44 protein-coding genes, 1 tRNA gene and 1 pseudogene (1 of these 46 running past the window's edge) are annotated in these 57671 nt (G+C 43.4%); 21 read left to right on the plus strand and 25 right to left on the minus strand.

Annotation, left to right across the window (positions count from 1 at the left end):
* Positions 1-221: 221 nt before the first annotated feature.
* Entirely contained in the window at positions 222-695 is a 474-nt protein-coding gene (locus QUA34_RS18830) for an ABA4-like family protein (RefSeq protein WP_333249384.1), read from the minus strand.
* 178 nt (positions 696-873) lie between these two features.
* On the opposite strand from QUA34_RS18830, the gene QUA34_RS18835 reads away from it, so the two are divergent.
* Positions 874-1884 (plus strand): leucine-rich repeat domain-containing protein, encoded by a 1011-nt coding sequence (locus QUA34_RS18835; RefSeq protein ID WP_333388890.1) that lies wholly within the window; start codon positions 874-876, stop codon positions 1882-1884.
* A gap of 139 nt (positions 1885-2023) precedes the next feature.
* On the opposite strand, the gene QUA34_RS18840 is transcribed toward QUA34_RS18835, so the two are convergent.
* Positions 2024-2311: a hypothetical protein gene (locus QUA34_RS18840; RefSeq protein WP_333388891.1), complete on the minus strand. Its 288-nt coding sequence runs from the start codon at positions 2309-2311 to the stop codon at positions 2024-2026.
* Complete coding sequence (locus tag QUA34_RS18845) at positions 2289-3788, minus strand: NAD(P)/FAD-dependent oxidoreductase (RefSeq protein WP_333329409.1); 1500 nt, start codon at positions 3786-3788, stop codon at positions 2289-2291. Before QUA34_RS18845 ends, QUA34_RS18840 begins: the two co-directional genes overlap by 23 nt.
* A 70-nt stretch (positions 3789-3858) precedes the next feature.
* Here QUA34_RS18845 and QUA34_RS18850 point away from each other — a divergent pair, with 70 nt between their 5' ends.
* From QUA34_RS18850 to QUA34_RS18860, 3 genes are all read left to right on the plus strand, one after another.
* Positions 3859-5550, plus strand: coding sequence for a hypothetical protein (locus QUA34_RS18850; RefSeq protein WP_333388892.1), 1692 nt, complete (start codon positions 3859-3861; stop codon positions 5548-5550).
* A 182-nt stretch (positions 5551-5732) separates the two neighbouring features.
* Positions 5733-6728 (plus strand): pentapeptide repeat-containing protein, encoded by a 996-nt coding sequence (locus QUA34_RS18855; RefSeq protein WP_333388893.1) that lies wholly within the window; start codon positions 5733-5735, stop codon positions 6726-6728.
* A 91-nt stretch (positions 6729-6819) separates the two neighbouring features.
* Positions 6820-8166 (plus strand): serine/threonine-protein kinase, encoded by a 1347-nt coding sequence (locus QUA34_RS18860; protein WP_333388894.1) that lies wholly within the window; start codon positions 6820-6822, stop codon positions 8164-8166.
* Positions 8167-8444: 278 nt separating this feature from the next.
* On the opposite strand, the gene QUA34_RS18865 is transcribed toward QUA34_RS18860, so the two are convergent.
* From QUA34_RS18865 to ndhL, 5 genes are all read right to left on the minus strand, one after another.
* Positions 8445-10856 (minus strand): ATP-binding protein, encoded by a 2412-nt coding sequence (locus QUA34_RS18865; protein WP_333388911.1) that lies wholly within the window; start codon positions 10854-10856, stop codon positions 8445-8447.
* 1336 nt (positions 10857-12192) lie between these two features.
* Complete coding sequence (locus tag QUA34_RS18870; protein ID WP_333388895.1) at positions 12193-12828, minus strand: DUF6658 family protein; 636 nt, start codon at positions 12826-12828, stop codon at positions 12193-12195.
* 498 nt (positions 12829-13326) lie between these two features.
* Entirely contained in the window at positions 13327-14124 is a 798-nt protein-coding gene (gene trpA, locus QUA34_RS18875) for a tryptophan synthase subunit alpha (RefSeq protein WP_333056348.1), read from the minus strand.
* 318 nt (positions 14125-14442) lie between these two features.
* Entirely contained in the window at positions 14443-14748 is a 306-nt protein-coding gene (locus tag QUA34_RS18880; RefSeq protein WP_333104690.1) for a DUF3007 family protein, read from the minus strand.
* Positions 14749-14964 carry an NAD(P)H-quinone oxidoreductase subunit L gene (gene ndhL / locus QUA34_RS18885; RefSeq protein ID WP_193972727.1) on the minus strand — a complete coding sequence of 72 codons (216 nt, stop codon included), beginning with the start codon at positions 14962-14964 and terminating at the stop codon, positions 14749-14751.
* Between the two features lie 198 nt (positions 14965-15162).
* On the opposite strand from ndhL, the gene QUA34_RS18890 reads away from it, so the two are divergent.
* A tRNA-Leu gene (locus tag QUA34_RS18890) sits at positions 15163-15247 on the plus strand.
* A 284-nt stretch (positions 15248-15531) separates the two neighbouring features.
* Here the strand turns inward: QUA34_RS18890 and QUA34_RS18895 are convergent.
* From QUA34_RS18895 to QUA34_RS18915, 5 genes and pseudogenes are all read right to left on the minus strand, one after another.
* Positions 15532-17439: an ATP-binding protein gene (locus tag QUA34_RS18895; protein WP_333388896.1), complete on the minus strand. Its 1908-nt coding sequence runs from the start codon at positions 17437-17439 to the stop codon at positions 15532-15534.
* Between the two features lie 146 nt (positions 17440-17585).
* A complete protein-coding gene (gene phnD / locus QUA34_RS18900) occupies positions 17586-18476 on the minus strand; it encodes a phosphate/phosphite/phosphonate ABC transporter substrate-binding protein (protein ID WP_333388897.1) in 891 nt (296 codons plus the stop codon).
* Positions 18477-18610: 134 nt separating this feature from the next.
* A pseudogene (locus QUA34_RS18905) lies at positions 18611-19045 on the minus strand (7-cyano-7-deazaguanine synthase).
* A gap of 420 nt (positions 19046-19465) precedes the next feature.
* Entirely contained in the window at positions 19466-21241 is a 1776-nt protein-coding gene (locus tag QUA34_RS18910; protein WP_333388898.1) for an ATP-binding protein, read from the minus strand.
* Between the two features lie 236 nt (positions 21242-21477).
* Positions 21478-21660, minus strand: coding sequence for a hypothetical protein (locus QUA34_RS18915; RefSeq protein WP_333332566.1), 183 nt, complete (start codon positions 21658-21660; stop codon positions 21478-21480).
* A gap of 142 nt (positions 21661-21802) precedes the next feature.
* On the opposite strand from QUA34_RS18915, the gene QUA34_RS18920 reads away from it, so the two are divergent.
* From QUA34_RS18920 to ureC, 7 genes are all read left to right on the plus strand, one after another.
* Complete coding sequence (locus QUA34_RS18920) at positions 21803-22726, plus strand: radical SAM protein (protein WP_333332563.1); 924 nt, start codon at positions 21803-21805, stop codon at positions 22724-22726.
* Positions 22719-24032, plus strand: coding sequence for a photosystem II assembly protein (locus QUA34_RS18925; RefSeq protein WP_333388899.1), 1314 nt, complete (start codon positions 22719-22721; stop codon positions 24030-24032). The genes QUA34_RS18920 and QUA34_RS18925 overlap by 8 nt, the downstream gene beginning before the upstream one ends.
* A gap of 62 nt (positions 24033-24094) precedes the next feature.
* Positions 24095-24970, plus strand: a complete 876-nt coding sequence (locus tag QUA34_RS18930; RefSeq protein WP_333230294.1) for an urease accessory protein UreD — start codon at positions 24095-24097, stop codon at positions 24968-24970.
* 162 nt (positions 24971-25132) lie between these two features.
* Positions 25133-25435: an urease subunit gamma gene (gene ureA, locus QUA34_RS18935; protein WP_006635319.1), complete on the plus strand. Its 303-nt coding sequence runs from the start codon at positions 25133-25135 to the stop codon at positions 25433-25435.
* Between the two features lie 33 nt (positions 25436-25468).
* On the plus strand, positions 25469-25786 hold the full coding sequence (locus QUA34_RS18940; RefSeq protein ID WP_333158442.1) for an urease subunit beta: 318 nt from the start codon (positions 25469-25471) through the stop codon (positions 25784-25786).
* Between the two features lie 336 nt (positions 25787-26122).
* A complete protein-coding gene (locus QUA34_RS18945; RefSeq protein WP_333230292.1) occupies positions 26123-27250 on the plus strand; it encodes a glycosyltransferase family 61 protein in 1128 nt (375 codons plus the stop codon).
* A gap of 177 nt (positions 27251-27427) precedes the next feature.
* Positions 27428-29164, plus strand: coding sequence for an urease subunit alpha (gene ureC / locus QUA34_RS18950; protein WP_333230290.1), 1737 nt, complete (start codon positions 27428-27430; stop codon positions 29162-29164).
* A gap of 227 nt (positions 29165-29391) precedes the next feature.
* On the opposite strand, the gene QUA34_RS18955 is transcribed toward ureC, so the two are convergent.
* The 4 genes from QUA34_RS18955 to QUA34_RS18970 form a co-directional block, all read right to left on the minus strand.
* A complete protein-coding gene (locus tag QUA34_RS18955; protein WP_333388900.1) occupies positions 29392-29862 on the minus strand; it encodes a hypothetical protein in 471 nt (156 codons plus the stop codon).
* Positions 29863-30280: 418 nt separating this feature from the next.
* Positions 30281-31798 carry a calcium-binding protein gene (locus tag QUA34_RS18960; RefSeq protein WP_333388901.1) on the minus strand — a complete coding sequence of 506 codons (1518 nt, stop codon included), beginning with the start codon at positions 31796-31798 and terminating at the stop codon, positions 30281-30283.
* 131 nt (positions 31799-31929) lie between these two features.
* On the minus strand, positions 31930-33600 hold the full coding sequence (locus tag QUA34_RS18965) for a S8 family peptidase (protein WP_333329195.1): 1671 nt from the start codon (positions 33598-33600) through the stop codon (positions 31930-31932).
* A gap of 171 nt (positions 33601-33771) precedes the next feature.
* The gene (locus tag QUA34_RS18970) at positions 33772-34668 is read right to left on the minus strand and encodes an aspartoacylase (protein WP_333329192.1); all 897 of its coding nucleotides are present in this window, start codon (positions 34666-34668) and stop codon (positions 33772-33774) included.
* Positions 34669-34912: 244 nt separating this feature from the next.
* Between QUA34_RS18970 and QUA34_RS18975 the strand changes: the two genes are divergently transcribed.
* A complete protein-coding gene (locus tag QUA34_RS18975; protein WP_333329189.1) occupies positions 34913-35818 on the plus strand; it encodes a LysR substrate-binding domain-containing protein in 906 nt (301 codons plus the stop codon).
* A 705-nt stretch (positions 35819-36523) separates the two neighbouring features.
* On the opposite strand, the gene crn3 is transcribed toward QUA34_RS18975, so the two are convergent.
* The 7 genes from crn3 to QUA34_RS19010 all read right to left on the minus strand — a co-directional run bounded on the left by crn3 (position 36524) and on the right by QUA34_RS19010 (position 42864).
* Positions 36524-36856, minus strand: coding sequence for a CRISPR-associated ring nuclease Crn3/Csx3 (gene crn3, locus QUA34_RS18980; RefSeq protein ID WP_333083735.1), 333 nt, complete (start codon positions 36854-36856; stop codon positions 36524-36526).
* Between the two features lie 52 nt (positions 36857-36908).
* Positions 36909-37838 carry a DUF192 domain-containing protein gene (locus tag QUA34_RS18985; RefSeq protein ID WP_333329186.1) on the minus strand — a complete coding sequence of 310 codons (930 nt, stop codon included), beginning with the start codon at positions 37836-37838 and terminating at the stop codon, positions 36909-36911.
* 19 nt (positions 37839-37857) lie between these two features.
* Positions 37858-39588, minus strand: a complete 1731-nt coding sequence (locus QUA34_RS18990; protein ID WP_333388902.1) for an NAD+ synthase — start codon at positions 39586-39588, stop codon at positions 37858-37860.
* An 87-nt stretch (positions 39589-39675) separates the two neighbouring features.
* A complete protein-coding gene (locus tag QUA34_RS18995; RefSeq protein WP_333083730.1) occupies positions 39676-39969 on the minus strand; it encodes an isochorismate lyase in 294 nt (97 codons plus the stop codon).
* Positions 39970-40039: 70 nt separating this feature from the next.
* A complete protein-coding gene (locus tag QUA34_RS19000; protein WP_333083729.1) occupies positions 40040-40789 on the minus strand; it encodes an NrtR DNA-binding winged helix domain-containing protein in 750 nt (249 codons plus the stop codon).
* Complete coding sequence (locus QUA34_RS19005) at positions 40750-41349, minus strand: nicotinate-nucleotide adenylyltransferase (protein ID WP_333388903.1); 600 nt, start codon at positions 41347-41349, stop codon at positions 40750-40752. Before QUA34_RS19005 ends, QUA34_RS19000 begins: the two co-directional genes overlap by 40 nt.
* A gap of 111 nt (positions 41350-41460) precedes the next feature.
* A complete protein-coding gene (locus QUA34_RS19010) occupies positions 41461-42864 on the minus strand; it encodes a nicotinate phosphoribosyltransferase (protein WP_333388904.1) in 1404 nt (467 codons plus the stop codon).
* 501 nt (positions 42865-43365) lie between these two features.
* Between QUA34_RS19010 and QUA34_RS19015 the strand changes: the two genes are divergently transcribed.
* Positions 43366-43515, plus strand: coding sequence for an isochorismate synthase (locus QUA34_RS19015; RefSeq protein ID WP_333083725.1), 150 nt, complete (start codon positions 43366-43368; stop codon positions 43513-43515).
* Positions 43516-44262: 747 nt separating this feature from the next.
* Here the strand turns inward: QUA34_RS19015 and QUA34_RS19020 are convergent.
* On the minus strand, positions 44263-44460 hold the full coding sequence (locus QUA34_RS19020) for a hypothetical protein (protein ID WP_333329175.1): 198 nt from the start codon (positions 44458-44460) through the stop codon (positions 44263-44265).
* Between the two features lie 468 nt (positions 44461-44928).
* On the opposite strand from QUA34_RS19020, the gene QUA34_RS19025 reads away from it, so the two are divergent.
* The 7 genes from QUA34_RS19025 to QUA34_RS19055 all read left to right on the plus strand — a co-directional run.
* Positions 44929-45273 carry a CVNH domain-containing protein gene (locus QUA34_RS19025; RefSeq protein ID WP_333388905.1) on the plus strand — a complete coding sequence of 115 codons (345 nt, stop codon included), beginning with the start codon at positions 44929-44931 and terminating at the stop codon, positions 45271-45273.
* 145 nt (positions 45274-45418) lie between these two features.
* The gene (locus QUA34_RS19030) at positions 45419-45811 is read left to right on the plus strand and encodes a hypothetical protein (RefSeq protein WP_333329169.1); all 393 of its coding nucleotides are present in this window, start codon (positions 45419-45421) and stop codon (positions 45809-45811) included.
* 180 nt (positions 45812-45991) lie between these two features.
* A complete protein-coding gene (locus QUA34_RS19035; RefSeq protein WP_333388906.1) occupies positions 45992-52474 on the plus strand; it encodes an AAA family ATPase in 6483 nt (2160 codons plus the stop codon).
* The gene (locus tag QUA34_RS19040) at positions 52471-53502 is read left to right on the plus strand and encodes a response regulator (protein ID WP_333329163.1); all 1032 of its coding nucleotides are present in this window, start codon (positions 52471-52473) and stop codon (positions 53500-53502) included. Before QUA34_RS19035 ends, QUA34_RS19040 begins: the two co-directional genes overlap by 4 nt.
* Before the next feature lie 186 nt (positions 53503-53688).
* Positions 53689-54318 (plus strand): response regulator transcription factor, encoded by a 630-nt coding sequence (locus tag QUA34_RS19045; protein ID WP_333329211.1) that lies wholly within the window; start codon positions 53689-53691, stop codon positions 54316-54318.
* Between the two features lie 244 nt (positions 54319-54562).
* Positions 54563-56725 (plus strand): flotillin family protein, encoded by a 2163-nt coding sequence (locus QUA34_RS19050; RefSeq protein WP_333388907.1) that lies wholly within the window; start codon positions 54563-54565, stop codon positions 56723-56725.
* Positions 56726-57197: 472 nt separating this feature from the next.
* On the plus strand, positions 57198-57671 hold the 5' portion of the coding sequence (locus QUA34_RS19055; RefSeq protein WP_333329157.1) for a ferric reductase-like transmembrane domain-containing protein. The gene runs 120 nt beyond the window's last position; 474 of the gene's 594 nt are visible here — the first part of the coding sequence; the start codon lies at positions 57198-57200; its stop codon lies beyond the right edge, outside the window.

Consider the following 57671-nt stretch of genomic DNA (forward strand, 5'->3'; position numbering starts at 1 on the left):
TTTTCGATCGCTCATCTTTTAGTGCATTCAATCTACAGTAATGCGCCTCTTTATTCTGTCTTAGTCTAAACTCCAGTCATAAACCCGCCCCACCCAACATTAAACAGCCATCTACCTCTTTCAAAATACAAGGAGCGGGTTTAGCTACGCTCTATATTGTTATTGATAACTTGCGCCCTTCTTAGGGACGAACGGGCACGAGCGGCCCGTTCCACAATACATCAATTTTCTTGTGTGGTGGGCATCTTGTCCGCCCCTGAAAGACTTTCAGAATTCGGGAAAAACCTTTGAGTAATCCAAGCAGTTACAATATGAGAAAGCAATCCCATCGGCCCAGCAAAAAAACACAAAGCCAAAGAATGAACCGTCCAAACTCCTGTCCGCTGTCCTTCCAAATAAATCCAGCGCCCGACAAACAAGTCCATCACTAAAAAATGTATCCATCCCGTAGCAGCCGCCGTTTCTTCCCCCAGAAACTTAGCAATATCTGCTAACTTAGGATTGGATAAAGCAGCCGCATTTTCCGCAGTCAGACTGCTACCAAACAAATATATGTACAAAACGGCGAGCACTGCAAACGGAATAAAGGAATTCATCACTTTTCGGGTAATTCCCCAGTTGGGTAATAAAATCATAATTGCCCAGAAAGGCACAACGAACAGATTACCGACATTAAAAATTAGTTCTGGTGTCATAGTTGGCTCTTGGCTCCTGCGAATGCAATGCAATTAAGGATGTTAAGATTACTTTACACAATTTTTGCGGAAATTTCTCAAAATCAGAAAAAAATCTCATTCACAAATGAAATAGAATTGCTATACTTATCTAAAATTTCAAATCTCGCATCTAAAATCGATTAAGGCAGCACAGCCCATGACAAATTATAATAACTTTCCCGATTGGTGCAAGCAAAAAGAGAATCTCTCGCCCGACGCCACACATACGGTAGAGATACTGTTGCAAATATCAGATTCTTCCGAGTGCGATCGAGCTAACGAACTGCTTTCTAATACAAAAGAAATTAACCTCAAAAATCTTCAAATTACCGATATTAGCCCCCTCTCATCTTTCACTCAAGTTACTAATCTCATCCTCGGCAGTAATCAAATATCTGACATCGCTCCCCTGCAATCTTTAACCAATCTGAAAACTTTGATTATGGATGTCAATCAAATATCAGATATCAGCCCGCTTTCATATCTAATAAATCTGACTCAACTCGTTCTCGATACCAATCAAATCGCAGATATCAGTCCCCTAGCAGGTCTAACTAATCTTACCGCACTTGTCTTGTTTGACAACAAAATTTTCGACATCACTCCGGTGAAAAATTTAACTAACTTAAATGCGCTGATTCTTTACAACAATCAAATTTCAGATATCGCTCCTCTGGAAAATTTAACTGAACTCCAGACACTCTACCTTTACAATAATAAAATATCGGATATCACCCCGCTTAGTTCTTTAAAAAATCTCACTACGCTGTTTCTATTCGGAAATGAAATATCTGACCTGACTCCGCTGGAATCTCTAACTAACTTAAATAAATTAGTTTTATTCCAAAATAAAATATCAGATATTAGTCCTTTGACATCGCTCACTAATTTAATTGAACTTAACCTCGGTAACAATCAAATATCAGACATCAGTCCACTGAAATCGTTAACTAATTTGACTGAACTTTATCTGTTCAACAATCCGATTTCGGATAGCAGCGCGCTACAAGCTTTAAATAATTTATTTTTACTAGACTTGTACAACAATCAAATCTCTGATATCAGTTCCCTGCAATCTTTGCAAAAGTTAACTACCCTGGACTTGCGCGGGAATCCCATTGTTAATAAAATTTGCCCTGTCAATCCTGAATCTATATGTCGGTTTTAATTAATTATTAAGGTCGAGGCAAGATGGCAGTTTATAGAGTATAATGTCAAAGGTCAATATCAGGAGAAAGTGATGAGCGGACACGATGCTTTGATGTTAGGATTGCTGCTGTTGCCAGGTTTGGCTTTGTCGATCGCAATTATGGGCGCTTTTGCCGCTGGTGGATAATCAGTTTTGGGAGCAGGCAGATTTTGTAAAAAGTAGTTTTTTCCTCGTTTTCCTCGTTCCCTGGCTCTGGCTGGGAACGCATTTCACTCTTGCTCTGCCTCCTGTTTTTTTGCAAGCGAGGCAGAGCCTCTGGAACTCGGTTCCCAGCCAGAGCCAGGGAACCAGTTAATTTCCCTTCTTCCTTCTTACTTCTTCCTTCTTCCTTCTTCCTTCTTCCTTCTTCCTTCTTCCTTCGCTTATAAAAATTGTGCTGTAACATCCGAATTTACCAAAGTATTCGCGCACAAAATACCCGATGCTGCGACGGCGGGGACGCCAATTCCGGGCATAGTGCTGTCTCCCACCCGATACAAGCCTTTGACTGGTGTTTGCGGGCCGGGAAATGTGCCTTTTCCGGCGGCGATTGCAGGCCCGTAAGTTCCTTGATATCGGCGTAAAAATCGGGCGTGGGTGAGCGGTGTGCCGATCGACTCTAAGACTATTCGCGATCGCAAATCCGGTATAATTCTTTCTAAAGCTTGAAACAGAGATTGCGATCGCTCTTGCTTTTTCTGGTGATACAATTCGCCATATTCCCAACCTTCGTAAGGTTCCAATGTATAAGCGTGAACGGCGTGATGTCCGGGGGGCGCGAGAGTTGCATCCCACACTGTAGGAATCGAAATCATGCAAGTATTTCCGGGTACTGTAATGTCAATCTTGCTGTCGTGAACGACGACGTGGTGGCCGGTCAAACCTTCGAGTCCTTCGGCTTTAATTCCTAAATGCAGGTGCATAAAACTGTCTACTGCGGGCATCGACAAAGCGCTTTTTCGGTAGCTTTCCGGCAAATCTTCAGGCCGCAGTAATTTTGTATAAGTATCCCAGATTGTGGCATTTGAAATGACAATTGGGGCGCGGATAACTTCGCCATTTTTCAAGCGAACTCCGGTGGTTTTGCCGGATTCAACTAATATTTGCTCGACGGCAGATCCCAGGCGCAATTTTCCTCCCCAGCGCTGCAAACCTCTGACTAAAGCATCGACGATCGCACCGCTGCCACCTACAGGATATTCGATCGCACAGCGCGATCGTTCGCCAATCATAAAAGCTATTTCCGGCGCGACAGTTCCGTGCGCTTTCAAACCCGACAGCAAAAAGCACTCCAAATCTATCAAACGTCGCACCCAAGGGTCACGCACGTCCCGATCCATCAAGGAACCGGCTGAACCCGCGATCGCACCTACTAGCGGCAACAGCTTCAGCAAAGCAGGCGAGTACCGAGACAGCAAAACAGGTATTAACTGCCAGTCGGATCTCAGCGCTAAAGCCGGAATTCCACGCAAAGCTTCATACAAAACTAATAAGTTTTGTTGAAATTGCTGTAATTCTACAGCACCTTGCGGTGCGAACTTAGCTACAGCATCTAAGTAACTTCTCGCATTAGCATAAATCGGTAAACTTCCCTCTGGAAAATGGTAATGCCCCAGCGGATCGTAGGAAATTGCTGCGATCGATTCCTCCAAAACATCAAAAACTTGCCGCAAAGGATTAAACGACTGCGGATCAGTCAAACCGCAATAAAAAGAAGGCCCCGAATCAAAGTGAAATCCTCGGCGCGAAAAGCTGTGAGCTGCCCCGCCCGCTATGATGTGGCTCTCGCAGACGAGCACCCGCTTGCCGTAGCGAGCTAGCATCGAGCCTGCGACTAAGCCCCCAATACCGCTGCCAATTACGATCGCATCAAAGTCTTGCATTTATCAAATGTGGTATAATTGTATTATTTCTTGCTGAGTGTTGACGGGGTATTTTTATGGGAGGAAAACTATGAAAGCTTTATCTATTTTAGATGAAGTTGTTCGCGAATTAGAACAAGATGTCAATATCTCGCGCATTAAAAAAATAATATTTTTTGCTTGTAAAGAGTTCTGGGAAAACGACCCCGCCCAACTCGCCAGCGCAGATGTAAGGATTTTAATTGAAGAACTGTGCGCCAAATACAGCAGGTTAGAAGATATTGAAGCTGTTTTAAATAGTATAGTCTCTAAGGTTAATAAAAAAACAGAGTATGCTTTAGTAGCAGACCTCATAGTCTGTCAACTTAGCAGGCTGTATGAATTTGAAGACTTCACCAAATTAGAAGTAAACATATCTAGTTTTGGCGGTCAGGAAGCTCCCGCATTTGAAGAGCACTTTAGTTCCGAAGTACCCAGCAGCGAAGAAAGTGCAAGAAACCCCGGCAAATTATTTGATGTCAGACAAAAAATTTTGCAGCAAACAAATCCGCTGAGGGCGAAAATCCTAATTTTTTCTACTCTTTATCACCAGTTTACTTTTAGCGATCGCGACTGGCTACTGCTGAAAACTCAAGAACTTGACACTCTGCTGCGACAACTGTTTAATGTCTGTGGTAGCCTAGCTGAACTGGAATCTCAGTTGTACAGAACTGCTAGCAATCTCGACAACAGAGATGAAAACGACCAAGCTGCGAGCGTAATCATCAAAGCGATGAATCCTTGTTACGCAAAAATGCAACAGGAAGAATCCTATGAAGCCGAATCTTCGGCTAGTCAAGATTACGATCAGACACATTTAAACAACAGTGTTTATGAAGAGATCGAGCTGGTGGACAAACGCAGCGATTATTTTGATCCAGGCGAGATTACTCACATCCTTCAAGCTGCTCCACCTCATTATCATTATGACCCTCAAAAGAGTTACTTAGTGCCTGACACGGCAGAAAATCTACCGTTTAAAGAACCCGAAACCAGCAATAATTATGCTACCGAGTTCAGACAGGAAATCGTAGAAACATTCCCAGTTGCAGAAATGCCGACTATTATCGAAATTTTAGAACCTGCTGCTCCTGTTATTATAAATATTAGCGATTCCATCAAACGAAAATTGGAATTGGAAGAAGAAATGACAGAATTAGTCAGTCAAAGTGCTAACTCCGCAACGGTGCAAATAGAAAATATATTCACCCAGTTAGAAGCTGCTTTGAACGGAAAATTTTCTACGGGGAGTGCTGAGGAGCGTTTGTACTGGAAATATAAAAATCTCAGAGAGTATGTAGGCAAAGTTCAGAAGTTTACCGATAAATTGCTGGAAATTTTGATTGAACTGGAGTCAAAAGAAAGCGGAAAATATCCTTCTGAAGTCCCAGAAAACATGGCAGACAATATTTCCGACATACCGCCGGAAAACTCTAGCCATAAAGCAAATCAGTATCAGCTTCTGGAAATGGCAAAGCAAGGCAAACCAAAGGCGATCGCCCAATTGATTAATCAATTGCTACAGCCTAAAGGAATTGCTGCTACAGCGGGATTTAAAGATGGTTGGCTCCATGTAATTCTGGAGTCTGCTGAAGTACCAAACCAACAGGCTACAGCTACATACATTCACAAAAAACTCTGTACTTTAAAATCAAAATATCTTACTCATGTGAAAATTCACGGGCGACAGTTAGGCAGCAAAACAGTTTTTTGGACTCAAGAATTTGTCAATCAAACTCATTAAATGCCATACTCAAGTCTTGGGTAACACAAACTAAGTCCGCCTGGGTCAACTGAAATTCAAGAAATTTTATCAAATTTCTCAGACTCAAGTCTGGCGCTACAAAAATTAAGTCCGCCTGCGCGAACAGAAACTTAAGCAGTCTAGAAATAGCAGATTGTACCTAATTCACAACAAAAACAAATATGAATGCCAGCGAAATTTTAAGGCGATATACATCAGGAGAACTAGATTTTCAAGGTATGAATCTCAGAGGGATATACCTGAGTGGTGCCGATTTAATTGGCGTCAATTTAAGCAGTGCTGACCTCTGGGGTGCAAACTTAGCGATGTCGTACCTGAGCCGAATTAACCTTCAGCGCGCAAATTTAACTAATGCAAAGTTGTGCGGTGCTAACTTAAATCAGGCAAACTTGAGCGGAGCCAATTTGTCCGATGCAGACTTCCACGGAGCGACTTTGCAAGGTGCAGACTTTCGCAGAGCCAATATCTCTTTGGCAGTTTTTATCGATGCAAATTTGAGCGATGCAGATATGCGAGGTGTCAATTTGCAAGGTGCTGATTTGCGCGGTGCGTGCTTGCGGGGTGCAAATTTGCGGAAGGAGCCGCGGATTTTTGAGGGTGCAAATTTGCGGGGTGCAAATTTGCAAGGTGCAGATTTGCGGAGCGTCAATTTGCAAGGTGCAGATTTGACTAAAGCTAATCTCAGTCACGCGAATTTGACAGAAGCATCTCTGGGGGAAGCAAATCTGACTCAGGCAAATTTGAGCGAAGCTATTTTAGATGGCGTATTTTTGACTGAAGCAACTTTGGTAGAAACAAATTTTTCCTGGGCTGTAATGGCAAATGCTAAGTTGGAAAGAGCTGTGTTAATTGATGCTGAATTGGCTGGCGCTAACTTGCGGGGTGCATTTATGACTGATGTTAAGTTGAGCAATGCTAATTTAATCATGGCTGACTTGAGTCGAGCTAATTTGGTGCGGGCTGATTTGAGTCGAGCTAATTTTAATCAGGCAAATTTGAGTGAAGCTAATCTGACTGATGCTTATCTGGCTAGAACCGATTTGCGGGAGGCAATTTTGCACCGCACAACTTTGATTAGGGCAGATTTGAGCACGGCTAATTTATCAGGTGCTCAGTGGCGCGGTACAATTATGCCGAATGGAGAAATGCACGGGTAATTACTTCGACTAGCAATTTAACGCTCTCGGCAAAATAGTTAATTTAATAGTGAAGCAGATTTCCTGTAAGTAAAAAAAATAGGACAAGGCTGTGTTAAATCCAGGAACAATTTTACAAGAACGTTATCAATTGCAACAGCGTTTAGGACGCACAGCGGCCGGTCATCAAACTTGGCTAGCAGTAGATTTAGAGTCTCAAGAACAGGTGACACTGAAAATGTTAGCTTTTAGCCCGGAAATGCACTGGGAAGAACTCAAGCTTTTTGAAAGAGAAGCACAAGTTTTGCAGGCCCTAAATCATCCCCGCATTCCTTGCTATCGAGATTATTTTTCCCTGGAGCGGGAAGCCGGAGAAGGATTGCCTTGGTTTGGGTTAGTGCAAGATTATATTCCGGGATTTTCACTTCAGGAATTGTTAGAAAAAGGTAAAAAATTTTCAGAAAAACAAGTACGAAAAATTGCCACTGACTTGCTGGAAATTTTAATTTATTTGCATGAATTAAGCCCCCCAGTTTTGCACCGAGATATTAAGCCGAGTAATTTAATTTTGGGGGAAGATCAGCACGTTTATCTAGTAGATTTTGGTGCGGTACAAGCTCAAGCGGCGGTGACAGGTGTAACGTTTACAGTGGTAGGAACCAGTGGCTATGCACCCTTAGAACAGTTTTGGGGGCGGGCGGTGGCGGCTTCGGATTTGTATGCTTTGGGAGCTACTTTAATTCATTTGTTAACGGGGATGACTCCTGCGGATTTGCCACAGAAAGATTCTCGGATTCAGTTTAGCGATCGCGTGAGTGTGAATCCCACTTTGGTAAGCTGGATTGAGAAGATGACGGAAATCGCCTTAGAAAAGCGTTTCAGCAAGGCTAGAGACGCTTTAGCAGCTTTGAAATCGGGAAACATACAAGGGGCTAATCTTCAAATTCCGACTGTTTGGAAAATTGCTAAACCGCCTCACAGTCGCATTCAAGTTAGCAAATCAGCAACCGAGTTAAACATTAAAATTCCGTCTACTTTAGTCAGAAAGCCTTTTTTCTGTGCTTGTTTAATAGGAATATTAATTCTACTGTTATTGAGGCCGATCACCTTAGTATTGGGCGAACCAAATTTCTATACGGGATTAGGATTGTTTACGATTCTAGCAAGTACAAGTATCTTACTTAAGATTGTGGGCAATGGTAATAAAATTACATTTAACCGGAACTCCTTTAAACTGGAACATCAGATATTTGGTTGGAGTTATTTAGGACAAAGGGGGGAACTTTCTGAGATTTTGGGTGCTTTTATATACAATACTTCTTTTTTTGGGGGTAATCAAATCAGAATTCGTTCAGGCAACTATACAGGAACTTACTTTTATGTCTTAGGGAACCATTTGAAAGAGGTTGAGGCGGCTTGGTTAGCGCAAGAAATTCAAGATTGGTTAAATTTAAGATAAATTTTTGTAGGGCGAAGCCTTGGTGATTAATTTTTTTTGTATAATAGACATCTCCCAACTAAAAATGGGTGACGCACTCACTTATAGGGGGTCTAAAATACAGCAGATTTCAGGTTCATTAAGTACAGTAGCAACAGCTTGTCAACCACAGACTGCTTGATCAAAAAAATGATGCTACTTTAAAAGAGTTATGCCAAGGCTTTCAAAAAAAGACCCCAATCAAAGTCAGTATATCTTATTACGCGATCGTCCAAAAAACATTGAATTTTAATTCAAATTTATCCCTTCACAGGCAAAACGATCGCAAACTCAGTGCCAACTCCAGGCTCGCCATTCACTTCGATGCTTCCGCCATGTTTCTCTACCGCAATCTGGTGGACAATTGCCAACCCCAATCCAGTTCCTTTGCCGACACCTTTCGTCGTGAACAAATGGTCGAATATCTGCTGTTTAACTTCCTCTTTTATCCCGATGCCGTTATCAGCAATTTGAATTTTAATGTACCCTTCGCCGACTATATCCGTGCAAATCGTGATGCGGTTGGGATTGGCGGTAATTTCGCTAAAACTGCGTCCTATATTTGACTCTTCTAAGGCATCGATCGCATTGGCAAGCAGGTTCATAAAAACTTGATTCAATTGACCGGGAAAACATTCGATTTTAGGGAGATTGCCGTATTTAGTTATCACTTCGATCTGCGGGCGGTGTTCGTTTGCTTTGAGGCGGTGTTTCAAAATTAAAATAGCGCTATCAATGCCTTCGTGAATATTAAAAGGAACTTTGTAGTCTTTGTCGCCTCTGGAGAAGGTACGCAAACTGTTGCTGATGCTGCAAATGCGTTCGCATCCGAGTTGCATTGAATCAATCATCTTCGGTAAATCTTCCAAAAGATAATCGAGGTCTATCTCTTCGGCGTGGTCGGCTATTTCCGATGGCGAGGCAGCGGAGCGATACAATTCTAAGTGTGCGATCACATCTTCCAAACTTCTTTTACCTTCGCTTAAATTGCCCGAAATAAACCCAATCGGATTGTTAATTTCGTGGGCGACTCCGGCGACTAAATTACCCAATGCCGACATTTTCTCGCTTTGCACGATTTGCAGTTGTGCTTGTTGTAAATTTTTTAAAGTTCGTTCTAGCTGTTGATTTTGCTCTTGCAAAAGTTCGGCTGCTCGCTTGCGCTCAGTGGCATCCACACCCAAACCAATAATCCCGATTGTCTCGCCCTGGGAATTTTTTAACTGCACTTTCGTGATTTCTAAATCGTGTAGTTTGCCGTCAACAAGTCTGAGAATTTCGCTGGAGTAATGCGGCAAATCTTGAGCAAGGCAGGCGGCATCGGAAACCAGACATCCCGCTGCATTCTCCCCCAGTATATCTTGATAATGATCGACAGCTAGGAAATCGCTCAGGGGCACGCCCACATCTTGAGAAAATGTCTTGTTCAAAAACTGTACTTTACCACTGGGATTAACCATCCAAATCCAAATCGGAGCGACATCAAGAATCGCTTGGAGCATTTTTTTCTGATCGGCAAGCTGAGCTTCGGTTCGGCTAATTGTTACTAGCGATCGCTCTAATTGTTGGTTGTAATCCTGATATTTTTTATAGAGAAGAGCATTTTGCAAACAGATGGCTGCCTGGGAAGACAGGAGATTGAGAAGTTGCAGGCGATCGCGAGTAAAAACTCTTGCGGTTAAGCGATTTTCCAGATACAAAATGCCGACTAAGCTGCCTCGATCGACAATCGGCCAACACAACAGGCTCTGCGGTTGGTATTTGAGGATGTAGGAGTCGGAATCCCAATCACGTTGTTGAGCGAGATCCCGAACAATCACAGGTTTCAATAAATTTTTAACGCAGTCAACAATTTTAAGGGGCAAGATATCGCTGTTTTCATCGAGTTTTGCAGATGATAAGTCGATCGCCCACTCGAGTCCCGAATTGTCGAGCGCGCTGGTAGCCGAGATTTCCCATTGATTGCCGTTTGGCAAAATCAGCGCTCCTTTGTCAGCTCCTGTATTTTTCATCGCCAGTTGCATCAGTTTGGCAATCAGTCGATCGAGTTCTCTTTCACTAGAGAGCGCTTGACAAGCTTTTAGCAGTGTTGAAAAATTCCCAAAATCTGAGACACTCGCCGAAACAGACGGATGAATGGATGGATGAATGGATGGATGAAGCGATGGATTTTGCCCCGCAGGTGTTGGAAAATTTGCTAATGGATTTGCAGGGAGTTTGGCGGGTTCTAAAACCGGTTTTAATAATTGAGGATAACGTTTTTCTAAGTCGTCTATTTTGGCTCTATCTCCCCAGCGGACATAGCAATCATAGGCATCTATCATGTAGAGTCTGGCAATTTTTTCCCTTCCTAATGACAGGTAAAATTTAGCAGCGAGTTCGCAGGCAAGAGCTTCTTCATTGACATATTCGTTAGCTTTAGCTCCGGTAATAGCTCGATCATACAGTTCCATTGCTTCTGCTATCTGTCCCAAAACGCCCAGCAACTCTGCCTCAACCAGATCGAACTTGTGTTGGTAATTGATCGGCGTATGGTGCGCGAATTCTTTGAGTTTTTTCTGACTAGCCCCAACGCGCTTCAGGATTTGTTGGCGCTCCGCCGGTGCGGCATCTGCATAGATTGCCAAATGTGCCAGTGCATCATAAAAGTCGTGCATCATCGTTACTAGCATCAAAACACAATTCCCAAGATAAGGTTTGCCTCCATTTCGCCTGTCGATTGGCTGCGGATTACGGCTCGAATATATCCCGAATCCGTGGCCTCTTTTTGCTAAAATTTATACACCTCAATCTAGCAGGTAACAGGTAAAATTAATTGAAAGATTGGAATGTTTAATGTATTTGTAAATAATCGGTCTGCGTTCGAGTTCGTCGAGAATGTCTGTTCGGTTGAGGACTATTTCTACCGATGCAATTAACGGTCGCTAATGCAACTTTTTGGGATTGTGGCAGCACCGCCTCCCGCAAATCCTCCGCCACAATGATGTAGGTTTGAGAATTTTAGCTGCAGGTTGTTGGTCTTTCTCGCGCATGAACCGATCGATAGCCGATCGAGAATCTGTGTACAATTGCGCGATTGCGCGATCGAGCGATACCCCGGTATTACGCTAGTCAAATATACTGCATTTATTATTGTGTCCATATTGGCTGACCTCAACCCAGACATTAACTTGACAAAACTTAGTCTATCTATCTTAGGGCATAAACAGCATAATTTTCGAGCTGTCGATCAAAAAATCAAATTATCTATTAAAGAACAATATTTTATACTTGGGCGATCGCGATTAAAGCTTTTTACTTACGTATAAGTTTCTACTGTTAATCTCAAATGCGATTCAATGAACGCGAAATACCGTATAAACACTGTCTTATCATGTCTTCAAACATACAATTGCTAATTAATTAAATTTAATATAGTTCGATCGCCCAAATTTCCGCAAAGCCGATCAAAAAGTTACTACCTTAAAAAGTCCAAATACAATCTATAGAAATTATAAAGAATCCGTCGTGAAAGCAGTGGCACTCCAGTCCCCCCTAGAAAAGGACAGGGCCGTTGGATTGTGGTGAAACCCCCCTGCACTCTACTTCCGGCCTCATAGCCCTCCCTGCGGTTAAAACCCAATCAAATATTAATAGGCAGTAGTCTTCACATGACCGAAAGCATCCAGGATACAAGCCCCCGGATTCATCCGTGGGGTCAATGCTTCAATCTAAAATCTATAGCGTTTCTCAGTCAACTGAGGTACATTTTTAGAGCTAAAATCCTTAATGGATAAGGATTGGTTGTACCTGATCAGCTAAGGAAACGCTATAAAATCTAAAATGTAAAATCGATTGACTTTACCTACATTCCGACAGGGGTTAAAACCCCTGTCGGAATGTAGCTTCCAGAAAAGGAAACAGCGTTATTTGAGATTAGTCGTCTGTGGCTCTTTCGGCCGCTCGTTGAGTTCAGTCAATATCTCCATTCACTTTCTAGCAAATATTGTCTGAGGCATCTTGAGCCTTCTATCTTGCATCTCGTGCTGCATCATTGATATTTTCTTGGCCGCCGGCGGTATTATATCTCAGAGACTCAGTACCTTCTGATACTCTTTCTTTTGCTCCCTCGGTGGCTTCTTTAACAATATCTTTTGCTCCCTTCAAGCCTTCGCGAGTGTTTTCTTTAAGATTAGCAAAGCCTTGTTTGGTTTTGTCGCCAAAGTCATCAGCTTTGCGCTGGGCGGTGCGAGCATCGTCCTTGACCTTTTGGCCAATTTGGTCGAGTTTTTCAGGCGCATCATCCGCTACCCGCCGCACATTTTCACCGACATTGTTGCTAGATTTCGTGTCAATGCGGTGCTGCGCTTGATCTTTGAGAAGCTGAGCTTTTGCTTCTGTTGTTGTCACCTTTTTGTTTCTAGGATCGACATCGCTGTAATCGTTCATGCCGCCTTTGAATTCGGACGTTACAGCCCCGGTCGGCACTTCTTCTCTAATTTGGTCGGCAGTTTTTCCTTTTCCTGTCATCACATCAGTTTTTCCTGCCATAATATCAGGGGCGCTGCTGCAAGCCGTACTCACAAATACTAAAATGCCAGCCAGAAAAACTGTTAAAATTTGTACAGCTCGAATTTTTTTCAGAAATGCAGTTAGTCTCTTCATAAAAATGCTCCTTTCTATTGTGAAATGTTCAAATGCCTTGTGGCTTTGTCGATGTCTAGCCTTACCAAATTAGGTACTTAAACACTTTTTTAAGTATAGGAATAGAAACCGTAGTTTTTCATCTATCCCAAGTTACATTCCTTAAGTTATAGTAGAAGGAAGAAGGAAGAAATAAGAAGGCTCTTCGGCTTGGCGACCGGATAGAAATCAGCAATCAGGAAGAAGGAATGAATAATCCTCAATCTTCTACCAATTATTAAAAGTCGCAGCACCCTGGGCCGGACAAAGCAATGCCGTTTCCATACATAGCTGTTTTGATCTCCAGACGCGCACTATGTTGAAATGTTGTGCGTGTTCGTCCCAAAAAAAACCTTCTAGTCAGGAACTAGAAGGAATGTGGTGTATTATCTCAAGTACAACAAGGTCTTTAATCGCAATTGTGATGGCACATCCCGATCGCACACATCTGTCTAATGGCTGAAAGTATCTGTACAGTTGCTAAGGATTTTGAATCGCTGTTTTTAGACTTTTGCAGAATTCGCCGATCGCCTCTAAGCCCTGTTCGGGAGTACCTTCTGCCAAGCGTTTGACAAAAGCACTGCCAACAATCGCAGCATCTGCACCCCATTCTTTCACTTGGCGAGCGTGTTCGGGTTGCGATATACCAAACCCGACGCCGATGGGTTTGTCGGTGACGGCGCGAAGTTCTTGCAGCAACTCTTTTGCTCTCGTTTCTAAGCCTTCGCGTACTCCCGTCACCCCCGTCACACTGACTAAGTAAATAAATCCTTGAGACTGACGAGCGATCGCCTCTATACGACTTTTGGGACTGGTGGGAGCAACTAATAATGTTAGTTCAATCCCTAATTTATTGGCAGGTTGGATGAGACTGTCGGCTTCTTCTAAGGGCAAGTCTGGTACAACCAATCCCTGAACTCCAGCACTTTTGATTTGCTGCAAGAAGGTTTCTATACCTCGGTACAAAATCGGGTTGTAGTATGTGAAGAGAATGATGGGCGATCGCAAATTTGGACTAACTTTCGCTACCATTTCCAGCACCGCATCTAACCGCGTTCCCCGCTGTAGAGCCCTTGTAGCAGCGGCTTGAATCACCGGCCCGTCAGCTAGCGGGTCAGAATAGGGAACGCCAAGCTCGATCGCGTCTGCACCGTTATCATCCAAAATTTGCAGTGCTTTAGCCGTTGTCTCCAAGTCTGGGTCACCAGCAGTAATAAAAGGAATCAATGCACATTGGTGGTTCTTGCGTAACGTTTCAAAACAATTAGAAATAGTCATTAGTTATTAGTCATCAGTCATTGGTTGTTGGCAGTTGGTTGTTGGCAGTTGGTTGTTGGCAGTTGGTTGTTGGCAGTTGGTTGTTGGCAGTTGGTTGTTGGCAGTTAGTATTAGCTAATAACAACTAATATCATGTCCGATCGATTAACCATAATATCCCGGTCGGGGCTGGTTTTTGAGATTGTAAATTATTGGCGGTATTGTTGGTGAACCCGCCCTACAAAAATCGCGATCGCTCGACCGGACATGATATAACCACTAACCACTGACAACTAACAGCTAACCACTGACAACTGACAACTGACCACTAACCACTGACTAATTATCTTTTTCCTGCTCAATTTCGGCTTGAAGTTTGGCTAATTCTTCAGGAGTGAGTGCATCTAGCTGCTTCTGCAAGACAGCTTCTTTGTAGTCTTGCAATTGCTGGCTGTAGGTCATATTTTGAGTCAGTGCTCGAAATAAATAAGTCACCAGCCAGCCAATCAAGCCGGCGACCAAAAATAACTGACTCCAAATCCCTGCATTCATACTGTCGAGTCCGGCAAATTGCAGTAGCAAGTAGACAAACCCACCTGCTACAAAAAAGCCGACACTGATTCCAATTACGTCAATACGTCGCATTTAGGCTTCTATCTGCCGCCGTTTGGGCCGAAAATTCAAAAATGGAGCTAGGAGAAACATACCTGGGAAGAAGAAGAACATCAAGAAGTACATGAAGCCGCGCTCAAAAGAGGTAGCGACGTACCAGCGGCTGTTCAGGTAAGCGTAGGTGGCCGCGGGTACTACCAGGAGGTAGGCTCCTGCCAAGACGGCGTAAAGCAGTAAGGTAATATACATAGATTTGCTTTAGGGGATTAATAACACGGCTAAGTCAGTTGACACGCTCCGTTAGCTGGTTAACTATTGTACCGCTTGGGGAGATCCAGCGCGACTTTTGAGAATTTTTTGATTAGGGGTTGCGTAAATTGGGGTTTTGCCTGTAGAATAAAAGGCTGTTGCTGTTAGTGGCTCAAAACCACAGCAGTTAGACCAAAGGGGGGCGTGGCGGAATGGTAGACGCTACGGACTTAAAATCCGTTGACCCGAAACGGTCGTGTGGGTTCAAGTCCCTCCGCCCCCATCCATTTCCATCATTTGTGATTCAACGGTTTCAGATTTCTTGTCACCAAGATTTCTGTTTGCCGCTCAATTTTCGCGCTAATGGTTTTTTACTAAGTCCAAAAGGGCCTCTATATCTGCCTGCCAAGTTCGCCCCGGATTTTTTACGTCCGGTCTTCAACTCGTTGAGCAAATCGGCTGGTTTGGGAAATTGGGCGGCTGTGGGAGCTGAGTTTCAATAGTCGAATAACAAATTATGTGCCGTCGTTAACACATTAATGTCCTCAAAATAGACAATATCTAGCTTCAAGTTTGAGATGAGACGGGGAGTGCGATCGCAAACTCTGCTCCCCCTCCCAAAGATGAAATTATCTCTATTTTCCCCCGATGTTTTTCCACAATCTGGTAGCAAATTGCGAGTCCGATACCAGTGCCTTTTCCTGGTTCTTTAGTTGTAAAAAATGGGTCAAATAGCTTACTGTGAATGGCGGATGGAATGCCAGGGCCGTTATCGCAAATTCGCACCAGAATTTGGCTACTATCCAACTTTTGCGTCTGAATTAAAATCTGAGGATTTTTCCCTTTTTTAGAGTCCTGGGATGACCCTTCTAGTGCATCTATCGCATTGGCTATAATATTCATAAATACTTGATTTAGCTGCGCTGGATAACACTCTACTTCTGGCAAGTGTCCATAGTTTTTGACAACTTCAATTCCCTGCTTGAGCCGACTGTTCAAAATCAATAGTGTATTGTCAATACCTTCATGGATATCAACTAATTTCATTTGAGCTTCATCTAAGCGAGAGAAGTTTCGCAAAGACAAAACTATTTGCCGGATGCGTTCTGAACCTATTTTCATAGATTCAAGCAGTTTTAGTAAATCTTCTGTGATAAAGTCTAGTTCTATTTCTGCGATTTCTTCTGCGATCGCCTCTGTGGGTTGCGGGTATTCCTGCTGATAGAGACGAAGTAAATGCAGCAAGTTTATAACATACTCGTTGGCGTATTCTAGGTTGCCGTGAATAAAGTTAATAGGGTTGTTTATTTCATGGGCGACGCCTGCCACCATCTGCCCTAAACTGGACATTTTTTCGGTTTGAATTAACTGGGTTTGGGTGTGTTTAAGTTGGTGAAGCGCTGCTGTAAGCTCTTCTGTTCTTTCTTCTACTCGCTCTTCCAAAGTTTGGCGACCCAGCTCTAATTCATCGGTGTATTCTGCTACCCATTGAACTAATTGATTGATGGATTTTGCTAAGGTTCCTACTTCATCTTCTGTGGTGACAGGTGCTTGCAAATCAAAATTTGCTTGTTGAGTAATAGTTTTAGCAACGCTGGTTACAGCTTGGATAGGGATGGCGATCGCGCGGCTGGTACAGATGGCTAGAAAAGTAGCGAGCACAACTGACATTAACATACTCACTACGATGATTTGCACTCGCAATTTCTCAGCTATATTAAAATTCACATAGGCTTGTCTTTGCTGTGCCTTAGCTACTTCTGTCATCAAGCTTAAACTCTCTGACAGTCGCTCAAACTTAACATCGAGCTTAACTGCTCTATCCCCTCTGATTAAATCCAATACTTGCTGCTGTGCCTCTTTAACTTCCTCTGGTTTTAGTGAAGATGGAGCTATTTCTTGCCAAAAAGATTTGAGCAATTGAGAATACGAATCTGTCGCAGTTGTGTAACCGTCTAACAATTCCTTTAATTCAGCAGAACTTACTGCTAAGTCTGTGGAATGTTCTTCGGTAAATAAAGCTAGTTCTGCAATATTTTTTTTTACTACATCAACATCTTTCAAGAACTTAGCAGTTTCATATTCAAACCAGATTGAATCTCCCAAGACAGAAATTAACCGTTTGGGATGTGACTGGACTGCCTGCACGGAATATTCTAAATCCCTGAGCAAATCTTGTTGCTCGTCGGCGAAGGTTAAAGCTTGGAAAGCTTGCTTTTGGTAATAGTCTCCACAGATCATTCCCCCTGTGGTTCCTAGTACGGCTATTCCAATTGCTAGGGAGTAGCCATAATTGATTTTTTGGGCAATGCTTAAACGAGAAATGAAACGGTTAATTGCAGTCAAGGGAGCTTTTTTGAGAGGATTTTTGATGTCGCGAGATCCTTCAGTGACAGCGGCATTATTTTTTCGTCTATTGAGGATAAGGTTTTTGAACCTCACAGCCCTATTCTCTCTCTGTTCAAACTTTTGCATACTGGCAACCTGAGCTAAATTTTAACAAGTTTATTAGTAAATGCACATAAATAAAGTCTCTTATTCATAGTAGGCTATCTTCCCTAGAGCTTATGGATTAAGGGCTAAAGCCCTACTACAAAGTAGGCATTAGATAAAATTTAACCTTAAAAGAGATTCCCCTGACCAATGGCTTTATAAACTTCACGAATCATGTTATAATCACTGTCGTTTGCTGGCACCAGTTTAGCTCCTTGATACTTATCATTATCTTTCCCAACTAAAATTGCTTCAATTAGCTTATCTTGATTTTCTACCAGGCGATAGCGAATTTCTTCAACAAGAGTATTAGGCAGGTTGCTACTAGCAACAAACAAATCATTAGGTAAGGGTTGTCCTGTGGCAATAATCCGAAAATCCTTGGTTGACAAACTGTCTGTTTTGAGTAAATCTTTGTATCTATTCACACCAATTGCTAAGGCATCAACTTGGTCTTTTTTGAGAGCCTGCAAACCCTTGATTCCCAACATTGAGATTTTGAAGTCTGATTGGGGATTTAAGCCAGCATCCAGGAGAATTTTAATCGGGCTTAGATGACCACCAGTTGCACCTATTTCCCACATAGCTATTGTTTTACCTTTCAATTGTGCTGCGGACTTAATTTCGCTATTGGCACGAACAAGAATAATTGAGTGATAGTCAGGGCGGGTGATGGCAATGATGGGAACAGCATTTGTCCGGGCCCGCATAATCACATATTCAGATGGCCCTGTTAGAGCTAGTTTTAGCTGACCCGACTGGAGAGCTACGGCTGCTTCTATATAGTTATCTACAGGGAATAATTCAATTTTTTTCTCCAAAACTTCCCCAATAACAGTCCGAAAGGTTTGATAATTTTGCTGCAAATCTTCTGCACCCTGAACATCAGTTACAGCAAATTCAAGGGTTTCAGGTTCACTTACGGGAAAACTGGAAGAACTGCGATTAGATTGATTTACTGTTGTAGAACAGCTTGCTACAAATAATAGCGATAACCCAACAAAATGCCGCCGCTTCATAAATTTTAGGAGTTTGAGTGGCAGTTGAAAATTGCATAACTATTATAAGCTATTTGGAAGAAACTTTCATTAAAATAGATTATCCGTTGGTTAAGCTTCAGTGAACTGTTGTGGCAAAATCATTAAGAAAATTTTTATCGATGGGTTTTATGGTTGGGAGCATAAGGCAGCGGATCTTGTAAACCTAACTCCTTAAACGCTGCCCGACTTAACTCACAGGAATCGCAAACGCCGCCAGCAACTTTACCGCCGCCGTAACAAAACCAAGTGTTTTCGCAAGGCACTCCCCCATTATTGCCTAATTTAATAATTTCTGTCTTTTTTAGCTCAATCAGAGGTATTAAGATAGAGAGTGCATCACGTTCTTTCCCCTATTGTGCCCCTATCCGAAATGCTTCTTGAATGGCTTGAATATAATGGGGGCGACCGTCCCGATAGCCGGAATAATCTCAAGTGTTGATACTAATGTAAACGCGATCGGCGTTGAGAGTTTCGACCCCAGCGATACCAAAACTTAGAAAAATTATATTGCGATCGATAACGTAGGTGATGGGGAGGCTTTCGGACATTCGATCGAGGGTACAATCCCGTATCACCAGGACGCCTCAAGAGGACTTTGATTGTCTAATTTTTACAAGTCCCGTTTTTTAAGAAGCGACACAGAATTTGTCAAAAGTTTAAATAGCGACAACGAACCTGTTAAAGTCACTGCTGTACTTTTGTGGTCAAAAAAGCTGCTAGAATCTTTATATAGCGAGGGCTTCAGTTAATCTTATGGAGACGGAATTAATTTTTAAAAGCGACAAATAATATGTTATTCGACACTAATCGCCATCTCATGCCCGGTAAAAAAACCATGATGTCTGTAGGCACTGGTTCACCAATATCTGTAATATAAGAATATAAGTTATATATCCAGTAAACCGGCCTAATCGAGACTTCACAATCTTGACTCCAGATACACAAAAACGAAGTCGCTCCGCGTGATATTACGCAGCAACTGGCAAAGTAATCACAAATTCCGTACCCTGTCCTATTTGAGAATTTACCTCAATTTTGCCTTGATGCTTGGCAACGATTTGATAGGAAATAGCCAATCCTAATCCAGTACCTTTACCGATCGACTTTGTAGTAAAAAATGGGTCAAATATTTGTTGGGTACTGGGGGACGCGATTCCCGGCCCGTTATCCCGAATCTTGACGGTGACAGTATTGTTTGCTGTAATTTCCGTGCTAACCAAAATAGTTGGCGAATAGCCTTTGTCTTCCTTTTTCACCTCTTCCAGCGCATCTATTGCATTGCTAATAATATTCATAAATACTTGATTCAGTTGCGCGGGATAGCACTCAACCGCAGGCAACTTGCCGTATTGTTTAATAACTTGAATACCTTGTTTGAGTCGGTGATTGAGAATGACGAGGGTGCTATCTATTCCTTCGTGAATGTCGGCTGATTTCATTTTTCCATCGTCCGATCGCGAAAAATTCCGCATGGATACGACAATTTCGCGAATGCGATCGGCTCCCATTTTCATCGAAGAGAGGGTTTTTGGCAAATCTTCTCTGAGAAATTCGAGTTCAATGTCTTCGATGCGCTCTAGAATGGCATCTGGTGGGTTGGGATAATATTCTTGATAGAGAGTTACCAAATCTACCAAATCTTCGATGTATTGGTTGGCATAGTCAATGTTGCCGCCGATGAAGTTGACAGGATTGTTGATTTCGTGGGCTATCCCTGCCACCATTTGACCGAGAGATGACATTTTTTCGGTCTGAATTAATTGGGATTGAGTTTGTTTGAGTTCTTGTGTATACTCGCTAACTCGCTGAATCAATTGATTGAAAGAGACCGCTAAAACTCCGATTTCGTCGTCTGTTGTGACTGGTACTTGCAGGTTGAAGTTCGATTCGCGAGTGACTTGCTGAGCCACATTAGTGACGGTTTCGAGGGGTTGGGCGATCGCGCGGCTGGTTTTGTCCGCCAGTGCGACAGCGATGAGTGCTGAAATTAGCATACTTCCGAGAATAATTCGGTTTCGCAAATTTTCAGCTTGTTCTAATGCTTGGGTTCCTTGCTGTTGGTGAGTTTCTACTGTAGAAATTAGCTGGGTTAAACATTGAGCAAGGTTATCTAGTACGATCGCCTCTTGGCCGCTGCTAGTCCTCAACATTTGTAGCTGTGCGGACTCGATGCTGTTGGGCTGCAAATTCCAAACTTCCGCTTCTTTTAACTGCAATTTAATTAGCTTACCGTAGTAATCAATGACGAGGGCCGATTTCTTCAATAGAGCCTGCAATGTGGCCTCTTCTGTTGCTAGTCTATCGGGATTTTCTCGTGCGAAAAATTCAATTTCTGAAATCAGGATTTTCGCCTGATTGATTTGCCCGAAAAACCGATCGTGTTCGTATTGCAGCCATACGGCGTTTCCCAAAACGACTGGCAATCTCGCCGCGTGCGATCGGGCTTCAAATACGGTATTTTGCAAATTTTGCAGCAGTTGCTGCTGCTGCCCAGCAACATTCACCTGAACTAAAGCTTGCTTGCGAAAGTAGTCTCCCAATGTCAGTCCCGCACCAGTTCCCAAAATCGCTATGCCAATAGCTAAAGCATAGCCATAGCTAATTTTTTGACCTATCCGCAAATGGTTAAATCCTCCCTTCAGCCCAGTTAAATTAATAGATGAATGCTGTAACAACTTTTTTTTAGCAGAGGTTACTTGCTCTACTTTGCTATCTAGGGACTGAGTGTGGGTAAATAATAACATTGGCAGTTCCTCCCAAAAAAATCAGGAGTAAGGGAGCGAAGAAAAGCAAAATGCACTTATGCTGAAGGCGAAAAACAGTTTTGAGTGTTTAATTTTGAATTTGAAAATTTTTAACTCAAAACTTAACTCTTCCCCTAGTATCTCTGTTTTTAGACTAGAGTGCTTGTGATCTCTATCAACCGTCTATGTGATTAGACGCAAATTTACAAAACTTATGATTACAGCGATTAGTATTTTTAGTCAGTTGGGACACAAGGCCCAACTACCGGTTCTCCCCGTTTTTCTTTTTCTGCCAGTTCTAGGTTTAATTCCAGCACATTTGCTAAAATATCGTCGCTGTCAGTAAATCCGTAAGCTTGCATTACATTCGCGATCGAGCTTAGCGTGGAGTTTAAAGAGCTGACTTGTTGGTTCTTCAAAAAACTTATTGTAAAGTTGACTAATTACCCACTGTTTTGCTAACATTTGTTGAGTGGGGTACAGTGAAGTAGTAAGATAGAAGCGCCCTTGCCTTTCTCATTTCTAAACATTTTCCATTTTAATACTGTAGCAGGTTCAATCATGGTAAAGTCTCAGTATGAAGGATATTCCATCGGCAAGAAACACACTGTCGCACTCAAAGAAAACTTCGGAAGTTCTAAAGTGTATGCACAAAATGCACAGTCAGTGCTTAACAAAGCTACTGGATTTATCAGTGCTTACGATTTCACGCTAAATCCTTATCGCGGCTGTCAGTACGGATGCAGCTATTGTTATGCTGCTGCTTTTAGCCCTAATTCACAGATGCGTCAGGATTGGGGGAATTGGGTCATCATCAAAGAAAATGCCACCGATATTTTAAAGAAAGAGTTGCATAGTTGGTACAAGAAAAACCCGGATCGACCACCTAGCATTTACATGAGTAGTGTCACCGATCCGTATCAGCCGCTTGAAACTAAAAAACTATTAACTAGGTACTTGTTACAAGTAATGCTTTCCTATCAACCGACGCTGGTTATCCAAACTCGCAGTCCTATGATAACTAGAGATATCGATATTTTACAGAAATTTCAGCGGTTGCGAATTAACATGAGCATTCCCACTGGTAGCGAAAAAGTAAGGAAAGATTTTGAACCAAAGTCGCCGAGTATTCCTGCGAGACTCAAAGCTATGGCAAAACTGAAATACAGCTTTCCTTACCAAGAAAATTGCGAAGTCAGATTTTCTATAACTGTGACGCCACTACTCCCTACCTTACCGGAAGATGAAGCGGATTTTATTAGCAAGCTGGCAGTTGTAGATCGAGTGGTGATTCAGGATTTTCATGCCAGCAACGGGCGATCGCTAATTGCGTCAACTCGAGAGGAAGCATTAGCTCTTAAACACAAGTACGCTTGGTGGTACAATAGCGAACAACAGAGTTATCGCAAGTTTAAAAATAAATTAATTGCGATGCTCCCAGATGTTGAAATTATGGAAGGTAAAGAGGGATTTGGCTATGAATAACTCGCTAGCTAACTGGTGGCGTTCCCATCAGTTTAACGAAGCCGTTAAGAGTCAAAATAATCGACTTGCCCAACAACTGTTAAAACAAATAGAAAATTCCGGAGCAAAACTCTCATGGCAGCAGAAGCTATTTAAAGAGCGCCTACAGCTTGAGAAGTTATTGCATAAAAAAAATGACCGCATCAAAGAAGCCGAGCGGCATTTAGAAGAATTAGAAATGCAACTAAGCTTCGGGCAACTTGACGATTCGCTGGCGCGGATTGATCAATTAACCTTGTTTCCAGACCCAAAGTTCATTGAACATATTTCAAAATCTTTCAAATTGATAGACTGCGATGAGAGTATGATTCAATGCACTGGCATTGACGACAAAACATTTAGTAATTTTGAACAACATTTGGCTGGCTTTATTAAGAATGAGTTTAATAAGTTGAACCGGGAAAAAAACAATATTGATTATTTACTTGAACAAGCTATTGACGATATACAGAAACTGAAAGAAGGACAAGATCCTAAATACAATTTTGAGCTAAGTCCTCACGTCTATTTAATTAGGTATTTCCTAGATAACGTCTACTGTACATATCTAGCTTGGTTCCTGATTTACAAGGCTGGATTATTACCGACTAAAGTTAATATCCTCGATATTGCTGCTGGGCCGGGTACTGTTGCTTACGGACTCGGTTTGTTGCTGCAAAGCAGTAGCGACTTTTTTTCAATGCCACCAATGCACATATCATACTACTCTCTGGAACAGCAAAAAGCTTTTCAATATCGCGGACTCCAGTTTTGGCGGCAGTACATGGAACCCCAGGCGATGAATGCTTACTTTCGTTTTGACACTTCTAGTATATTTGATGGGAAAAATCAATCTCAAAGACTGCCTCAAAAATTCTTTGATTTTATAGTGATTTCTCACTGTTTTTTTAACGATGAGGAGAGAAGAGAAAAATCCCTTCTAATTTACAAGGATATATTTACAAACAGCCTGAATGATTCGGGTTACGCTTTGCTAATTATTCAAGATAAGAAGTTGCTGATCCCATACAATGTTCGTCGAGTTGATGATTGCCAACATGAGCTAAGTGTAGTAAGACAATTTGTTGATGAACTGGGCTTAAACTTAGTTTGGTATAAATATTTAAATTCAATCGGTAGCAGGACATCCCATCCTAATTTTGGCAAGTTTGCTAGAGAAAATCTACCTGTACAGAAATTCATCAGTCCACTTTTCCGCCAGCACCTTAAATTACCTTACGAGCCGCATTATGGGCTTGATGACTATGTAATATTAGCAAAAAAATAATAAGTATACATCTCGAAAGAAATGAAAAAAGTTTCCAATTTAACATTTAATCGTAAAAATCTGTGATTCAAAAATCGACTGAAACACCTACCAAGAACATTCAAACTGGATGGCACGGCAGCCTGAATTTAGCCTACGCTAACCGATCCGGTGCAACTCAAATCATTCACAATCAAATGCAAGCACCCCTAAAGGTGCAGCGCCCGTTTTATCCTGAAGGGAAAGAGATTTGTCACAGCGTCATCTTGCACACGGGTGGGGGAGTTGTCGGGGGCGATCGACTTTCCAGCCATTTTCACCTCCAACCCAAGGCGAAAGCCTTGATTACCAGCGCCGCTGCTAGTAAAATCTATCGCAGCAGCGGACTAGAATCACAACAAAATATTGACATTCAGCTAGATACTGGTGCTAATTTAGAATGGCTGCCACAAGAAACTATAGTTTTTGACGGCGCAATATATCGGCAAAATTTGCGGGTAGAATTAGCACCAACAGCGAGGATTTTACTGTGGGAAATTACCAGATTTGGACGCAGTGCTAGGGGCGAAAAGTTATTGTCTGGAGAATGGATCTCGCACACCGAAATTTGGCAACAAAACAGCCCTTTATGGATTGACAGACAATTGCTCAAAGGAGGAGAAAAAATGCTCGAAAGTCCTCACGGCCTCGCAGGAAAACCCGTAGTTGCCACCCTCGCTTGGGTAGGCGAACCCGTTACAGCCGAGCTCATGGAAAAAGTGCGAGATTTGCCATCTGAGGCAACAATTTCTCCTGGTAATTCCACCGTCGGCGTGACTCGTATTCCTAACGGTTTGCTGTGCCGATATCGCGGTACATCCACAGCCGCAGCGAGAGACTGGTTTGTCAGCATTTGGCACTTGCTGCGCTTATCTTTTTCAGAACGCCCTTGCTGTTTACCCAGAGTTTGGATAAAATAGGATGATCTTTGAGTTTCAATGTAGAGTTGCCCTGCTAACAAGATTATTCCTGTCTCTCTTTTCTGACTCTGCGCCCTCTGCGCCCTTTGCGGTTTAATCATTCAGAAACAACCGTAAACGATATCATCACCAAATAATGCGATCGCACTTACAAGAATAAAAATGCAACTCACCCCCCAAGAAAAAGACAAACTGCTGATTTTCACCGCCGCCCTGGTAGCAGAACGCCGCAAACAAAGAGGTTTAAAATTAAACTATCCAGAAGCACTCGCCTACATTTCCGCCGCCATTTTAGAAGGAGCGAGAGATGGCCTCACAGTCGCCGATTTAATGAGTTATGGAACAACTCTCCTGACGCGGGAAGATGTGATGGAAGGGATAGCAGAAATGGTGCATGAAGTCCAGGTTGAGGCGACTTTCCCCGACGGAACAAAGTTGGTAACAGTGCACGATCCGATCCGTTAAAAAATCAACCACCGATACTCAGAGGAGGAAAAAATGATTCCCGGAGAAATGATTGTTTCAGCAGGCGAAATAGAATTAAATGCCGATCGCCCAACGGTGCGGTTGCTGGTAGGAAATAAAGGCGATCGACCCATCCAAATTGGTTCACACTATCACTTTTATGAGGCAAACGAAGCCTTAGAATTTAATCGAGAACAAGCAAAAGGAATGCGGTTGGATATCCCCGCAGGTACAGCAGTCAGGTTTGAACCAGGAGATGAAAGGGAAGTTCAATTAGTGCCGTTTGTTGGTAGTCGTCAAGTCTACGGCTTTAATGGAAAAGTGAACGGTCATCTGGATGCTGAAGTATGAAGCCAGATGACCGTTCACGATTGTTGATTTGGGAATTTGAAGCTTTTTAACTTAAAAGTCCTACCAGTTTCAAAACATAATGCAACTGTAGGCTCTCTCCACACTATCATAGTGACACTCATCCCAATCCCAAATGTAAAATCGCAAATGGTATCATTTCCAGCCCTATGCCTGGAGAATGATAAAGTAAGATAAAAACTTTTTCTCTGCCTTCTGTATAAATGCCTTCGGGCTTTTTTTGTTAGTTCAATCTCCTACTTTTGAGCGAGTTAAAATCTGCCGTTTGCGGTCTAATGTGGTTGTAAAAACTGCAAAGATATACAGCAAAAGTGCGTGATGAACCCAAAATTAGTTGACCAGATCAAACAGAAATTGAAGCAGAGCTTGCTGGCAACATCAAGGCGTGTCTGGAGAACCCCGTTAGACCGACGCACCAGCATCAAATTGTTAGATGACAGCATAGTTTATAAAAAGCAGCACCAACCCATCAATATACCCGCATTAACTTCTGTAAAAAAAGTGCCTTCTAGGTTTTTTGCCACGGAAAAAGCCGTGTCTTTTGACCCAGATTATGTATGGAAGATTTCTTTGAATCAAAAAATAAATTCTTTAACTATTTGTACGTCGGGCAACACGCTGCTGAATAAGAAATTGCTTTTAGACTTGGATTTTCGGATTAGCGGTGCGGGCATTCTGGAATGGCCTTACAAACCTAACCAAATTACCTATCCGCTGGTAGTTGCTCCTTGGTCGCATTTGTGGTGCAGTTATTATGATTATGTGATTTTTGTGCTGGCTAAACTTTGTCGAATTGAGGAGGCTTTAGGTAAGGAAATTTGGCAAGAAGCTAAAATTTGTTATCCTTTACGACATACAGATTTTGAGTTGGGCTTTATGACCAAACTCGGTATTCCTGAAAGTTCACTAATCGACACTCAGGCTAGAGATACGGGATATCATGCAGAAAGTGTGGTGGTGGGAAACAATCAAGACTGGTATTTTCCCAGTCCTTACGATATAGAGCTTTTGCGGAAAAAATTCTGTCTTAAGGAAAAGGTAAAGCCTTATAGAAAACTTTATCTGTCTAGAAGCGGCCGGCGCAAGGTTAAAAATGAAGTACAAGTGCGAGAGGTTTTGAAAGAATTTGATTTTGAAATTTTGGAAGATATCTCGCGCAGTGTTGATGAACAAATTCGTCTGTTTGCAGAAGCGGCGGTGGTTGTCGGCCCTCACGGGGCAGGTTTTACAAATTTGCTGTGGTGTCAGCCGGGAACGAAAGTATTGGAATTCTTTTATGGAGGGTACACTCCGCCATATTTCTATTACATTTGCCAGCTATTGGGATTAGAATACTCTCGCATGGTTGATGACAACAATGTAGCGGAAGATTGGAGTTTCATTGGCATGGATATGACGGTGGATGTGGAGATTTTAAAAAGGCAAATCCAGAAAATACTGGAGTAAATTTGCCCGATTATACCATTTTAGATTTTCGAGGGGCAGAATTGATGACGATCGGGGTTTTAAAGCTTGCCTAATGTTGTATTTTTTTTACTGTTTCAGATTGAGGAACTCGTCACATACTATAATTGAAGTGGGTCTCAACTGCTAACTAAAAATTTATTAATATTAGGAGTGAACATGAGTTACAGAATGGATCGTCGCGCCTACGCGGAAACCTTCGGGCCGACTGTGGGCGATCGCGTCCGGTTAGCCGATACAGAATTATTCATAGAAGTTGAAAAAGACTTCACAACCTACGGGGATGAAGTTAAATTTGGCGGTGGCAAAGTTATTCGCGACGGCATGGGACAATCGCCGATTTCTAATGCAGACGGCGCTGTTGACACGGTGATTACTAATGCTTTAATATTAGACTGGTGGGGAATTGTTAAAGCAGATGTCGGTCTTAAAGACGGCAAAATTTACAAAATTGGTAAAGCCGGAAATCCTTATATTCAAGATAGGGTAGATATTATTATCGGGCCTGGTACTGAAGTAATTGCCGGTGAAGGAATGATTCTCACCGCCGGGGGAATCGACAGTCACATTCACTTTATTTGCCCGCAGCAAATAGAAGTGGCGATCGCCTCTGGAATCACTACAATGATTGGCGGTGGCACAGGCCCTGCAACGGGTACAAACGCCACAACTTGCACTCCGGGGCCTTGGCATATGTACCGAATGCTGCAAGCAGCCGACGCTTTCCCGGTAAACCTAGGATTTTTAGGTAAAGGAAATAGCAGTCAACCCCAAGGATTAATTGAACAAATCTTGGCCGGTGCAATGGGTTTGAAACTCCACGAAGATTGGGGAACTACACCAGCAACGATCGACACTTGTTTGAGTGTAGCTGACGAGTACGATGTGCAAGTTGCAATTCACACGGATACTCTCAATGAAGCGGGATTTGTGGAAGCTACAATTGCTGCTTTCAAAAATCGAGCTATTCATACTTACCATACTGAAGGTGCTGGCGGCGGACACGCACCTGATATTATCAAAGTTTGCGGCCAAGCTAATGTTTTGCCTTCGTCAACTAACCCGACTCGCCCTTACACTGTCAATACTTTAGAAGAACATTTAGATATGTTGATGGTTTGCCACCATTTGGATCGAGGTATTCCTGAAGATGTCGCTTTTGCTGAATCGAGAATTAGAAGGGAAACTATTGCTGCTGAGGATATTTTGCACGATTTAGGTGCGTTTAGTATGATTTCTTCTGATTCTCAGGCGATGGGAAGAGTGGGAGAGGTGATTATTCGGACTTGGCAAACGGCTCATAAAATGAAAGTGCAGCGGGGACATTTACCCCCCCTAACCCCCCCTTACCAAGGGGGGGAAACAGAGGGAGAAAATGATAATTTTCGGGTGAAGCGGTACATTGCCAAATATACAATTAATCCGGCGATTACTCACGGAATTAGTCAGTATGTGGGTTCGGTGGAAGAGGGGAAATTGGCGGATTTGTGTTTGTGGCGGCCGGCTTTTTTTGGGGTGAAACCGGAACTGGTAATTAAAGGAGGGGCGATCGCCTATGGGCAGATGGGAGATGCTAACGCCAGCATTCCCACGCCGCAACCGGTGCATATGCGGCCGATGTTTGGCAGTTTTGGCGGGGCGATTGGGGCGACTTGTCTGACGTTTGTTTCCCAAGCTGCGCGCGATCGAGATATTGCCGCACAGCTCGGTTTACAAAAGCCCACTGTAGCCGTTTCCGGGACGCGACAAATTAGTAAAAGAGATATGAAACTCAACGATTATTTGCCACAAATGGAAGTCGATCCAGAAACTTATGAAGTTAGGGCGGATGGGGAATTGTTAACTTGCGAACCGGCAACTGTTTTGCCAATGGCGCAGCGATACTTTTTGTTTTAACTGATATCTTCCACCATTGTCAGCAACAGGCAAGATGCCTGTTCAACAATAAAATTTATATTTTGTGTAACAAACATCTTGCCTGTTCATAAAAGGCTAACTGACAATTGTGCAATATCTCAGTTTTAACCGATTATACAATCATGTAGTGGCGGGTTTTATAAACAATATTTTTCAAAAATAGACAATCTCAAAAACCCGCCCCCACCCAACAGCAAATCTTCATCTTACTTCCATTCTGGATTTGATTTCGTGTTAGAAAAATTGAGCGATCGCACTATCAAACTCTGACACAAAAACCAAAAATAAAGTGCAATATTAATCCCGCTCAACAGCTTCGGAATTCCCTCGACCAAGCTCGAAACAATCTCGTTTTTTAAGGGCAGCGCTTCTGCAAAAAAGGCAACAAATAACAAACCTACGCCACTCAGCAGTAAAGCATAGGGAGTCGAGGGAATTTGCCTCCGAAAAGTTAATCCGTATGCAATTGCCAGCACGGCGTAAAATATGACAATTGTCCCTTTCGGAAAACCCGCACGTCCAAGATGAACGTGGGTGCGAAAAACTTCATTGAACAGAAAGCAACCTGCAAACAGTGCCGAATATAAAATAAATCGATTTTCTGGGCGATGGGGTTGAATAATTCTCAGCAATCCAAAGGTAAAAGCGCACACCATTACCGATAAATAAAATAACATTTGAAACGCCAAAAAAAAGAAACCTGCACCCGGATACGTGGCAGAGCAAGGCGGCAAAAATAACCCTTTTACCGAAGACCCGAATAAATTCAGACACGCCGTCACTATCCCAACTAGCACTAAAGTTAGACTATTGAACAACAATACAGCTCTGTAATTTGCCATAACTAATAACTAAAAGCTAACCACAGTATATGGCGCGTCAAACCATTTTTTGCTAGGGCTTGTGCACGGGGGTTCAGAAACCGGGTTTTTTACGAAAATACTGCGTTGTGACCCGCAGATGCGGTAAAAAACCCAGTTTCTCTGTCGGAGTGCGTAAGTCCCGATCGCGTTCTTTGAGTAAAGGTGAGATCTTCGGTGAAAGGACAAAGCATTGCTGTGTTTCTACAGCAGGCAAGTGAGAATCTACAGATATTTAAACAGAGACGAAATCTTCAGGGCCGATGAGATTGGGAGCAACGCCTGTCAAAGAAACTAAAACCTCACCGCTGCTGGCTACTCTAATTAATGTGCCGTTAGTTCCAGCAGAAATTGATAGCTGTCCGAAGGTCAAGCCGTTGATTAATTGAATTGTATCTTGAGAGTTGCCGAAATCAGAGATGGTATCAACTCCCAATCCCGCACCTAAAACAAATACATCGTTGCCCGCGCCGCCGACTAGAATATCGTTTCCCAAACCGCCGTTGAAGGTGTCAAAACCTTTGCCGCCAGAAAGGTTGTCGCTGCCGTCGCCACCATTGATGATATCGTTGCCCCGCAAACCAGTCAGCACGTCATCGCCTGCCAAACCGTTGATGGTGTCGTTGCCGTTCGTGCCTGTCAGGTTGTCGTTGCCGTTCGTGCCGTTGATGCCACTTGGAGAGTTATTGATGACGCCTGGAGTGTTGGTTAAGTCAGCAACAAAGATGTCCTCGCTATTGTTAGTGTCCCCCGGCACGAGGTTGGAGGCATCAGATGAAAAAGCCACAAACCCCCCGTCGCCCAAGATGGAGGCTATACCGAAGGAATTATTGTTCCCCTGATTCCCTTCCCCTGAAACAGAGACGCGAGTAGTGGTGTTGCTTGACAAGTCGCGCATGAAGATGTCGCGACTATTGTTAGTGTCCCCCAGCACGAGGTTGGATGCATCAGAAGTAAACGCCACAAACCGCCCATCACCAGAGATGGAGGGAAGGTTCCAGGAATTGTTGTTGGCTTGATTGCCTGCTGAGTCAACAGAGACGCGGGTGGTGGTGTTGGTTGACAAGTCGCGCACAAAGAAGTCGCGGCTATTGTTAGTGTCCCCTGGCACGAGGTTGAAGGCATCAGATAGAAAAGCGACAAACCGCCCGTCGGCGGAGATGGAGGCGAGCGCGGAAATGCCCCTCGCCTGATTGCCTGCTGAGTCAACAGAGACGCGGGTGGTGGTATTGGTGATCGTGTCGCGCACGAAGACATCAATGTTATTGTTAGTGTCCCCCGGCACGAGGTTGGAGGCCTCAGATTGAAACGCCACAAACCTCCCGTTAGCGGAGATGGAGGGAATAAAGGAGCGGTTGTTCCCCGAATTACCTGCTGAGTCAACAGAGACGCGGGTGGTGGTATTGGTTAATAAGTCACGCACGAAGATGTCTTCGTTATCCTTAGTGTCCCCTAGCACAAGGTTGGAGGCATCAGATGAAAACGCCACAAATCGTCCGTCGGCTGAGATGGAGGGAGCGCCGGAGCGGTTGTTTCCCTGATTGCCTGCTGAGTCAACAGAGACGCGGGTGGTGGTATTGGTTAATAAGTCGCGGACGAAGATATCAAAGTCATTGTTAGTGTCCCCCGGTACGAGGTTGGAGGCATTAGAAGTAAACGCCACAAACCTCCCGTTGGCTGAGATGGAGGGAAAAAGGGAGCGACCGATCGCCTGATTGCCTGCTGAGTCAACTGAGACGCGATTAATAGCCATAAGTCCTCACACTAAAATTGCAAATTTGGTAAATAGACGAGTGTTCGATCGCCCGAAGCTTCTGACAAAACAGATTCGCGCGGTTGTAGGGCGATCGACTAATGTTTCTGAATAGTTGCTGCCTATTTTTTCTAGGCTATTATCTCATTTTGGTTGGCTGTTGCAGTCAAAATTTGCTCAACTTGAGCCGGAGTTAGATTCGGATTTGCATTCAAAACTAAAGCCGCTACACCCGCCACGTGAGGGGCTGCCATCGATGTGCCGCTGTAAGTTTCGTAGGTGTTATAGGGAGTTGTAGAAAAGATATCTACTCCCGGTGCAATTAGGTAATCCAAAGGTCGGGAACCTGCACGGTTAGAGAATTCATCCATTCTGCCATTTATATCAATTCCTCCTACGGCAATTCCGAAGCTATCGGCATCTCTAGCTGGATAAGCTGGTTCGCTAAAACCATCATTTCCTGCTGCCATGACGACAACAATTCCTTTGTTAGTTGCGTACTGAATTGCCTCATTAACCTCCATGCTAGGCGACCAGCCACCAATACTAAAGTTAATTACATTAGCTCCATTATCAGCAGCATAGCGAATTCCAGCAGCAAAATTATTGAAGTTCCCATAGCCAAATGCCGGCAAAACTCTTACAGGCATAATCTTTGCATTGTAGGCAACTCCAGTGATGCCAAAATCATTTCGTTCGGCCGCGATCGCGCCTGCTACGTGAGTCCCATGACCGTCCCAATCCATTGGGTTGTTGTCGTTCCACACAAAATCCCAACCCCGAATATCATCAATATATCCGTTGCGATCGTCGTCAATTCCGTTATTGGGAATTTCACCCGCATTCTGCCAAATATTGGCATCTAAATCGGGATGGGTGTAGTCAACACCGCTATCGACGACAGCTACAACAATCCCATTTCCGGTAATTCCCCCCTGCCAAACTTCCGGCGCGTTTACCATGTCTCTTGCCCAATCATTCCCGCCCAAATTAGGAACTTCAGGGAAATTAACGGGACTGTTAAAAGTGCCGGCTACTGCTGCATTTGCATCCACTAAACCGTATCCGTAATTGCTGCTAAAACCAGTACCAGGCGTTGCAGCCAGATTCAGGTTGTAATTCTTATAGTCAAAGTAACTATAAACTGCGACATAGTAATCTCCAGGAGTCAGGTTGAAAAAAATTATCTCGCCGGATGCACCTGCTGAGGCATAATCGCTGCCAAGAAGTTCATCATAATCAGCCTCACCGTTGCGATTCTTATCTTGAATCAACTCGATTCCTGCCCCATTCAAAACATCGATACGCAAGCTTAAATCGCTATTTTTGTTAATAGTAAAGCGGTAATAATCATCGTTATCGTCAACTCCCACAAAATCATTGAAGGTGAAGCGATTGTTATCAGCAACACCAATATTGCGTGCAGTTGCTAAGGAGTTGCCTGGATCTGATAAATTCAACTGATTAGCCGTTCTCGTTCCTGTTAGGGGATCTGTGCCGACAGCGATCGCATCTGAGTTCGATTTTGGTTGAGCAGCAGATGTACCGCTAGCGGCTCGATCGTTGGCTGAGTAACGGAGCAGCTCGCTTTTTTGGGATACTATAAAATCTGCTATTTGTTCTTGTTCCCTGATGGCGCTCGCTGTCAAATTATCAGTGTCAAAGCCGTTGCTAGGGACGCTACCGTTAAATTGACTCGATGCAGTGAAAAAGTTAAGCTGACCACTATTACCAAAGGTTGTTAATGCTGCTGTTAGCTGCTGTTCGCGATCGATGGCAAGTATACCGAGCGTACTTTCCATAAATTCACTCCTGATAATTTGAGATTCACTTGTGTTTAGGGGAGACAATGCTTGATTTTAAATTAATTAACATTCTTCCATCGGCGAGATGATGAGTCAATTCATAAATTCATTGCTTGAGTTCATAAAAGTCATAACCCTAATTTCATAAAAGTCATATTTTTCGGCAAGTTATGCCGTTTCAAGCTGAAGCTGTTGTTTTTCCGTCAAAACCATCGCTATGTGTTTTTCGTAATAGGCAGCTTCGTTAATGAATACAGGGAAAACAGTAGATTCTCCTTGATAGGGGAGCGATTCTCCCGTAAATGTGAGAAACATGGGTTCACCGGGATGTAAAGGTTCATAGTCTTTGAACTGAAGTTGGGGATGGATCGCAGCTTGCAGTTCACCTACTGAATTTCTGGGATAGTCTACTGAGCCGATCGCCTGATATACAGTTAAATGTGATGGTGTATGAAGCGGCTTTCCCCGATTTTGTGCATCGAGATAATCCAGAATGGCGTGAACTAGCATTTCGGTTTGCTGAAGCTGACGGGCGTTAATGACTCCCTGGGCGATGGGCCCAACTTCTATGGTGCCACCGAAAGCAGAGAGCGATCGAAGCATTGGGGCATCCTCACCAGAATACTCTCCGAAACAAACTCGCAGTGAGGGCTCGATCTCACTCAAATAAGCTAATAATTGCAAATTGAATGGATGTTTGCTAGATGGTAAAATTGTCAGCCCCATGTTGGCCGTTGTGCTGTGAAGGTCAACGATCACATCAGCCCCATGTTCGTCTTTCGGACATAGTTGGGCGGAGATTTCCTTAGCACGTCTGTTCTCGTAACCCATCAAATCTGGGTTAGACAAATCTTCCTCGGCAAAGCAACGGTTCAAATCGCGATCGACATAACGCCGATTGCACTTTACCGCTTGAGGATTAGCTAATAGAGTAACCACCTCAAAGCTCGATCGTTTCAGTAAGTCTGGGAATTGTTGAAACTTCTTAATCAGATAAACCCCAGTCAACTCGTTTCCGTGGGTTCCTCCCACAACTGCAACTCGTCGAATTACTTGCGAAATCATGAATAATCCTCATTAAGCAATACTTAAATAGGTATTTTGTGCCGAAATTTATAACTATTACTTTCAAAATAAAGAAGTTATAGCTATATGTCAAATACTTTTTTATATATAACAATATACTTAAAAAATATAGTATTGAATCCCCGTTACAAAAGAGAATATAACTGTAGGCCCGTGCTCCAAACCATGATAGTAATCATTCATTCCCAATCATTCAATTCTCAAATCTAAAATCGTATAACCTATGGAACTTCGCCATCTTCGTTACTTCATTGCAGTGGCAGACGAACTGAGCTTTAGTCGCGCGGCAAAGCGATTGCACATTGCCCAACCGCCCCTAAGTCAACAAATTAAAGATTTAGAGGCTGAACTGGGTGTGAAGCTATTCGATCGCAAAAGTCACCCGATTCAGCTAACCCCAGCAGGACAGGCGTTTTTAGAAGAAGCTCGCGCAACTTTGGTACAGTTAGAACAAGCGGTACATAAAACCCAGCGCATTCATCAGGGTGAATTGGGTTATTTGACGGTGGGTTTTCCCAGTTCGATCGCGAATGGTGTCTTTCCAGAGATGCTGCGAACTTTTCGACAGCGATATCCAGAGGTAAAACTGATTTTGCAGGAAGAACATAGTGCTTTCCTAATTCAGAGGTTGCGCGATCGCCAGACTGATATCATTTTTCTCTATCTCTACCACGATATTTCTGAAGCCAATGATTTAGAAACGATGTCTCTCACGCAAGAACCACTTGTCGTCGTTTTACCCAAAAACCATCCGCTTACAGCCCAATCCAAAATTTCGCTTTCCGACCTAAAGGATCAAGAATTTGTAATGCCCCTTCATCAGATTGTGGCTGGCTTATCTGAGGAAATTTACCATGTATGTTCGCAAGCAGGGTTTGTTCCTAAAGTTGCTCAAACAGCCGTCTTTATGGTCACAATTTTGGGATTAGTCGCAGGGGAAACAGGTATCAGCATTCTGCCATCTCACGTACAGAATCTTCAACGCGAAGGAGTGGTCTATCGTCAGATTCAGGAACAAACGACAACCACTCAATTAACTGCTGTTTGGCGGCATAATCATTCGTCCACCATTTTGCAGCAATTCCTCAATATTATTAAAACCCTCTCAATTTATAGCAATCCTAAATGATTTGTGAGAAACAGGCCTAGGTAAAAAGCTTTGAAAAGTCAAGCAAGCAAGTAAGGTGCGTCGCCATCAACACTCTGCAAGTTTTATCCAAAATCTCGCAGATCCGCACCCTTCAGATTAACACCACACAATATAGCTGCTACTCTAGTTCATGAACCTGGAATATGGGGTATTAACTGTTACTTGCGGCAATTGGCGAAAGTAGAAAACAGGTTAAATTTTGTAACTCTCCACGCTTGTCATGTCTGCGCGCCAGCAAAAAGACAGTACCTAGTTATGCTTTTATCGCTGTCAATATAACTTTGCCCACTTCATGCAGCAACTGTTGGATACTAGCCTGGTATAGGGATTACTTGCGAGCTCATGTTTTATCCTACTTGCTTGCTAAAATTTTGAATTTGACCTTCACAAGTTCGACAACTATAACCGCCGACTTTCTGCCAAACTTCTAACTGCGAAGTCAATCCATATTTGCCATCCATTGCTGGATTGCATCCACATCCCATCCGCGCGGAGGTTCGGACAAAACAGATTCGCGCGGGTGTATGGCGATCGACTAATATTGCTGAATAGTGGCTGCCTATTCTTTCTAGGCTATTATCCCATTTGGTTTGGCTATTGTCGTCAAGATATACTCAACTTGAGCCGGAGTAAGAGTCAGATTGGCATTCAAAACCAAAGCCGCTACACCCGCTACGGAGAGCCTTAATCGCTCGGTAAACTCAATTTTAATACCTGTCCAACTGATACCTCGTGCTTGTGCGTCGCTACTACCACGGCACCTTCTAATCGCGGATCGTAACATCCCACCCAAGCCGCAGGATGACATTCATGTACTAAATACCCGTACAGCCAAATTGCTCCTCTACCTTCAATAACAATTCCTTGGCTTAATTGAACGTCTTGAGGAAGTTTCAAACCTTGTAAATCATCGGGTGTGATGATACCGTCTTGAGTTGTAATTCGCAAGCGCAAATGTTGGTAAGCTAAACCGTCTTGAGTTTGATGGGGGATTATTTTTAATTCAATAGGATTCATAGGATTCATTGGATGCAAAAATGTTGAATGCTGCGATAAAATCATATACCTTTTAGGGTAAATTGGGAATCCGATCGCCAACTTTGAGTCCCAATTGAGCCGCCCTTCCGCCTCTTAGTTCGATCACTCCGTCAACAGGAACATCCGGGCCGTAGTTGGGGCAGGTTTCGGTCAAACACGGCGGTACGTTAGGAATTATCGCCTGCACTACGCCTTCCCGCAGAAAAACCATATCGAGTTCAATAAACACGTTTTTCATCCAAAAACGCACGTTTCGCGCGGGTTCGATGGGAAAAAGCATTCCCCTGTCATCTGGCAATTCTGTGCGAAACATTAAACCTGTCGCTTGTTCTTGGGGAGTTTGCGCCACTTCCAGTCCGATCGCGCGATCGGCTATAATCGTGTTAACCGAAATTGGCAAAAGCTGACCCCTATCTATCCCGCCAAACAGCGACATAAAGTTGGATTCAGTCAGATTAGAATTTCCCAAAACAACTCCTAAGTAATTACCAGAGTTTTTGTCTTTCATAATAGTTTGGTTGTCGGAAACAGAAAGCTCTAAATCGCTAAAGTTGATGCCTTCTGTCAAGACAATTTTATCATTGCCGTTGCCAAAATCTGTAATTATATCGGCTTCAGTAATAGTAGATGCGGCAGAGGTTCTTTCAATCACAAATAAATCCTCCCCCGCGCCTCCTGTCAAGATATCCCCGCCTTCGCCACCTATTAGCAAATCGTGACCCCGATCGCCAAACATCCAATCGGAGTCTTGTCCTCCATAGATTGTATCGCTTCCCTGACCGCCAGACAGCGTATCAGCGCCTTCATTTCCTGCTAACAAATCATTTTCCCGATCGCCAAAAATTCGGTCATTTCCCCCCAAACCTTGAACAGTATCATTACCCGCAAATCCTCTAATCGTATCGTTGCTGAGAGTTCCCAGGAGAAAATCGAAGCCGAAACTACCGTCGATGTTAACCATTTTGCGTTTAATGATGCGTTTAATAGAAGGAAGATTTGGCGATCGGCATCCGCCAACCGGTACCAAAAGCTCGATCGCTAATTTTCAAACCAGGGGCTGCTTGCCGCCGTTTAAACTCCGCTTGCCTCACTAATTTTACTACACGTTTAACCACCGCTTCATCGTGTCCTGCAGCCACAATTTGTTGAACCGATTCGTGATGTTCGATCAACCGCTGCAAGATGTCATCCAAAACATCGTAATCCGGCAAAGAATCTTGGTCAACTTGTCCCGGTTTCAGTTCAGCACTCGGCGGCTTAGTAATAATATTAACCGGAATAATTTCCTTTCCCAAGTCAGCCTGATTTTTAATCTTCTCACTCCCAGAATTCAGCCATCGACAAAGCGAATAAACGCGAGTTTTCGGCACATCGGCAATCACCGCCAATCCCCCATTCATATCGCCGTAGAGAGTGCAGTAACCCACAGCCATTTCCGACTTATTCCCAGTCGAAAGCAGCAAATGTCCGAACTTATTAGAAATTGCCATCAACAGATTGCCTCGAATCCGCGATTGAATATTTTCCTCAGCAATCCCGAAAGTTGTATTGACAAACAAATTGGCGAGAGTGCGATCGTAAGTTTTCATCAAATCGCCGATCGGCAATAGTTCGATCGCGATGCCCAGATTTCGGGCTAATTCCAAAGCATCATTAACCGAATGATCTGAACTATAAGGAGAAGGCATCAGCACCCCTAGAACATTTTCGGGCCCGATCGCGCAACTGGCGATCGCCGCCACCAAAGCCGAATCTATCCCGCCACTCAAACCGAGTACAACCTTAGAAAAACCGCACTTGCGGACATAATCTCGTACTCCCAAAACCAAAGCAGCCCAAATTTCTGCATCTCCTTCTGCCGGATGAAAACTTAAATCTGTTGTGGATCGGGCATCTTGCCCCATCCCGCCGCTGCCAACTAAATCTTGTTTAGCTGTGTCATATTCCAGCACCGCAAAATCCGTTTCAAAAGAAGCTAATACCTGAATCAAATCACCCTTTCGATTCATAGCAAAACTGCTGCCGTCAAAAATAATATCGTCATTTCCCCCTACCTGATTAGCGTAAATAATCGGTATCCCGCAGCGGATGACGCTGTGCTGCAACATCGCCGATCGCACTCCCCGCTTCCCCGCAGAATAAGGCGATGCCGACAAATTCACCACTAAATCTACACCCAATTTTGCCAGATCGGAAACAGGATCGCCCGCGTAACTGCGTTTACCCCAAAACTCCTCATTGTTCCACAAATCTTCACAAATTGTCACGCCGATTTTGACTTCGCCAATAGAAAAGTAATTGCTGTTTTCTCCCGGTTCAAAATATCTATCTTCATCAAATACATCATAAGTAGGCAACAAGCGTTTATGAAAAACTGTTTTGACGGCGCCATTTTGCAACAAAACAGCACTATTAAACAATGATTTTCCGCCGAGTTTAACAGCATTAGCATTAGGTAAGGCAGTGCCTACTATGACTGCCAACTCCGGCGGCAAAGCTTGCGCCAGTTGCTGCAACTGTGCACCTGCATCTGCAATGAAACTCGGATTAATTAACAAATCGCGCGGCGGATAACCGATCAGGGAAAGTTCGGGTGTTAGCAATAAGTTTGCGCCCTCAACCTCAGCTTGTTTCGCCGCCTCCAGAATTAGGTTGGAGTTGCCCAAGATATCACCAATAGTAGGGTTGAGTTGTGCGATCGCAATTTTCATCTCACCAAATCACTTAATAAATATTGCTAACAGTCCGCCCGCGCGGACTCACTTTCCTATAGTCCTAGATTTGAATGTAGCGAAAAATTACTCAGATTTGTAATGTTTCAACTCTTCCTCAATATAATAATTTACCAAATCCCGGTAAATATTTTCAACCACATCAGGATTCAAACCCGATTCTTGAGCCCACTCGCGCCGCTGCTGTAACATATCGTGAAAGCGATCGAACGATCGAACACTAGCTTCACTCGTTTTGAACCTTGCTGCCGCGATGACGTATTGAAATCTCTTGCTCAAAGCCTCGATCACTTCTCGATCGATAATATCAATTTCCTCGCGAACTTCGTGAATATTAGCGCATTCATCAGGGTCTTTCATCGTCTGCACTCCTTAATAGCTTCTATTCTAATGTTACTAAATTGATCCCACAATGTCATCTAAGGAACAGCTAAATAAACACCAGTGGCTTATTTTTGAAAGGAGCAAAAGCGGCCGCATCAAAGCGGTACAAACTAGCAGGGCGGCCCGCCCCGCGCGAAACCTTAACACCGGTATCGCACAAAAAACCCAATTTCAACAATCGAGCTCTAAAATTAGAATAATCAGAAAAATTTTCCCCCAAAATAGTTGTATAAAGTTGATACAAATCGCTCAAAGTAAAAAGTTCCGGCAAAACTTCAAAAGCTACCGGGCTGTATTCAAGTTTGTTACGCAGTCGCCGATATCCGTATTCGAGAATTTGATTGTGATCGAAGGCAAGCTGTGGAACTTGTTGCACGGGATACCAAGCAATGCCGCCGACGCGGTGGCCCACACCCGCCACTACACTCCCAGCAATTAACTCAGCTTCCTCAAAGCGTACCAAAGCAAAATAACTAACCGAAAGATAACGATCGCCCCTGGTAATTTCCCGAGGATCGCGCCCCGGTTCTCCAAAAGTATACAACTGCTCCAGATACAAATTTTTTACCCGAATTTTCTCAGACAAAATCCGGTAAGCCGCATTTTCAAGGGATTCTCCGTGTCGCACCAAAGTACCGGGAAGACTCCAAGAATCGATAAACGGTTCGTCTTGCCGCATTACCAACAGCACCAACAAGCGGTTCTGCACGGTATCGACGGAAAAAATAACATTATCTACTCCTACTTTAAAGTCAGCTAATGAGCAACCCTCGCTCTTTTTTGTGCCTCGTGCCATGCGTACAAATGCTCCCTATGGATGTAATCTTCGATGGTCGGAGTCAGAGCTTCCCTGTCTCCTTTTTCCCGATAGGAAGTAGAAGAAACATTGGGAGCACTCAAAGATGCGATCGCCACGTCTGCACCCATGCGCCTCAACTGCCACAAATCTAATTGCTCTGATGGATAACCGGGTCGCGGTACTATCAGCAGATCCACTTGTTTTAACAATTGTTCAAATTTGTACCAGCGAGACAGTTGCCCCACCAAGTCAGAACCGATTACCAGCGTCAAATCTGCATCCGGCCACAGCAATCTTGCTTGTTCCACAGTTTCCACAGTCCTCGGACTGCTGAGTTCTGGATGCAAGCAAAGATTGTGTCTGGGCGAATTAATTTCTTGAATGATTAACAGCAGCATTGCCGATCGGTGTTCTAGAGAAGTTTGGTGCGACTTAAAAGGATTGTCCGACGCCCAAACTGCTACCCAATCAAAATGTTGCGAAAGCCAACTCAGAATTGTTTTGTGTCCTGCTGTGGGTGGATCGGCACTGGTTCCAAAAAGAGCAATCTTCTGCATAGGGAATCGGTAATTGTTGACTGTTGACTGTTGACTGTTGACTGTTGATTGTTGATTGTTGATTTATGACTAATGACTAATGACTAATGACTACTGACTACTGACTACTGACTACTGACTCTTTTTCGTTTTTTGAGTAAGACTCTGCAAATCTGTAGAAATTTCCACTGACGGCGAAATCGGGTTGTCAAGTTGGCGAGTTTCGGGTCGAAGACTGGCGACAGAAGCAGCAGTGCGTTTGGCGATCTCCTCCAAACTTTCCTGTTTCTGGACTCGTTTGCCATCCTTGACAACCAACTCCATTAATGGTAAGTAAGAATCACAATTGTGAATATTTTCTCCCGACAATCCCAAATAATCTCCGAGAATTTGCCCATTTTCAATATGTCTAAAAATTTGCTTTCTTCCTGGATATGTTACCTTGCCGCTGGCCTCTTTCATCACCGGAATTCCGTCAATTTCCACCAATTTATAAACACCGTTGACAGGGGAACCGCTGACTAACTTGGTTCCCAAACCGTAACCGTCAATGCAAGCACCGCTACTTTTTAATTTAGCAATTTCTCGATCGTCCAAATCGCCGCTAGCAAAAATTGGAACGCCCGGAAGGATCGATCGAACTTCCCGAGACAGCACCGCCAAATCGCCCGAATCCAGCCGCACGCCTTCCAACTGCATTTCACCGCTGTTTACTCGATCGGCTAACATCCGCGCCGCCGCCACAGTATCATAAGTATCGATCAGCAGCGGCGCCCCCGGAAAATAGCGGTGAAAAGCTGCAAACGCCTGATTCTCGCTACCTTCGAGGGCAGCCACAGCCATTACCAAAGCATGGGCGATCGTACCGACAGGCTTGCGGCCCAACTTCAAAGCAGCCAAAACATTAGAAGTTCCGTCGAATCCCGCAGCCAGGGCAGCCCTAGCCGCCCAAACAGCAGCTTGAGGCCCAAAAGCCCTGCGCGTCCCGAATTCCAGCAACTTAGCCTCCGGGCCCGCCACATCCCGCAGCCGCGCTGCCCGCGTCGCAATCAAAGTTTGATAATTTATGGCATTCAATAAATAAGTTTCCACTAATTGAGCCTGCCACAGAGGAGCCTCAATTCGCAGCAGAGGCTCGTTAGCAAACACCGCCGTCCCCTCCGGCACCGCCCAAACATCGCCAGTAAAACGGGCTGTGGCGAGTAAAGTCCAAAATCGCTCCGGGGCGTCGGCAAAAATCCCAGTGGACTGCAAAGCCTCAATTTGCGCCGGCGAAAACCGAAATTTTTCCAAATAATCGATAACTTGAGCCAAACCCATCGCGATCGCGTAGCCAAAACCCTCTGGCAGCCTGCGCGCGAATAATTCAAAACTCGCGGCCCGCCCGTCGATCCCTTCCCCGACGTAACAAGCGGCCATCGTTAGCTGGTAGAGATCGGTCAAAAGGCTGTAATCTGCTGAAGAAACCGTTAGTTCCCGGTCTTCTAAGATTTCTTCAAAACCTGTGAGCTGCAGGCTTTCTGTCGCAGTTTCCATAAGAAAAACCCCGAACAAACTTCTTTTTTTTAATTATAGTGACAAATACCATATCTTTTTGTAAATATTTGATGAAGATTGCAGATATTTGTCGGCAAAATTCGCTTATTATGCCCTTTAATAGCGGATTTAGGTTAATTTTTTGATTAATATTATGGTAAAAGCAATATAAATACTGAATTTAACAAACTCAGGAATTAAGCACAAACACTCAAGCGTTCCGGGTTTTTTGCGAAAATATTTCGTTGCAGCCTTTGAATAGAGTTAGACAACCCGGTTTCTGAGCGTCGGGAGGGGCGATCGCGACTGCTTGACTTGAGTAAGGAAAAATCTACCAGCAAAAGGTCGATCGTCCAAAAATTCGTTATTTCTCAAACCTTCAGCTTGCTTCTATGTTGCAGACCAATAAGTAATTCAAATAAATATTGCTAAACTCATCCACAGCCCAAAAATCAGAGTAATATTAAAAGTATCAGAACTCAGACAAGAGAGGCAGATTCTATGAATCTTTCTAAATCTTTGACAAACGCAATGCGTTACGTTTCGGAAGCAGCGGTGCGGATTTTTAGCCCCAGCGATGACAACTATCCAAATAGTGGAGTTCAACCTTTTGAGGGTAAGCTTTCCAAAAGTTCTAAATCCAAAGAATGAACAGCCATTCCGGCAGTTTCTAGCGAGTTCGGCACAGGGATTCAGTTTAACAGTCAACAGTTAACAATTAACTGTTGACTGTTAGCTGTTGACTTGGCACTTTTGACTTAGGACTTTGACCAATAATTTCTTGATGGTACCCGCCACGTGATTTATCCGTGGAATCAATCCAAAATCTAAAATCTAAAATCCTCAAGCCCCCGAATTTATCCGTGGGGTCAATCCAAAATCTAAAATCTAAAATCTAAAATCGAATGACTGTTAATAGTAATTGTAGGTGTGGTTTCCCTTCCTTCTACCCCACCTACAATTACCAATCACCAATTACATTGAACTTCCCAAATTGACAAAAGGTATATTCAGTGTAGTAAGCTTTTAAAATAAAGATTTTGGCGTTGCTGATTCAGGGTATGAAAGGCTAAATATGCAAGTCATAGAAACCAGTATTCACAAAACTTCGGGATTTTTAAGTGATTTTTTTCATAGGCTGATTAAGCAACGCCTTTTTTGTAGATTTATATAATGATTTAGACGTGCTATGGAGCCAGGCTCGGGCTTACAAGATTATTAGTTCTAGTTGATTATCGTTGGTAAAAACCGCCCCTACAGGAATTACGCTCGATTCACACGTATATGATATGAGGTAAATAAAAACCCAGTTTATTTAAGAAACTGGGTTTCCATTGATGTTTTCTGATTGGGTGTTTAAACTCAGCGGAAGCGCGATCGCTTATAGTTACAAGCCGCTCATTTCCCGAAATAGGACTGCAAGTAGTTAATCAGTTGCGTGGATATGCGGGGTTTCAGATAGTCCGGCACTGAGCCTTCGATTGTGATAGTACGCATACCACCTGCGATCGCTTCGAGTTCCAAGTCGCTCAATTCTCGATAGGTTGAGTTTTCCGGTGTAGATGTTGCTTTTTTTATGATGCTTTCACTTGGCATGGAAGTTACTCCTTGTGGATTTTTTATAGCTAGGCTATGGCTGGCCTATGCGTAAATTTAGTTTAGAAAATTCCCTGGCTAAAGTAGCTAGCTCAAAGTTGAGTTTTGAAGCTATAAAAAAAAATCTAGCTTGAACTAACCTTTAGTTGAGGAGATTACCTAAACTTTTGGCTAGGTATCCCAGAGCGCATACAACTATATACTGGTAACACTCTATTGCAATGACTAAAATATGCGTCCGATTCCTGAGTTTCTCCAAGCGATAACAGCCTATTTTTGAGGGCTACACCTAGCCAAAAGTTTAGGATTTTTCCTCGCAGAGGCTGAGTTGCAAGCTGACTATTGGGCTAAGTTCATACTCAACTAAAAGCTAGAAACTTTTTAGGGTTGTTATCTTACGCTTAAAATAGTAAACCAACCATAAAAAAGACCATGAACTTAATTAAATTGTCTGGATTATCGGCTTCAATGGTACTATCGTTCTCCATCTTTCAGCAGCCAAGCCATGCTCAAAAAGCCAGTACCTTTGCTACCAGTTGCACGGACATTTCAATCAATGGCGCTCAATTATCTGCAACTTGTAACAAGAAAAATGGTACGACTCAGCGCACTTCCATTACTATTAAAGGCGTTCATAATCAAAATGGACAACTCGTGCAAGGTAATCTTAAGGAACAAAGTACGTTCAACCGAACTTGCACAGGCATCAGCATAAAGGGAGACGAACTGTCTGCCAATTGCCGCGGTGGAAATCAGCCATCTTCTGTCACATTACTAGGAATTGATAATAACGATGGCAACCTAACCTATTAGTTAGTGTAGTTGGGCGAGCGCTTACTTAGTCTGGTTGTAAAGCCGATCGAGGAACGCCCCAAAACTTCCTCTCCTCAGCAAGCTGTAGCGAGGGGGGGAAATCGCCACCCTGTACTCTCAATAAATCCTGAAATTAGGGGCAATTATGTTTGAATTTTTGAAACTCTATCCTAACAAGACTAGCTTTTTTGTCGGTACTGCTATAGGTTTATGTACTTTTGTCTTGAGTACATCTCTTTGTGCTTTTGCTTCTGGATGCCCTAAGGGAAATCCCTTTTTTCCTTTGGCTACATTTTTAGGAGCACTTTTCGTTGGCATATATTGCAGTTGGCTGGTCAAAGGAAAACTCAAACTCTTAGTCGGTTTTGTTGTTACCTTGTTAACTATATTTGCTGTAAGTTTGAGTGGTATTAGAGGGATTTTAGATACACTTTTAGGAGGGGAAAGCTTTCTGAGCCATTCACTACTTTATGGTGTTATTACCCTTGTATTTGTTTCTGCTATAAGTGTCTTGAATAAGTCGGAAGCTCAAAATTAATTAGCGGACTATTCTGAATACAGTGCGATCGGGCGGAGTCAAGCGCGCCACTGACATTATCGAACAAGCTGTATTGACTCGGAAACCTGTTTTGGCTGAAAAATAGTCGCAGACTAAAATCTAAAATCTAAAATCGACTGATGGCTCACGCACCTCTGGTGTGGGGAGCAAATTTATGCTATGTTCGACTGCAAAGTTGACAGCGGTATGAATATGCTGACTCTTCCGGGCGTTGAAATCACAGAGCTCATCTACGAAAGCGCAAACTCCCTGGTTTACCGAGCATTCCGACAACCCGACAGTCTTCCCGTCGTCCTCAAAATCCTTAAAGAAAATTATCCCACACCCCAAGAACTCGCCCGCTATCGCACAGAGTATAAAATTACACAATCTCTGAAGCTGAGTGGCTGTATAAAAGCCTATGATTTGCAGCCATATCAAAACACGCTGGTGATGTTTGTCGAGGATTTTGGCGGCGAATCCTTGAAAATTTGGATGCAGCAGCAAAAATTTAGTATTGAAGAATTCTTGCGAATTGCGATCGCCACCACAGAAAGTTTACAACAAATTCACAGCGCCCACATCATTCACAAAGACATTAACCCTTCAAATATTGTCTTCAATCCAGCTAGTGGCGAACTCAAAATTATCGACTTTGGCATTTCCACGCAGTTAACGCGGGAGAATTACACCATCAAAAATCCCAACATTTTAGAGGGAACTCTTGCTTATATGTCGCCGGAACAAACTGGCAGAATGAATAGAAGTTTAGATTACCGCACAGATTTTTATTCCCTGGGTGCTACCTTTTACGAACTGCTGACAAACAAATTGCCTTTTGACACCAGTGATGTGCTGGAATTGGTACACAGTCATCTCGCTAAACAGCCGTTATCTCCATCTCAGGTGAATCCCGAAATTCCGCAAATTGTTTCCGATATTGTGATGAAGTTGATGGGGAAAAATGCTGAGGAGCGTTATCAAAGTGCGATCGGAATTAAAGCGGATTTAGAAGAATGTTTGGATCAACTGCACAGCAATAACAATATATCCGTTTTTCCCCTAGGAAGTCAAGATATTTCTGACCGCTTTCAAATTCCGCAAAAACTTTACGGCAGAGAGCGAGAAATTGATAGTTTACTAACAGCTTTTGAAACAGTCAGCAGTCACAGGCAAGATGCCTGTCCCACAAGCAATCACAGGCAAGATGCCTGTGCCACAAGCTCAATGATGCTGATTTCTGGATATTCTGGTATCGGCAAATCAGCTTTGGTGCAAGAATTATACAAACCGATTACTCAACAGCGCGGTTATTTTATCTCCGGCAAATTTGACCAATATCAGCGCAACATTCCCTACAGCGCCATTGTCAACGCTTTTCAGGATTTAGCCAAACAACTGTTAGCAGAAAGCGAAGCAAATCTCAAAGAATGGCGGGAAAAATTATTAGACGCATTGGGAATCAACGGTCAAGTCATGATTGATGTAATTCCTGAAATTGAATTAATTATCGGCAAGCAACCTGCGCCGCCAGAATTGGGCGCCGCAGAAGCGGAAAACCGCTTTAATTTTGTGTTTCAAAACTTCATTAAAGTTTTTACCAAACCCGAACATCCTCTGACAATATTTATCGATGATTTGCAGTGGGCTGACGGGGCATCTCTGAAACTGATGCAGCTACTGATGAGCGCTTCGTCAACGGGACTGTTTTTAATTGGGGCGTATCGGGATAACGAAGTTTCTGCGGGTCATCCGTTAATGCTAACGATTGAAGAGATTGTCAAAACAGGGGCAAATGTCGATCGCATTTTTCTGTCACCTTTGGATTTATCCTCTGTTACTCAACTCATTGCTGATGCCCTGAATTGCCCGGAATCAAGAGTCAAATCCCTTGCCGAGTTAGTCTTTTTCAAAACGGGTGGGAATCCTTTCTTTATGAATGAATTTCTCAAATCGCTTTATACAGAAGGCTTGTTACAATTTGATTCGCTCGCTTTCAGTTGGGAATGGGATTTAGACCAAATTCAAGCGAGGGGATTCACTGATAATGTTGTCGAGTTGATGGCTGGCAAAATTCAACGACTGCCTGATAATACGCAGGAAACGTTAAAGATAGCAGCCTGCATTGGCAATCAATTCGACCTGAAAACCCTCGCCTCACTTTGCGAAAAATCTGTGGGAAAAACGGCGGATGATTTGTACGCAGCCGTAGCCGAAAATTTAGTCGTGTTGCTCGGGAATATGGGAGATGTGGAATTAGAAATTGCAGGAAAATTACCCAGTAGCCAATCCGTAGAATACAAGTTTGTCCATGACAGAATTCAGCAAGCTGCTTATTCTTTAATCCCCGATACCCAAAAACCCGCTACCCATTATCAAATCGGAAAAATACTGCTACAACAAACTTCGCCAGAAGCCAGAGAAGATGCCATTTTTGGAATCATCAATCAATTAAATTATGGAACAGCTTTAATTACCTCACAAACAGAGCGAGATGAATTAGCCCAACTCAATCTGATTGCCTGTCGCAAAGCCAGAAGTGCTGCCGCCTATCAAGCGGGCCGTGAATACGCTAGCACAGGACTATCAATGCTGGGAGAAAATGCTTGGGTTAGACAATATGAAATGACTCTATCATTCCATAACTTAGCGGCTGAATTGGCTATGCTGTGTGGTGACTTCGAGGCGATGGAACAGGTGATTGAGACGGTCATTGCCCACGCACGATCGTTACTAGAACAGGTTAATGTTTACCGAATTAGAATTCAGTCAATGATTTTCCGGAGTAACCTAGATAAAGCTCTTGTCGTGGCTCAACAATTCTTTCAACAGTTGGGTATTATCTTTCCTGACCCACCCACACCGCATGATATTCAACAGGCAATTGCAGAGGTGGGAAAACTGATGAAAGACCGAGAAATCGAAGATTTTCGTCACCTGCCTCAGATGACGGATGGCGAAAAAATTGCCATTGTGGATATGGTTAGTAGCGTCATGCCAGTAACTTACTTATCTGGTTCTCCTTTATTGCCATTATTGGTTTTACTGTCAGTCAAGCTATCCACTCAATACGGAAATACATCGAGTTCAGCCGTGGGTTATACGCACTATACCATTATTGCCTGTACTATTTTAAAAGATGTGGATACAGCAGTAAAGTTTTGTCAGTTGGCACTCCATGTCGTCTACCAACTCGATGCCAAAGCTCTCAAAACCCAGGTTTTAACTATAGCAGGAACCTTCATATTACACCGCCAATTACAGCTCAAAGAAACATTGAAATTTCTGCAAGAGAACTATACAAGTACCATAGAAATTGGTAAGTATGAGTGGGCAGGATATAATGCACATCTTTTTTGTTTCAATTCTTTTTGGTGCGGTAAACGCCTTGTCACCTTGAAGCCAAAAACCCGCGCCTACTACAATAGTTTGATGCAATTAAACCAAGTGGCAACAGGTAATGGGTGTCGGCTGCTTTGGCAATTTATCTCAAATTTAATAGGATCTACGGAGCCGCCGAGTACACTGTCTGGAGAACCTTTCCGAGACTCTGAATCTGTACCCCTATGGTTGTCTATCCATAATCGGTTTCAGATGTGTGTCTTCTATTTATTTAAGCTGATTCTTTGCTACCTGTTTGGGGAGAGTGAATCAGCTCAAAGCCATGCCGTTGAGTGCAGACGCCATTTAATCGTTGCTCCGGGAATGACTAATGAACCTCAGTTTTATTTCTATGATTCTTTGAGTGTTCTAGTGCAGTTGAGTCCAGAATCAGAAGAGATATCCGAAGCATTAGAGCGGGTAGAACAAAATCAAACAGAACTGCAACAGCACTGGGTAAAGTATACCCCTATGAATTACCAGCATAAAGTGGATTTAGTAGCAGCAGAAAAATGTCGGATTTTGGGACAAAAATTAGAAGCTATAGACTTTTACGATCGCGCTATTCAAGGAGCCAAAGAAAATGAATACATCCAGGAAGCCGCCCTTGCTTATGAACTAGCAGCTAAGTTTTATTTATCGATAGGTAAAGAACTAACAGCTAAAGCTTATATGCAGGAAGCTCGTTACTGCTATGAACTCTGGGGTGCGGCGGCTAAAGTCAAAGATTTAGAAACGCGATATCCGCAGTTATTTGTGATAAATCAGCAGAAAAATCAAGAAATCTCAACAACTACATCAACTACGGGTAGCCGTTCTAGTTCTTCCTTGGATATCGCTACAGTCATGAAAGCTTCCGAGGCAATTGCTGGGGAAATTGTAGAGGATAAATTACTGTCCAGATTGATGAAAATTTTGATTGAAAATGTCGGAGCTCAAAAAGGGTACTTAATTTTAGAAAACCAGACAAAATTGCTGATTGAAGCTAAAGGCGCAATCTATGACGAACGCATAACTGTGTTGCAATCTGAACCAGTTGAAAATTGCCAGGAACTTTCAGAAACAATTATCAATTATGTCGCCCGAACCAAAGAAAATGTGGTGTTAAATGATGCCACTCGTGAAGGTAACTTTACGAATGATCCTTACATCAAATCACGTCAGCCTAAGTCTATTTTGTGTGCCGCTTTGATGAATCAAGGTCAACTCAGTGCTATTGTTTATCTCGAAAATAACCTCACTACACAAGCTTTTACGCCCGATCGCCTGGAAGTCTTACAATTGTTATCGGGACAAGCGGCGATCGCACTTACCAATGCTAAACTCTACGCGGAAGTCAAAGAACGCGAAAACCGACTGACTCAATTTATCGACGCTATGCCGATCGCGGTAACAGTGCATGACACCACCGGACAAATTACCTACGCAAATCAGACAGCACATCAACTAAGCGCCATTCCCACAATCCCCGAAGCCAATACTGAGAAATTAGCAGAAACTTATCAACTTTATCTCGCGGGAACTAACGAGTTATATCCCACCGCACAAATGCCAATCGTGCGTTCTTTGGGGGGTGAAACTGTCAAAGTAGATGATATCGAGTTCCACCGACCTGATAAGATTGTTTCCTTGGAAGTTTCCAGCACACCAATTGTGGATGAAACAGGTAAAATTAATTATGCGATCGCCACATTTCAAGATATCACCGATCGCAAACAAGCCGAAAAAGTTTTAGCTGATTACAACCGCACTTTAGAACAGCAAGTGAGCGATCGCACTCTCGAACTCCAGCGAGAAATCATCGAGCGACAACGAGCCGAAGACGCGGCACAACAAGCCAACCGAGCAAAAAGCACATTCCTCGCAAATATGAGCCACGAATTGCGGACTCCCCTCAATGCACTTCTGGGTTTTTCCCAATTAATGAATCGTTCTTCTAACCTATTGCAGGAACAGCAAGAACACCTGAGTATTATCACCCGCAGCGGAGAACATTTGCTTGAACTGATTAACCAAGTATTAGATTTGTCCAAAATAGAAGCAGGACGCACGACTCTGAACGAGACCAATTTTGACCTCCACCGCCTACTTGACGACATCGAAAATATGTTCCAACTTCCGGCAGAAAAGAAGGGATTGCAGTTATTAGTAGAGCGGATGGTAGACGTTCCCCAATATGTGCGGACTGATGAAATAAAATTGCGCCAAATCTTGATTAACCTCATTTCTAACGCGATTAAATTCACATCGGAAGGCGGCATTTATGTGAAAATTAAAAATCAGGATTTGGCTCAGCAAATCTGCTTTGAGATAGAAGACACGGGAGCGGGAATTGATGTTAGTGAATTAGACAAGATATTTGAAGCTTTTGTGCAAACTAAAACAGGGGAAGAATCGCAACAAGGAACAGGATTAGGTTTAACGATCGCACGTTCTTTTGTGCAGTTAATGGGAGGTGAAATGACAGTCAGTTCTCGTGCGGGAGGCGGTACTATTTTCAAATTTGACATTAAAGTTAATTCAGTTGAAAGTGCCGATCGCCAACGGGAGCAGCCAACCAGACGAGTTATGGCGATCGCACCGAATCAACCCCGCTATCGAATTATCGTTGCAGACGACGCTTTTGACAACCGCCAACTGCTGGTTAAACTGCTTTCCGCGATCGGTTTTGAAGTCTACGAAGCCAAAAATGGGAGAGAAGCAATAGAAAAGTGGGAGCAATATTCACCACACTTAATCTTTATGGATATGCGGATGCCGGTGATGGATGGGTATGAAGCCACCAAACAAATTAAAGAGGGCAACCACAGGGGGATTGCCCCTACGGAAAACGAGGATTTTGTAGGGGTAGTGCCCCCGTGCCTACCCCAGACAGCAATTATTGCTATAACAGCAAGTAGTTTTGAGGAAGAGAAAGCCGTTGTCCTTTCTATCGGCTGCGATGATTTTATTCGCAAACCATTTAGAGAAGCAAACATATTTGATGCTCTACACAAACATATCGGGGTGCAATTCGTTTTTGAAGAACTAAATGCTGCCCCCAGTTTCACAGAAAATGAAGTAAATGTATTGACAAAAACCGCTTTTTCTGAATTACCTCCTGAGTTAGTAGCCAATCTTCAACAAGCCATTAGCAATCTCGATTTAGAACAGATGCAAATAGTCATCAGTCAAATTCGCGAAATCAATCAGCCCTTAGCTAGGGCAAGCGCAGCTTGCATTAAAAATTTTCAGTACGAACAGTTGCTAAATTTAATACACACATTAAGGGATGAGACATGAACAAAAACCTCAGTTTTACCCGCGAAGAAAGTATTTTAGTTATTGATGATTGTCCTGAGAACTTAAAACTTTTAAGCGGGATACTATCGGCTGCTGGGTATAAAGTTCACCTGGCTCCCAGTGGGAAATTAGCTCTTAACTTTATCAATGCCAACTTACCAGACTTAATTTTACTGGATATTATGATGCCTCACATGGATGGCTATGAAGTCTGCCAGCAGCTCAAAGCTACTCCTGAAACTCAAAATATCCCAATAATTTTTATCAGCGCTTTGCAAGAAGTTTTCGATAAGGTAAAAGCATTTTCTGTGGGCGGAATAGACTACATTACAAAACCTTTTCAACAACACGAAATTTTAGTGCGCGTCGAAAATCAATTGCGTCTGAGAAGGATGTCTAAACAACTCCTAGACCAAAATATTTTAGAAGAGCGCAACCGCATGGCGCGGGAAATTCACGACACTTTAGCGCAAACTTTTGCAGGCATTATCATACATTTGGGATCTGCTGAACGGGTAATAGTAGCAAATCCAGAACAAGCACAAGTACACATGAAAACAGTCTGCGAACTGGCTCGCTCTGGACTTGCTGAAGCGCGGCGATCCGTAGAATCTTTGCGCCCGCAACTGTTAGAAGATGGCGATTTGTATAGCGCTCTCAACCAAATTGCTAAACAAATGTCATCAGATACTGATACGCGCACTACTTTTGAAGTGGTTGGCACGGCATATTCCCTACCATTAGAGGTAGAAAATAACCTGTTGCGGATCGGGCAGGAAGCATTAACAAATGCTTTCAAATATGCCAAAGCTACGGCGATAAAAATTGAGTTGGTTTACGAAATATCCAAGTTTTTTTTGCGGGTGCAAGACAACGGACAGGGATTTGATACGGAAAGTTTCGGTTTTAGGAATGGCTTTGGTTTATTGGGGATGAGAGAACGCGCCGATCGCATTAACGCGCAGCTAACAGTAAACAGCAGCCCTGGAAACGGAACAGAAGTTATAGTTTCAGTTAATCGCCAGTAAAGTAAGGTGCACATTTCGCACCATATAGCAATCCTAAATAAGTCGTAAATTTTTTACCGCACCCCAACCCTCCCCAAGGCATCGGGGAGGGAGTAAGAAATTCACAAATGATTTAGGATGGCTATACATAGTAAGTTGGTAGTGAGATGTTCAGTTTTTTTTGATAAAATTAACAGGGTAAACATGATTAACCAATCAAATATTATTCGCATTTTAATTGCCGACGATCATTATATTGTGCGGCAAGGTTTAGTGGCGCTGCTGGAGCAGGAATCAGATGTTAAAGTTGTGGCGCAAGCCAGCAACGGGCAGGAAGCTGTGACAATGTTCCGCGAACATCAGCCCGATGTAACGCTGATGGATTTGCGGATGCCGGTGAGGGATGGAGTCGCGGCCATTACTGCGATTTGTGGGGAGTTTTCCAGTGCCCGGATTGTGGTGCTGACGACTTATGATGGCGATGAAAACATCTATCGCGGATTGCAAGCTGGTGCTAAGGGCTATCTGCTTAAGGATGCGGAACCAGAGGAGCTTTTAGCAGCAATTCGGGCTGTTTTTGAGGGTAAAAAGTACATTCCGCTGGCAGTGGGTGTTAAGTTAGCCGATCGCTTGAGTGGGCCTGAATTGAGCGCTCGCGAATTAGAAGTCATCCGCCTCATAGTCGCGGGTAAAAGCAACAACGAGATTAGTGAAGTTTTGCACATCAGTGAAAGCACCGTCAAGTTTCACATCAACAATATTTTGAGCAAAATGGGAGTTAGCGATCGCACGCAGGCCGCGATTTCCGCATTAAAACGGGGGATTGTCAGCCTGTAGTTTAATGAGCAGTATTTTTTTTACTGCTAAATATAGCAATCCTACATCATTTGTGAATTTCTTACGGACTCCCCTTGATAAAGGGAGGGTTGGGGTGGGGTAAAAAGTTTACGACTCCTGCAAGGATTGCTATATGACTATTATGACGACACATAATGATACATAATATCTTAAGTTTTATGTAAAAACTTTTTAGTAAGGCTAAGCTGGAACTCCTAGGACAAATTAGCCCACCTAAAAAAAAATGCTTTATTCATTTTTGTCCAAGTCTCAAGTCAAAGCCCGCGTTTTAAAACAGTTTGCAGCCGCTATTTCGGCGTCTTTAGCTCTTAGTGCAATAACCAGTGTGAAACCCTCGTCGGTATTAGCGGCTAGCCATATCCCCCCCGCAAATCAAACCTCGACTCAGCTAGCAGCAAAACCTGATTCTAGCTTGCAGCTAGGGCAGTTACGCAGCACTGTTCCCGTGCAGACAATGCAGCTCGATCCGGGCGGATTTATCCCGATCGCGATCGGCGGTATGATAATTATTCTGGTGCTGCCATTATTTTTTGGCGGATTGGTAGTAATTGGCGATCGCGAAGTCGGAATTGTCAGTAAAAAGTTTAGCTTCGGCGGCAAGTCTTTACCGCCCGGAGATTTAATTGCCTTAAACGGAGAAGCTGGATATCAAGCTGATACTTTGCCCCCCGGTTGGCACTGGGGTTATTGGCCTTTGCAGTACAACGTTCGCAAAGAGTCTCTAACTGTAGTTCCCCAAGGTGAAATTGCTTTAATTATCGCCGCCGCCGGCGAGTCGATTCCGCCGCAGCGCATCCTCGGCAAAATCACAGAATGCGACAATTTTCAAGATGCTCGCAAATTTCTTAAAAGCGGTGGAGAAAAAGGTCGCCAATTCGGCATTTTGACGGGCGGCAGCTATCGAATAAATACGGCATTATTTACGGTAATTACAGCAGCTAATGCTCCCAAACACGGGATGACAGCGGAACAGTTGAAACTGTACAAAATTGCTCCCGATAAAGTGGGAGTTGTGACAACTTATGACGGCGTTCCGATCCAAGATGGCGAAATTGCAGGGCCAATTATTCCGAATCACGACAACTTCCAAAACGCGCAAAAATTTATCACCGCTGGCGGGCGACGCGGTTTGCAGGAACAGGTTTTGCTTTCCGGCTCGTGGAACTTAAATCCTTGGTTTGTCGGGGTTGACCAAGTGCCGATGACCGAAATCCCGATCGGCTATGTCGGCGCGGTTATTTCTTATGTCGGCAAAACCTCAGAAGATGTGAGTGGTGCTGCTTTCACTCACGGAAATTTAGTAAATGTCGGAAACAAAGGGGTGTGGGTGACTCCCCTTTATCCGGGGAAACATCCGCTGAATACTCGCATTTTGAAAGTAGAGTTAGTGCCGACTACTAATATAGTATTGAATTGGTCTGGTAAAACAGAAAGGCACAGTTACGACTCTCAACTTTCGTCTTTAACCGTGCGTTCTCAAGACGGTTTTGCCTTTGATTTAGAAGTAGCTCAGATTATTCATGTTGGCGCTTTGGATGCTCCGAAAGTTATCTCTCGCGTCGGTTCGATGCAGAATTTAGTTGACCATGTTTTGCAGCCTACAATTGGCAATTATTTCCGCAATTCTGCTCAAGCTTATTCTGTATTAGATTTTCTCTCGGCAAGAAGCGGCAGGCAAGCGGAAGCCGCCGAGTATATCAAAGCAGCTTTGCGTACCTACGACGTGCAGGCAATTGATACTTTAATCGGGGATATTTTGCCGCCTGCAGAGTTGATGCAAACTCAAACAGATCGCAAAATTGCTGAGGAACAGTGCAAGACTTATGAGGTGCAGCAATTAGCACAAACTCAGCGGCAACAATTGGTGCGGGAAACGGCGCTGGCTGAGATTCAACAAGAGATGGTGAAATCGGAACAAGGCGTGAAGATTTCTGAGTTAAAAGCGAATTCTCAGGTTAAACAAGCTCAAGGTGAAGCTGAGTCGATTCGGGTCAAGGGAAATGCTCAAGCTGAAGCTTATCGCGCGGGTGTTGTGGCTTTGGGAGGTTCCGGTTATACGGCTTTGCAGTTAATGCAAATTATAGGCGATCGCAACGTGCGAGTTGTGCCGGATGTTGCGGTAACAGGCAACGGTAGCGGTGGCGGTTTGGTTGATGGTTTGCTGGGAATGATGATGTGGAATCAAACGAGCAAAAATGGAGAAAATGGCGGGGAGTTGCCGATAGTTAACCTACAGAAATCGGAACCTGCGGCAAAGTTATCAGTAGCCCAGGTGAATTCTGTTAAGCCGTCGGCATCTCGCGCTAATTCCCCTGTTGCGAATGCTGAGGCTGATATTAATTCGCGCTTTGATGAATTGCCGTTTGACCCTGGCTCTTTTAGTTAGGCTGTGCAGTTTGTAGTGAGGACTTCAGTCCTCTCTTATCGAAAGGGGGTATAACCAGTTTGTAGTTGGGCGGGCTACCTAGCCAAAAGTTCAGGTAATCTCCTCAACCAAGGTCAGCTAATGCTGACCATTTTTTATAGTTAAAAACTAAACTTTTAACCAGCTATTTTGGCGAAGACTTTTTCTAAACTTCAAACTTAATTGACAGGTCGATTTTAAAATGCTACTCTCGGCATATTGCTATTTCCTCCTTAGTGTGCAGGTTTACTTTCACTTTAGCCTCAAGGCTTTGCTAGGTAATGCTTTGAGATTATTTACATCCGCTTGCGGGCAACTTGCTCAACTCGGGGCGATTGCCTTGAAATCCTAGCCAGCTATGGTGTAGGACACCAGAAAACTAATAATTTGGCACACTAAGTACGGAAGAGTCCGGCATATTTGGAGTCTACTTCCTTAGCAATTAGAGTAAGTTATGCAACTTTCAACGATGGATTTAGATACATTTTCTCAGGCGAGTATCCTGGGATTCGCGGCCTTAGCAGGCTATATTCTGACACTGCTTCCCACAAATTTGAGAATTGTTTTCCCTCTCACAAAAAAAACTGGCTTTCCCCAATGGCTGCTGAAATATCGCCGTTTCATTGGTCTGATCTCTTTCTTTTTAGCTGTAGCTCACGGATTCATATTTTTCAAACAAAGAAACTTTGATATCTTTGATATCAAAACTTATTTTGTTTACTTCCAGGGAGTAGCAACATTCATTATTTTTACTCTTTTGGCTATCACGTCTAACGATTGGAGCGTGAAAAGACTTAAGAAAAATTGGAAAAAATTGCAGAGTCTCACTTACCTTGCTATGTTTTTAGTAACCTGGCATATCTGGGATAAAATGGCCGGTCACTGGACATATTTAACGCCTGTTGGAATTGCAGCTATAACCGCCACA

It is taken from the genome of Microcoleus sp. POL10_C6, from assembly GCF_036701585.1.
Taxonomy (GTDB): Bacteria; Cyanobacteriota; Cyanobacteriia; order Cyanobacteriales; family Microcoleaceae; genus Microcoleus.

Excerpts from the sequence above, each read along its gene's own strand:
- QUA34_RS18830 (WP_333249384.1), bottom strand. The coding sequence starts at position 695 with ATGACACCAGAACTAATTTTTAATGTCGGTAATCTGTTCGTTGTGCCT.
- QUA34_RS18835 (WP_333388890.1), top strand. The coding sequence starts at position 874 with ATGACAAATTATAATAACTTTCCCGATTGGTGCAAGCAAAAAGAGAAT.
- QUA34_RS18840 (WP_333388891.1), bottom strand. The coding sequence starts at position 2,311 with ATGTTACAGCACAATTTTTATAAGCGAAGGAAGAAGGAAGAAGGAAGA.
- QUA34_RS18845 (WP_333329409.1), bottom strand. The coding sequence starts at position 3,788 with ATGCAAGACTTTGATGCGATCGTAATTGGCAGCGGTATTGGGGGCTTA.
- QUA34_RS18850 (WP_333388892.1), top strand. The coding sequence starts at position 3,859 with ATGAAAGCTTTATCTATTTTAGATGAAGTTGTTCGCGAATTAGAACAA.
- QUA34_RS18855 (WP_333388893.1), top strand. The coding sequence starts at position 5,733 with ATGAATGCCAGCGAAATTTTAAGGCGATATACATCAGGAGAACTAGAT.
- QUA34_RS18865 (WP_333388911.1), bottom strand. The coding sequence starts at position 10,856 with ATGCTAGTAACGATGATGCACGACTTTTATGATGCACTGGCACATTTG.
- QUA34_RS18870 (WP_333388895.1), bottom strand. The coding sequence starts at position 12,828 with ATGAAGAGACTAACTGCATTTCTGAAAAAAATTCGAGCTGTACAAATT.
- trpA (WP_333056348.1), bottom strand. The coding sequence starts at position 14,124 with ATGACTATTTCTAATTGTTTTGAAACGTTACGCAAGAACCACCAATGT.
- QUA34_RS18880 (WP_333104690.1), bottom strand. The coding sequence starts at position 14,748 with ATGCGACGTATTGACGTAATTGGAATCAGTGTCGGCTTTTTTGTAGCA.
- ndhL (WP_193972727.1), bottom strand. The coding sequence starts at position 14,964 with ATGTATATTACCTTACTGCTTTACGCCGTCTTGGCAGGAGCCTACCTC.
- QUA34_RS18895 (WP_333388896.1), bottom strand. The coding sequence starts at position 17,439 with ATGCAAAAGTTTGAACAGAGAGAGAATAGGGCTGTGAGGTTCAAAAAC.
- phnD (WP_333388897.1), bottom strand. The coding sequence starts at position 18,476 with ATGAAGCGGCGGCATTTTGTTGGGTTATCGCTATTATTTGTAGCAAGC.
- QUA34_RS18910 (WP_333388898.1), bottom strand. The coding sequence starts at position 21,241 with ATGTTATTATTTACCCACACTCAGTCCCTAGATAGCAAAGTAGAGCAA.
- QUA34_RS18920 (WP_333332563.1), top strand. The coding sequence starts at position 21,803 with ATGGTAAAGTCTCAGTATGAAGGATATTCCATCGGCAAGAAACACACT.
- QUA34_RS18925 (WP_333388899.1), top strand. The coding sequence starts at position 22,719 with ATGAATAACTCGCTAGCTAACTGGTGGCGTTCCCATCAGTTTAACGAA.
- ureA (WP_006635319.1), top strand. The coding sequence starts at position 25,133 with ATGCAACTCACCCCCCAAGAAAAAGACAAACTGCTGATTTTCACCGCC.
- QUA34_RS18940 (WP_333158442.1), top strand. The coding sequence starts at position 25,469 with ATGATTCCCGGAGAAATGATTGTTTCAGCAGGCGAAATAGAATTAAAT.
- QUA34_RS18945 (WP_333230292.1), top strand. The coding sequence starts at position 26,123 with ATGAACCCAAAATTAGTTGACCAGATCAAACAGAAATTGAAGCAGAGC.
- ureC (WP_333230290.1), top strand. The coding sequence starts at position 27,428 with ATGAGTTACAGAATGGATCGTCGCGCCTACGCGGAAACCTTCGGGCCG.
- QUA34_RS18955 (WP_333388900.1), bottom strand. The coding sequence starts at position 29,862 with ATGTTATTTTATTTATCGGTAATGGTGTGCGCTTTTACCTTTGGATTG.
- QUA34_RS18960 (WP_333388901.1), bottom strand. The coding sequence starts at position 31,798 with ATGGCTATTAATCGCGTCTCAGTTGACTCAGCAGGCAATCAGGCGATC.
- QUA34_RS18965 (WP_333329195.1), bottom strand. The coding sequence starts at position 33,600 with ATGGAAAGTACGCTCGGTATACTTGCCATCGATCGCGAACAGCAGCTA.
- QUA34_RS18970 (WP_333329192.1), bottom strand. The coding sequence starts at position 34,668 with ATGATTTCGCAAGTAATTCGACGAGTTGCAGTTGTGGGAGGAACCCAC.
- QUA34_RS18975 (WP_333329189.1), top strand. The coding sequence starts at position 34,913 with ATGGAACTTCGCCATCTTCGTTACTTCATTGCAGTGGCAGACGAACTG.
- crn3 (WP_333083735.1), bottom strand. The coding sequence starts at position 36,856 with ATGAATCCTATTGAATTAAAAATAATCCCCCATCAAACTCAAGACGGT.
- QUA34_RS18985 (WP_333329186.1), bottom strand. The coding sequence starts at position 37,838 with ATGGTTAACATCGACGGTAGTTTCGGCTTCGATTTTCTCCTGGGAACT.
- QUA34_RS18990 (WP_333388902.1), bottom strand. The coding sequence starts at position 39,588 with ATGAAAATTGCGATCGCACAACTCAACCCTACTATTGGTGATATCTTG.
- QUA34_RS18995 (WP_333083730.1), bottom strand. The coding sequence starts at position 39,969 with ATGAAAGACCCTGATGAATGCGCTAATATTCACGAAGTTCGCGAGGAA.
- QUA34_RS19000 (WP_333083729.1), bottom strand. The coding sequence starts at position 40,789 with ATGGCACGAGGCACAAAAAAGAGCGAGGGTTGCTCATTAGCTGACTTT.
- QUA34_RS19005 (WP_333388903.1), bottom strand. The coding sequence starts at position 41,349 with ATGCAGAAGATTGCTCTTTTTGGAACCAGTGCCGATCCACCCACAGCA.
- QUA34_RS19010 (WP_333388904.1), bottom strand. The coding sequence starts at position 42,864 with ATGGAAACTGCGACAGAAAGCCTGCAGCTCACAGGTTTTGAAGAAATC.
- QUA34_RS19015 (WP_333083725.1), top strand. The coding sequence starts at position 43,366 with ATGAATCTTTCTAAATCTTTGACAAACGCAATGCGTTACGTTTCGGAA.
- QUA34_RS19020 (WP_333329175.1), bottom strand. The coding sequence starts at position 44,460 with ATGCCAAGTGAAAGCATCATAAAAAAAGCAACATCTACACCGGAAAAC.
- QUA34_RS19025 (WP_333388905.1), top strand. The coding sequence starts at position 44,929 with ATGGTACTATCGTTCTCCATCTTTCAGCAGCCAAGCCATGCTCAAAAA.
- QUA34_RS19030 (WP_333329169.1), top strand. The coding sequence starts at position 45,419 with ATGTTTGAATTTTTGAAACTCTATCCTAACAAGACTAGCTTTTTTGTC.
- QUA34_RS19035 (WP_333388906.1), top strand. The coding sequence starts at position 45,992 with ATGTTCGACTGCAAAGTTGACAGCGGTATGAATATGCTGACTCTTCCG.
- QUA34_RS19040 (WP_333329163.1), top strand. The coding sequence starts at position 52,471 with ATGAACAAAAACCTCAGTTTTACCCGCGAAGAAAGTATTTTAGTTATT.
- QUA34_RS19050 (WP_333388907.1), top strand. The coding sequence starts at position 54,563 with ATGCTTTATTCATTTTTGTCCAAGTCTCAAGTCAAAGCCCGCGTTTTA.